Raw genomic sequence first — 53,756 nt, 5'->3', positions numbered from 1 at the left:
ATAGACAGCCATCTGCATGATGACTTCGACAATTTCCTCTCGAGAACAGCCGACGTTGCGGGCACCGTGGATATGCACCTTGAGTTGCGGCGAAGCGTTTCCCATCGCAGTGAGCGCCGCCACGACCGCGAGCTCGCGAGTCTTGAGGTCCAACCCCGGCCTGGAATAGATATCGCCGAAGGGAAACTCGATGAGCAGGCGGGCAAAGTCAGGGGCGATGTCCTTCAAGCTCTCGATCACCGCCTCGCCAGCATGACCATCGACCTCCTTGAGCTTTTCCCAGCCACGCGCATACCGTTCGTCATTCATAAACTGCCGCCTTTCCATTTGTTCACCAGGTGACTCTAGGATTGGATCGAAAGCCCATCCAATACCTTTTCCGTGATACCTTTTTGGTATGGATGAGTTGATCGACCTGCGGCAGTTTCGGTACTTTCTCGCTGTCAGCGAGGAATCCAATTTCGGGCGGGCGGCGGTGCGCCTGCACATCTCGCAACCGCCGCTGAGCAGGCAGATCCGTCAGTTGGAAGAACGGCTTGGCGTCGAACTGTTCGTGCGGACCGGGACAGGCGTCACGTTGACGAAGGCAGGCGCAGCATTCTTGCCGGAGGTGAGGCGGACGCTGGCGCAGGCGGACAAGGCGGTTGCGGCCGCAAAGGCGGCGCAAGGCACCGAGAGCGGCCGGTTCGTTGTCGGCTACACCACCGTGTTCGACCGAAGTGCCATTCCGGATGTGTTCGAGCCCTTGCATGAGCGCTTCCCCGACTGGCGGATTGCCACCAGGGGCAAGCACTCGATCAGCCTCGTGCGAGACATCAAGAACGGCACGATGGATGTGGCCTTCATTGGCTTGCACACCGAGGCCAGGGGTCTGCGAGTCGAGACACTGCTGGAGGAGCCGCTCGTGGTGGCGCTGCCCGCCAGTCACCCTCTTGCTCGCAAGCGCAGGCTTGGATTCGATGACCTTCGCGAAGAGTCGATCTTCCGTTTCGAGCGTCGGCTCAATCCGGGCTTCTACGACCATTGCCAGGCGTTCTTCGAACGGATCGGGTTCAAGCCCCGGACGATTCCAGAGCCGGATGATCACCATATCCTGCTCGGGCTCATCGCGGAAGGACGAGGCATCGCCTTCATCTCGGCGTCGCTACAGCACGTCAAGCGGCAAGGCGTCGTCTTTCGGCCACTCAAGGAAGAAGCAAGGAAGCTGTCGAGCGGTATCGCCGTCGCCTATTCCGAGAGCAACTCATCACCCGTCCTGGCCCATTTCCTCGAGCTCGTGAGGCTTGAGGCGCACTTGAAGCATTCTGTCCAAGTGCGCCCCGCCCCGTGATCAGGCACGAGGCAGCAGCACGATCTTGCCGACTGCGCTCCCGCTGTCGAGCAATTCGTGCGCAAGGCGTGCGTCCGCCAGCGCAAAGCAGGTGGCGGGGGGCGCATGCAAGCGGCCCTCGGCCATGAGCGCGACGGCGGCTTCCATGAAGCCGCGCCGCTGCGCAATGTCGGCGTCGATCGCGTGGATCGAGAAAGTTCGCACGGCCAGGCTTTTGCCCAGCAACGCTCGAAGCTCTTCGAACACGTCGCTCGTCGGTGGCCCGTTGACGATGTTGTACGAGACAACCATCCCGAACGGCGCCAGCGAACGCAGGCAGGCGACGAAGAGATCCCCACCCAGGTGGTCGAATGCCAGATCGACGCCGCGCCCGCCGGTGAGCTGCATGACCTTCCCGGTCAGGCTGCGCGGGTCGCTCTCGATGACCTCGTGGGCGCCGTTCTTCAGCGCGAAATCTCTCTTCTGCGGGGTGGAGGCGGTGCCGATCACGTGCATGCCGCGGTCGCGTGCCACCTGCACCAGCGCCGTGGCCACGCCGCCTGCCGCGCCGGGGATCAGGATCGATCGCGCCGGCAGGTTGCCGTTGCTCGTCAGCATCGCCAGCGCGAGCTGAAAGTTGCCGAGGCTCACGGCATCTTCGAAGCGGATCGCATCGGGCAGAACGAAGGGCGCCGCCTCGGGCACGCAGATGGCTTCGGCATAGCAGCCGCCGCGCTGCTTGAGCTCCCTCGCGCTCACGAGCACACGTTGCCCGACGTGCAGCGCGCTGACGCCGGGGCCGACCGCATCGACGACGCCGGCCATTTCGTTGCCGGGAATGGCCGGCATCGGTGGCATCCACTTGTAGGTGCCGTTGCGGATGAGCACGTCCGGCCCGCCGGCGCCGATGGCCATGGCCTTGACCCGCACTTCGCCCGCCTGCGGCTGCGGCAGCGGCAGCTCCACCAGTTGCAGGACGTCCGGGCCGCCGGGCGCCTGGAGCTGGATCGCCTTCATCGTGTCTTGCATCAGCGCTGCCCGTCGTGCACGGACACCTGTTCCTTGGTGAGCCCGCCCAGGCGCGCATGCACCCGCCCTCCCGTACCCATGACCAGCGCAAAGAGAATCTCGTTCGGCCGCGGCGCATCCTGGATGCCGATCTCCATCGAGTTGTAGTGGCTGCGCACGTATGCGGCGTGGACGTAATGCAGCGGCACCATGAGCCGGTACCCGGTGGCGGCCACCGCCTTGGCCGACGGCACGATCGCCTTCGGCTCGCCGAGCACGTCGCGCATGGCCCAGCCGCCGGCTTCGTGCCACACCGCGCCGTGCTCCAGCTCTCCGTTCACGCCCACGATCGCGGCCTTGCTGTAGACCTCGACCTTGTCGCGCCCGAGCACCTCGACCAGCTCGGTGGCCAGCAGCGTTCCGAGCGAGCGCAGTTCGGCCATGAACGGCATCAGGTCCGGCTCGTAGCGGCCTGCATAGGGGTTGTGAATGACCGCGCAGGCGGCTGCCAGCCTGAGCGGCGTCGCGGCCGGCGGACCGCCCTCGTGGTAAATGGTCTCGACGGAAAGGCTGCGCTTGCGGATGTCGATCAGGGACATGGAACGGTCCTCATTGCTTGGGGATGCGTGCATCGTTCACCACGGTGGTCCACCGCTTCAGCTCGGCGGCCACCATGGCGGTCATTTCTTCGGGTGTGCTGCCGCGCGCCTCGCCGCCCATTTCTTCGAGCCGCGCACGCACGCCCGGCACCTGCAGGGCCTTCAGCGTTTCGGCGTGCAGGCGATCGACGATCGGGCGCGGCGTGCCCGCGGGTGCCATGAAACCGGCCCAGGAGCGCACGTCGTAGCCGGGCACGCCCTGCTCGGCCACCGTCGGCAGCTCGGGCATCAGGCTCCAGCGCTGCGCGCCGGTGGTCGCCAGCGCCCTGAGCTTGCCGGCCTTGATGTTGGCCAGCACGGCCGTGGGCGGCGCGATGATCACCGGCACCTCGCCGCCCAGCAGCGCCGCAACCGATGCCGCATCGCCGCGATACGGAATGTGCAGCATCTCGACGTTGGCGCTCTTCACCAGCAGTTCGCCGGCAAGATGGTGCGTGGAGCCGATGCCCGCCGACCCGTACGACACGCCGCGCGCATCGGCGCGCGCCGCGGCGAGCATCTCGGCCAAGCCTCGATACGGCGAATCGGCCCGCACCACCAGCAGGAACGGAAAGTAGGTGATCGTCGAGATCATCTGAAAATCCGCCACCGTCTGGTAGTTGAGCTTGTTGTAGAGCGCGCCAGCCACCGCATGGCCGCCCGTTGCCAGCAGCAGCGTGTAGCCGTCGGGCTTCGCACGCGCCACCGTAGCCGCGGCGATGGTGCCCCCCGCGCCGGTCTGGGCCTCGACCACGAAGGGCTGGCCCAGGCCCTTGGCCATTTCGGTGCTGACCACGCGCGCGATGGTGTCGGCATTGCCGCCGGCCGCAAAGCCCTGGTAGATCTTGATCGGCTTGTCCGGAAAACTCTGGGCCAGGCTGGAAAGAGGTGCCGCGCAGGCCATGGCCAGGCCTGCGGCGACGAGCAATCGTCTATGCCACATGTTTGTCTCCGGTGGTTGTGTGAATGAAGGCCGCGGCTTGTGCCGCCGCGGTCCGGGTCCAGGCTTCAGTCCTGCTGGACGATGGGATTGCGCAGCACGCCGATGCCTTCGATCTCTACCTCGCACACGTCGCCCGGCTTCATGAAGCGCGGCGGCTTCTTGCTCCAGCCCACGCCGGCTGGCGTGCCGGTGGCGATCACGTCGCCCGGAACCAGCGTGAAGATCGTCGACGAATAGCTGATGAGCTTCGGGATGCTGAAGATCATGTGGCCCGTGTGGCTGCTCTGCACCACCTCGCCGTTGAGCCGGGTCTCCAGCTTGAGTTCGCGGCCGGGCGCGATCTCGTCGGCCGTCACCATCCAGGGACCGAAACCGCCGGTCGATTCGAAGTTCTTGCCCGAGGCGATCTGCTTGGCATGAAACTGCCACTCGCGCACGCTGCCGTCGTTGTAGCAGGAGTAGCCCGCCACGTGGTCGAAGGCGTCCGCTTCGGCGATGTTGCGCCCGCCCTTGCCGATGATGACGGCGAGCTCGCCTTCCCAGTCGAGCGATTCCGACACGTGCGGCCGCACGATCGGCTGGTTGTGCGCGCATTGCGAGCGCCAGACGCGCAGGAAGATCGGCGGCTGTTCCGACAGTTCGCGGTGCATGCCGGCGGCCAGCACCTCCTGGTGATGGTCCATGTAGTTGCGCACCGCGCAGACGATCTTCTCGGACCTCGGAATCGGCGGAAGAAAGCGAATGTCCTCGAGCTTCGCCGCCACGGGCAGCCCTTCGACATGCTGCGCCGCCTTCAAGTACTCGCCCGAGGCGATGTAGTCGACCAGGCCCGCATGCTGCGGCCGCGCCTTGCCGAGATCGACCACGCCGTCACCGACGACGGCACCCCAGGTTTCGCGACCTTGATGGACGAATGACAAAAGCTTCATGGGAACTCCGGTTGAAATGGAATGGAAAGCGGATCGCTTAGGCGGCAGGTGCCGCCGGAGCGCGCGACTCGAACTGCGCCTGCCACTGCGCGAGCGGCATGAAGGTGGGGTCCTTGCGGCAGGCCTCCTCGGTCTCGCGCATGAGCGTTTCGTCGTCCTTCGACAGGTCGAGCGGATCGCCATGCGGCTGCGCGATGTAGAACGGCGTGTCGACGTAGATCTCGACCGTGTTGCCCTCGGGGTCCAGCATGTAGACAGAGAGCGCATTGCCGTGGTTCAGCCCCCGGATATTGGTGGCGCCCCGGGCTTCGGCGCGCGCCGAGATGTCGCGCAGGTGCTGGATGCTCGGAACCACGAACGAGATCTGCATCACCGTGCTGAATTTCGCCTCCGCCGGCCGGCCCGATGCCAGCACCAGCTGGTGATGCTGGTCCGGGCTCGCGCTGGTGAACACCAGCTGGTTCCTGAAGGTGCGGCCTTCGCCGCGGTCGGTGATGGTGAGGTCGAAGGTTTCGGTATAGAAGGCGACCATCCGCTCGAGGTCGGTGACGAAGATGCCGAAATGCGAAGGCGTGGGTCGGGCGACCTTGAGCATGCTTGTCTCCAGATTGATGGGGCGTCGCGCCCCTATGCTTGTGCGGCCTCTGCGGCTCGCAGTGCGGCTATCACGTTGCGCTGCGTGCTGAGGATGTGTTCCTCGAGCAGTGCGCAGGCGGTATCTGCATCGCGGCGCAAGGTGGCGTCCATGATCTTGCGGTGCTCGTTCGACTTGCGGCGCGCGGTCTTCCGGTGGCGCGCGGAGAACCGCCGGTAGCGCTCGGCCTGGTCGAACAGGCTCGCACCCCATACGCGCTGGCGCAACGAGGGACAGGCGGCGAGCAGCGAAAGGTGAAAGGCGCGATGCAGCTGCGACCAGTCGTTGTCGAGAATGACGGGGCCGTCGCTCAGGCGGGACTCGACCCTGTCGAGCCGGTGGAACGCAGCCAGGATGTCGGCCTCCCAGGCGTCGTCGCCATGGGCGATCGCTTCGCGCATCGCCGGCACGTCGAGCATCACGCGCATGCGCGTGATGTCGGCCAGGTCCTCTTCGGAGATCGGCGCCACGCGAAAGCCGCGGCGCTCGTCGGCGCGCACGAGCCCTTCCTGCGCCAGCCGGCTGAGTGCCTCGCGCAGCGGGCTGCTCGAATAGCCGTAGGCGGCCTGGAGTTCGTCGAGCTTGAGCTTGGCGCCGGCCTCGAAGGTGCCGGCCAGAACGTCTTGCCGCAAGCGGTTGAAGGCCTGCTCGACCAACGGCGGCTCGAAGGCGGGGGGTATTTCTTGTTTGTGCATGGAGACGATTTTATGCATAAACTCGCCTTTCCTGAACATCGGCTTCCACATGACACACAGCACTTCGACCCGCGGCATTCGCCTGCTCGGCATCTCCGGAAGTATCCGGCGCGATTCCCATTGCACCGCGGTGCTTCGCAGCCTGCAGCCCTTGCTGCCCGGGCACGCATCGATCGAGCTCTTTGCGCTGGACGACGTTCCGCTCTACAACGCCGACCTCGACGGCGACGCGCCGCCCGCAGCCGTGGCACGGCTGAAGTCGGCCATCGCGCAGGCCGATGGCCTGGTCCTGTGTTCGCCGGAATACAACTACGGAATGCCCGGCGTGCTGAAGAACGCCATCGACTGGGCATCGCGGCCCGGCTTCGCATCGCCGCTCAAGGGGAAGCCAGTCCTGATCGCGACCGCCTCGCCGGGCACCGCGGGCGGCGTGCGCGCGCAGGCGCAGATTCGCGATGCCTTGGCTGCCACGCTGGCACGGCCTGTGGTGCGGCAGCACGTCGCCATCGCAAACGTCGCCACGCGCATCCGCGAAGGCCGGTTGGCAGACGAACCGACGCTCGATTTTCTGCGGGTGGCGCTCGCCGATCTGCTGCAGGAAATCGCCCTGCTGAACGGCGCTGCCTCCCGCTCGGCGGGCCCGGGTTGACGAGCTTGCGGGAGGCATCTGCGTCACGGCGTCGCCTCCTGCTCAGGCCACGCGCCTGGCGCCCACGAGCACGAACAGCATGACCGCGGGCTTGTCGCCGAGATTGCGCCATGCATGCCGGTTGCCGTGCTGCACGGCCACATCGTGCTGGCGCAGCAACACCTGCGCGCCGTCGTCGAGCTCGAGCGTGATCTCGCCTTCGAGCACGATGTCGTAGTCGATGCTGTCGGTGGTGTGCATGCCGGGGCTGTCGGGCTCGAACGTCTCGGCCAGACCCGGAACCAGCCGGCCGAACTCGGCACCGAAGGCGGCCGCGTCGAACTCCGCGCGCATCATCACCGCATCGGGCGGGAACCTGACCATCATCAAGCGGGTGCCGCCCGCGGCAGGCGCAAAGCCCGCCTCGCCCGTGCGGTCGCCCACGGCCCCGGCACCCACGGTATCGTCAGCCTCCGTGGCCCACAGCAGTGCCGCGGCAAAGCCCGGCACCGTCGTGAACGCCACGCTGCGCGGTGCAGCGCCATCCGAAAGAACCCGCGCCTTGCCGTCGGCGCCTGTGCCAGCCACCACTCGTCTGATCTTCATGGCGTGCCTCAAGGGTTGATGACGAAGTTGCTGAAGCCGCCGTTGCGGCTCGCAATGCCCGAGATCGCTTCGTTGATGCGGTCGAGCGGATAGCACACGTGCTCGAAGACCGAGAGATCGAGCGTGCCGGCCTCCGCCATGTCGGCCATGTCCTGCCCTTCGCCGGCCGTGAACCAGGCCGAGCCCTCGATACTTTGCTGCTCGTCCATCATGGTGTGCAGGTCCATGCCCACCATGCCTGCGATGGCCCCGATGTTGAAGGCGCGCCCGCCGCGCTTCAGCGCGCGCACGCCCTGCTGAAAGGTCTCGTGCGGCGCGCCCGGGCCGAGCGCGTCGATGAAGGTGTCCACGCCCAGGCCTTCGGTGCGCGCCTTGACCCATGCATCGATCGCCTCGCCGCCGGCGTTGGAAAAGACCTCGATGCGATCGGGCGCCAACGCCTTGACGCGCTCCAGCAGCTCGCGGTTGCGCCCGGTGCCGAGAATGCGCGTGGCACCCATGGCCAGGCCGAAGAGCGCACCGCCGATCCCCAGGGTGCCACTGATGCCGTTGATCAACACGCTGCGGCCGGGGCCGACCCGCGCCTTGCGCATCGCGGAATACATCGTGCCCAGGTAGCCGAAGCGCGCCGCCTGGTTGAAGCTCACGTTGTCGGGCAGTTTCACCAGCGCGTACTGCGGCGCGATCATGTATTCGCACAGGCCGCCGTAGGGATAGTTCTTGTAGAGCTTGAGCGAGTTCTGCGAGAAGCCGAAGTAGCCGCTGAACGCGTAGTGCGTGCAGTTGATGAGGTCGCCGTTGCGGCAGGCGCGGCAGCCGCCGCAGTAGAGGCTCGGGTTCACATACACGCGGTCGCCGGGCTTCCATGTGTGCACATGGGAGCCGACCGCCGTCACCTCGCCGGCAGGGTCGAGGCCGAAGACCGCGGGCAGCGGCGGCAGCGGCAGTTCCGGAAACCAGGTAGTCCAGTTGGCCAGGATGTTGCCGAGATTGGGCACGATGCCGCAGGCACGCACGCGCACCTGCACGTCGTTGGCGGCCGGCTCGGGAATCGGCAGTTGCTCGACTTCCATCTGGGCGCCGACCTTGTGCAGGCGGGCGGCTTTCATCGTCGTCATGGTGTCTCCTTGCTGATGGTGGCTGTATGCACAATCGTGTTTTATGCATTCTTCTTCCCCCACCGGCCCAGCGTCATCGGTGATAACCCTTTGCGCATGAAATTATGTTTTATGCACAATCCTTGGATCCAGGCATCAAGGCAAGGCCATGCTCCATCAGAATCCAGAGCCCGTCGACGTGGCGGTCATCGGCTTCGGCCCCGTCGGCGCCACGCTCGCCGCGCTGCTCGGCCGACGCGGCCTGCGCGTTGCGGTCTTCGACAAGTCGCAGCACATCTATCCGCTGCCGCGCGCCTTCGCGCTCGACCACGAGGCGCTGCGCGTGTTCCAGGAAATCGGCGTCGCCGGCACGCTGGCGCCGCACATGACGCCCTACCGCCCGACGATCTACCAGGGCAGCGATGGCGAACCCATCCAGCACTTCGACATGGGGCCGTCGCCCTACCCCCTCGCGTGGGCGCCGTCGTACACCTTCAACCAGCCGGCGCTGGAAGCCTCGCTGCGCGAGGCCGTGGGCAAGCTCCCCGGCGTGGCGATCCATCTCGGGCACGAGGTGCTGCAGCTGAGCCAATCGCCGGACCATGCGCTGCTCGGCGTGCGCCGGCCCGACGGAAGCGAGGCGCAATTGCACGCGCGCTATGTCGTCGGCTGCGACGGCGGCAGCAGCCTCACCCGCAAGCAAATGGGCCTGAAGCTCAAGAGCCTCGACTTCGACGAGCCCTGGATCGTGGTCGACATGCACGTGGACGAAGACAAGCTCGACCGGCTGCCCGCCACGAACGTCCAGTACTGCCACCCGTCGCGCCCGTGCACCTACGTCGTGGGTCCTGGCACTCACAGGCGTTGGGAGTTCCTGCTGCTGGCCGACGAGGCCGAGCAGCGCGAGATGCCGCACGAGTCCATCTGGAAGCTGCTCGCCCCGTGGCTCACGCCCGCAGACGCGCGCATCTGGCGCGCGGCGACCTACCGCTTCCACGCAGTGGTTCTCGAGCAATGGCGCAAGGGCCGCGTGCTGCTCGCAGGCGACAGCGCGCACCAGATGCCACCTTTTCTGGCACAGGGCATGTGCCAGGGCCTGCGCGATGCGGTCAACCTCGCGTGGAAGCTTCAATGGGTGCTCGAACAACGTGCGCCCGAGAGCCTGCTGGACAGCTACGGCGACGAGCGCGGGCCGCAGGTGGATGAGGTGACCACGACCGTCAAGCGCCTGGGCCAGATCATCTGCGAGCGCGACCCGGTGCGCGCCGCCGAACGCGACCGCCGCCTGCGCGAGCAGCAAGGCGGCCAGGTGCGCATGCAGTTGCGCCAGAGCCTGCTGCCCGGCGTGCACAACGGATTGATCGATCGCGACGAGCTGCCCGCTGGCACGCCCTTTCCCCAGCCCATGGGAACGATCGTCCCCGGCGCCGTGCCGCAGATGATGGACGACCTGCTGCCGCATGGCTTCCTGCTCGTGTTGCGCCAGGCGCCCGATATGGCCGCCCTACGGTCCTTGCGCGACCCGGTCGCAGTGCTCGGTGCGCAGGTGGTGTGCATCGATGCGGCGGCGACGGTGCCCGGCGTCGCGACGCTGACCGAGGCCGACGGCATTCTGGCCGCCTGGTTCGAACGCCACCAATGCGAAGCCGCGCTCGTGCGGCCGGACCACCTGGTCTACGGCGTGGCGCGCAGCCTCGGGGAAGTGGAGGCTCTGTTGCAGCGGGCGTGCAAGACTCTCGGGGCCCCGCTGACCAGCCCCGCCCTGGACGTGGCCGACACGGCGTGCGCAAGGCCTGGCTAAGGGCCGATGAAGAATGGCGCCCAGGCCAGAAGGTCACATCGCCATCACGACGAAGACCTTGCGAAGCGTTGCATGCACATGCCACTCGCCGGTGGTGTGCGCCGGGAAGAACAAGGTGTCGCCGGCGTTGATCTGAAGCGCCTCGCCGCCGGTCGCCGTGAAAGTGCCGGCCCCGGAAAGGATGTGCATGACCTCCGCATTGGGCAACTGCCGCTCGAAGCGACCGGGCTCGCATTCCCAGATCCCGCTGTTGTTGCCGCCGGCGCCCGCCAGTTCGACGTCGATGCCGCGCAGCCTGCAGGGGGGTTCGGTCAGCGGACGCGCGGGAGTGCCCTGGTCTTGCAGGCCGGCAATGGTGGCGGATTGATGCAGTACGGTGATGCTCATGGTTCGGTATGGAAGTCGCGATCGCGTCCAGGCTCAACGCCCGGCTTCGACGGCTTCGGCCAGGGCGGCCAGGGTGTGGAAGTGGTAGTCGGGCACGGTGTGCTCGGATTCGAGCGTGCCGCCGGAGCCCTTCTGCCCATGGCGCCGCTCGATCCAGCAGGTGGCGATGCCCAGCCGCTTGGACACGCCGATGTCGTGGTATTGGCTTTGGGCGACGTGCAGGTTGTCCGCCTGCTTGTAGCCCCAGGCGCCCTCGAAGCGGCCGCGGGCGTAGGCGAAGTAGCGCGGATCGGGCTTCTCGCACAGCGCGTCGTCGCAGCTCAGCAGCATGTCGAAGGGCGAGCCCAGGGTTTTGTCGAAGTGGGCCAGCGCCCAGTGCTGCGCATTGGTCATGGTCACCAGCTTGAAGTGCTTGCCGAGGCGCTTCAATGCCTCCACCGAATCGGGGAAAGCGGGCCATTGCGCCACCGAATCGCGCAGGCCTCGCGCGAGCGTGTCGCTGTCTGGCAGGCCCAGCTTCGCTGCGACGGCATGCCAGCAGCGCTCCAGATCGTCGGGGTACCAGCCGGCCTTGCCGTCGGCGCGCGCGGTGCGGTAGGCGGCGAGGAAGTCCTCGTCCGTCACGCGGGCCTCGGGCACCGCGGAACGCAGGTAGGCGAGCATGCCGGCTTCAAAATCGATCAGCGTGCCGACGACGTCGAAGGTGAGCACCTTGAAATCTTGCAGGGACATGTAGAAGAGCTCCAGTGATGACGGCAATGCCGTTCGCAATGAGCATAGGGGCCGCCCTGTGCGTCGCTGAACCGAAGTGGGTCGACGGTGCGGCACAAGATTTCGTTGTCCGGACCCCGGCGGCATCTTCTTCCGCGGGCCTTGCATCCACCGCTTGCCGCGACATCAGCTTCGCAGGCGAACCAGCCTGTCGAGCGCTCCGATTGCAAATGATCTGCCGCCACGGCGCGCACAACGGCACCACGCGCCGCGGTCCTGCTTCTATTCTTGTACACGGGAACACGATACGGAGAGATGCCATGGCACACCAGCATTGCACCGTGAACGCAGCGCCTTGCAGGAGCGACAGCCGCGAGTTGCGCTTCCTCTCACTCAGCGAAAGCATGAGGTCACTGGCCTTTCCCTGCGACGCGGCAGGGCGCGTGGATCTCGACGCGCTCGGCGAAGGGGAACGCAACGCCTATCTGTTTGCCCGGGCCCTCATGGGCTATCAGTACGCTTTCCCGGTCGTCGGTCCGGCCTCCTGAGTCCGACGATCCTCACGCCCATCGCTTCTGGTTGGCGATGATGCCCAGCGGATAGCCGCGGCGGTCCAGCGACTGGCGCAGGACGACCCGGCTGGCGAAGCGCTCGATGCCGATGTCGTCATCCAGCATCTTGTCCATCAGCGCCTGAAAATAGCCGACACCCGGCGCCACGATCTTCAGCAGGTAGTCATAGCCGCCGCTGACGTTGTAGCACTCGACGATTTCTTCGTACTTCGCGGCGGCTTCCTCGAACTTCCGGAAATCATGAGGTCGGTGGCTGCTGATGGTGACCTCCGAGAACACGACGACGTGCTCCCCCAGCTTTTCCAGCGCGATGTCGGCGCTGTAGCCGCGGATCAGCCCGGTCTCCTGCAGACGCTTGGTGCGCAGGAGGCACGGGCTGGGACTGAGGCCTACCGACTCGGCCAGGTCGACGTTCGAGCAGCGCCCCTCGCGCTGGAGATGCGTCATGATCTTGAGGTCGAACCGGTCGAACAAGACTGCTGATCTCATGGGGCGATCGTACTGTCAGGTTTGGCCCCGCGACTAGCGCTTTGCCTGCGTGAGCGATTCATCGAGCGCCTCGATCACCATGCCGGCCTGCTCCGCCGACAGCACCAGGGGCGGGCGGATCTTGAGCACGTTGTGACCCTGGGCGCATGCGCTGAGCAGCACGCCTTTGTCGCGCATCAGGTTGACCACCCGGCTGGTAATGCCGCGGTCCGGCGCGCGCGTCGTCCGGTCCGCGACGAGCTCGACGCCGACGAAGAGCCCGGCCCCCCGCACGTCGCCGATGGCCTCGTGCTTCGTCGCGAGCCCGGCGATGCCGTCGAGCAGCACCTTGCCGACCTTGGCTGCGTGCGGCATCAGCCGGCTGCGCTCGATGGTCTCCAGCACTGCCAGGGCTGCCGCGCATGAGACCGTGTTGCCGGCGAAGGTGTTGAAGTAGCGCGAGTTCTTGCCGAATTCCGCCAGGGCATCCGCAGTCGCGAGGAGGCCGGCGATCGGCTGGCCGTTGCCCATCGGCTTGCCCAGCGTGACGATGTCCGGAACGAGTCCGTGGCGCTGGAAGCCCCACATGTGCTCGCCGGTGCGTCCGAAGCCGGGCTGCACCTCGTCGGCGATGAACAGGCCGCCGGCGCGCTTGATCGCCTCCACCGCTCCCTTCAGGAAGCCCGCAGGCTCGGGCAGGATGCCGTCGCTGGTGAAAAGCGAATCGACGATCAACGCCGCTGGCTTGATGCCGTGGCGCCGCAGGTCGGCGATGGCCGCCTCGACGTCGCGCGTGAAGCGCTCGCCGAGGTCGGCGCCTTCGGCGTGGTACAGGCGCGGGGCCGACACCAGGCGCACGTGCGGTCCGAGGTCGACGGTCACGCCCAGCGATGGCGAGAACTGCGACACGGCGTCGGTGATGCCGTGGTAGGCCGTGTCGGTGACGATCACACCCGTGCCGCCAGTGCGTACCTTGGCGATGCGATACGCGAGGTCATTGGCCTCGCTGCCCGTGCAAGTCAGCATCAGGTGGGCCAGCTCCGTGCCGGGCACGCTGGCGAGCAGGCGCTCGGCCAGCTCGAGGATGGTGTCGTGGAGGTATCGCGTGTTGGTCGCGAGCGTGTTCACCTGGCGGCAGATCGCCTCGGTCACTGCCGGGTGGCAGTGCCCGAGCGAGGTGACGTTGTTGTAGACATCGAGATAGCGGCGGCCTTCCGGGTCCATCAGCCACACGCCGTCACCTCGCACGATGTGCAGCGGGTGTTCGTACATCAGCCGGTAGGCAGGGCCGAGCAGCGCATTGCGCCGCTCGATCATTGCCTCCGTGGCGGGCCCGAGGTCGGCACGGCCGGGGATGTAGGCGTTGACCATGTTGAAGTCAGCGGTGGCTTTCATGAAGAGGTTCCGTTTCGTGTCGGGGTCAATAAGCGGTCGCGCGCGTCGTGGCGGGAGAGGTCTGCCATCTGCGACAGCGCCTCCCAGGCGGCGGGGTTGTGGCGCATGATGTAGGCGCGGTTTTCGGGATAGCGCAAGGCACGCCACTCCGAGATCAATGCAGTGATGAGGTGGCGCGTGGCCATGAGGTCGGCGACGATGTCCTGCTCCAACTCGGTCAGCGGCAGCACGGCCTGGTAGGCACCGATGAATTGCGCAGGCCCGTCGAACGGGTCGGCGCTGCCCGTCATGTGGAAGGCGGCAGCCGTCGCCACTTCGCCGACCAGTGGCGCATGGAGCATGTCGCCGAAGTCGATGATGCCGGTGATGCGGGCCTGGTCGTCCGGCGCCACCAGGACGTTGTAGAGGTGGTAGTCGTTGTGGATCACCTGCGACCTCAACGACGCCAGGAGGGGCAGCACATGGTCGGTGAAGCGCGTCATGAACGACTGGGCCAGCGTGCGGCGTGGTTTTTCGACCAGGCTGTCGAGCTGGACGGTCAGCCGGTGCGCAGCCGACACGTTCCACAGCAGGTCGTGCGTGGCCGCAGGGTGCGTGAAGCCTTGCAGCGCGAGGTCCAGTTCGGCCAGTCCCTTGCCCATCGCCGCGCGCTGAGCGGCCGTGCGCCGTGTCTCCCGGATCTGGATGCCTTCCAGGTAGGTGAGCATGCGCACGGTGCTCCGGGCGCCGTCGGCGAGTTCCACGGTGTCACGCGCACGTCCGTCGAGCGTGCGCACGACGCGGGGAACGGGCTGGCTGGGCGATGTCCGGGCGATATGTTCAAGGGCGGCGATCTGGAAATCGACCAGCGACACCGGCTCCGATGGGTTGCTGATCTTGAACACGTAGCGCGTGCCATCGGCCGTTTCCACGGCGCAATTCTGGTCGCGCTCGCCGGCCAGCGACATCACGCTGCCGTCGATGCCGTAGAGACGCGCCACCAGCGCCTGCACCTCGGCCGGCGCCAGGTCGGGCGCTGGAGTGCTCAGCGTCGCGGCCTCGCTCAGGCGGCTCTCAGGCGGAGCCGCCTGAGGTCCAAGGTGAGGGTCGAGCATGAGCATCAGAGTCCGAGCAGTGCAGGAAGCTGACGAACATCGGTCAGGCGACTCACGCCGTATTCGGTCGACGTCGGCTCGTGACCCCGGTCGATGAAGGCCTTGGCCATGAAGCCCAGGTCAGACGCCGTCATCAGGTCATACCGGAAGCTCGACGAGACATGCATCATCTGGTCGGGCCCACATTTCAGCTGGTCGAACATGTACTCGAAGGCCTGCATGCGCGGCTTGTACGCGCGCGCTTCCTCGGCGGTGTAGACCGCGTAGAAAGGGGCCTTGAGGTGCGCAACGCTGTGAGGGATGAGTTCGACCATCGAGTTCGACAGGATCACCAGCCGCACGTGCGGCGCGATCGCCTCCAGCACCTCGACCACGTTCGGGTGAGGCTGCCAGGTCGGCACGGCGTCGTACAAGGAGACTGCATCCGACGCCAGGCATTCGATGCCATGGGCCTTGCAGGCACGCTGGATGGAGTTCTCCACGACATTGAAAAAGGGCTTCCAGTCGCCCAGTACCTCGTCGAGGCGATAGGCGCGAAAACTGTCCAGGAACGCCGGCATCCGGTCGGCCGGCACACGGTCCTTGAACAGGACTTTTGCCGTCGGGCCCATCTCGAAGTTGATGAGCGTTCCATAGCAATCGAAGCTGATGAATTTGGGTTTGAAGATCATGGCTTGACCCGCTGCGTTGAGATGCAAAGAGTCTAGGGTTGCACCCATTGCAGGAGATGCCATATCGCAGCCGAACCCAAGCAGTTTCTTTGTCAATCTGGAGGGGGCCTGGCATTTTTGAGTGGTGCAGTTCGCGGGTCCCGATCAGCTCGGCGCGGAAGCTCCGTCTCCTGCTTCGACTCCACGGCACTGGCGGCCTCGCTCGATGCTCTGCGCCTGCAATGGCGCGAGCGACATCGGGCTGGACAGTATGATTCCCGGCTCCCCCATGCCCTTGCTCCTGCGCCACGTCCTTGTTCGACTGCTGCTGTTGACCGTGTTCTTCAACACGGTCATCGGCATGCCTGCGCACGAGGCGGAGCATCTGCAGCAGACCACGGTTGCGGCATGGTCGGCGCACGGGGCGGACGAAGATGCCGACGCCTCGGAACATGGCGAGGAGGCCCACGGCGCATGCGCATGGTGCTTCGCCTATGCGCACCTGGGCGCCGCGCTCACATCGCCGGCAACCGTCCATGCAACGGCCTGGCAAGCCGACACCCCGCGACCGCGCGCACCGGAGACATTCGTCCCGGCCGCCGGCCGCTGGCGCTTCGCTTCGCGCGACCCGCCTCACACCGACTCCTGAAGTCCGCCGCTCCGGCGGTGCCTTTGCCCGCTGCGCGGTCGCGTCGCCCGACCCGACGCCGCGCGGCACGTGCGGCGTGCGCCCGCCCTTGCGGGCGCGCCGCTGCGCTCTCCGTTTTCTTCTCGAGTCTGCTCATGATCTCCCTTCAACGTCCCGCGCCCGGTGCGCCCCTTCCCCTGGCCGTCGCGCTTGCAGCGCTGTTCGCCGGATCCGTGTCCGCCCAATCGACGGAAGCGCCGGCTGCGGCCGAGCTGTCGACAATCGAAGTCATCGGCCGCACCGAATCAGGCGCCTATCACGCGGAAGAAGCCGCGGGCGCCAAGACCGAACTGCCGTTGCGCGAACTGCCGCAATCGGTGCGCATCGTCACGCGCCAGGCCATCGACGACCTGGGCGCCACCAAGCTCGACGACGTGCTCGACTACGTGGGCGGTGTTTCGCGCCAGAACAACTTCGGCGGGCTGTGGGACAACATTGCGATCCGCGGCCTGCCCGGCAACGAGAGCACCGGGATGGCCACGCTGCTGAACGGCTTCTCGTCGAATCGCGGCTTCAATGCCCCGCGGGATCTCGCGGGCGTCGAGCGCATCGAATTTCTCAAGGGCACGGCCGCAGCGCTCTATGGCAGCAGCGAGCCTGGAGGCACGCTCAACATCGTGTCCAAGCGGCCGCTCTGGAACGCTGCACATTCGGTGGAAGGCTATGCCGGGAGCCACGGCCTGAAACGCGGCGCATTCGACAGCACCGGCCCTGTCGGAAAGGACTTCGCCTACCGGCTCAACGCCGCGGTGGAAGAGCGCGGCAGCTTCAGAGACCACGTACGGGCAGAACGCCAGGTGATTGCGCCTGCTTTCACTTGGAAGCTCGGCCGCGACACGGTGCTGGAGTACGTGGGCGAGGTGCTGCGGCACAAGACGCCGCTGGACCGCGGCGTGGTCGCGGTCAACAACCAGCTCGGTGCGATTCCGCGCAGCCGCTTTCTCGGTGAGCCGGCGGATGGCGACGTGACCGTGGAGAACCACACGCACCAGTTCGTCCTGTCGCACGAATGGAGCACCCACTGGCGCAGCCGGGTCGGTCTTTCGTACCGCGAGACCTCGATCAACGGTTTTGCCACCGAAGCCAACGCGCTGCAGGCCAATGGCAACCTGACGCGCCAGCGGCGCTTTCGCGACTTCGACTCCCACGACACGGCCCTGCAGGCGGAACTGCAGGGCAAGGTGCAGACGGGCAACATCGAGCACGAGCTGCTCTTCGGCGTAGAGAGTTTCCGCTTCACGATGGATACGGTGATGCTGCGTGCCAATCCCACCGCCGCGCGGCCGTACGCCATCAACATCTACAACCCGATCTACGGGCAGGCACGGCCCACGCCGACGGCGGGCACCGACACGCTGGAGCATCAGCGCGGCAACGCGTTCTACGTGCAGGATGCGATCAAGCTCGCACCCGAATGGCGGCTGGTTGCCGGTGTGCGCGTGGACAACTACCGGCAATCGCTGCTGAACCGCCGCACCAACATCACGGAAGACCAGGATCCGTCCGCCACCTCGCCGCGCATCGGCCTGAGCTGGTTGCCCACGCCGCTGTGGACCTTCTATGCGAACGTGGGCCGCTCGTTCCGGCCGAACGTCGGAACGGACTTCGCGGCCAACAGCTTCAAGCCCGAAACCGGCCGCGCGCTGGAGCTCGGCGCCAAGTGGCAAAGCGCGGACCAGCGCATTGGCGCGACCGCCGCGCTGTTCGACATTCGCAAGCGCAACGTGCTGACCTCCGATCCGGTGAACACCGGCTACTGGGTCTCCGCTGGCGAGATCCGCAGCCGCGGCCTCGAGCTCGACTTTGCCGGCCAGGTCACGACGAACTGGCGCGTCAATGCCAGCCTGGTGTTCAACGACGTGGAGATCGCAAAGGACAACAGCCTCCAAGTCGGCGGGCGCCTGCTCAATGTGCCGAAGGTCAACGGCAGCGTGCTCGCGGTCTACGAGAACGCCCTTGCAAACGGGCAGCGCTATGGCATCGGCGGCGGCATCACGCACGTCGGCAAGCGCCTGGGCCAGGCCCGCACGCAAGCCGAGGCCAATGCCGGCACGCCCGCTTTCGACTTGCCCGGCTACACCACGGCCAAGCTGGTTGCCTACTGGCGCCTCAACCCCTCGCTGCGGCTGACCCTGGACGTGGACAACCTTTTCGACAAGACCTACTACGCGAGCTCCTACAGCCGCGTGTGGGTGACGCCTGGGACGCCACGCACCATCACCGTCGGCCTGCAGGCCAGGTTCTGAACGCGAGGGAGTACCGACCATGACCCAGTCCGATCCTTCTTCACTGCCGCGCGCGAATCACCCCGTCCTGCAAGCCAGCGCTGTGGTCGCCGGCTATGGCGCCCACACCATCCTGCACGGGCTGGACCTCACGGTCGGCGCCGGTGAAATCTATGCACTGCTCGGTGCCAACGGCGCCGGCAAGACCACCACGCTGAGCCTGTTCCTCGGGTTCGTGAAGCCCGCGAGCGGCAGCGTGCGCGTGAACGGCACCGACCCCGTGGCGGACCCGACGGGCGCGCGGCGCCAGCTCGCATACATACCCGAGAACGTGGCGCTCTACGAGCACCTGAGCGCGCGCGAGAACGTGGCCTACCTGCTTCACCTCGCCGGCCAACCCGCCGGCGCGCAGGCCATTGACGAGGCACTGGCAAGCGCCGGGCTGGACGCCGCCGCGCACGGGCGGCGCGTGTCCGGATTCTCGAAGGGCATGCGCCAAAAGGTCTCGATTGCGCTGGCGCTCGCACGCAAGGTGCCGGCGCTGCTGCTCGACGAGCCCACTTCCGGCCTGGACCCGCAGGCCACGACCGAGTTCAGCCGCATCCTCGGGCTGCTGCGCGCGCAGGGGGTGGCCGTGCTCATGGTGACGCACGATCTGCTCGGCGCGGCGGACATGGCCGATCGCATCGGCTTCATCGACCGCGGCCGGGTGATCGAGGAGGTCGCCGCGTCGGGAGCCGAACGCTTCGACGTGCGTGCACTGCACCGGCGCTACGCGGGCCAGGAGGCGCAGCAATGAGCCGCACGGCCGCTCCGAAGGCGAATAGCACCGCAGCCGAAGGCGAAGGTACTCCAGTGAGCCGCACGGCCGCTCCGAAGGCGAATGGCACCGCAGCCGAAGGCGAAGGTGCTCCAGTGAACGCTGCATTGCGCATCGCGCGCGAGGAATGGCGCCTGCTGCGGCGCGACCGCGTCGCGGTGCTCGGCCTCGCGTTGCTGTTGCTGCTGACGGCTGTTGCCACCCTCACGTCATGGGAACAGCGCCGCGCGACGGATGCCGAACGCGCGCGCCACCAGGCGCAGGTGGACCATGAGTTCGAGGCCCAGCCCGACCGGCACCCGCACCGCATGGTGCACTTCGGGCACTTCGTCTTCCGGCCGCTCAACCCGCTGGCCGCTTTCGATCCTGGGGTGGATGCTTACACCGGCCACACGCTCTTCCTCGAAGGGCATCGGCAGAACAGCGCCAATTTCGGCGACGTGCGGCAGTCGTCACTGCTGCTGCGCTTCGGCCAGCTCACCCCGGCCTTCGTGCTGCAGGTGCTGGCGCCGCTGCTGCTCATCTTCGTCGGCCATGCGGCGCTGGCGCGGGAGCGTGAATCGGGCACGCTGCGCGTGCTGCTCGCGCAAGGGGTCCGCCCTCGGCAGATCGTGGCGGGCAAGCTGCTGGCCCTGAGCGGCGTGGCGGCCGCGGCGCTGCTCCCCGCGCTGCTGGCGCTGCTATGGATCGGCGCCGCCACGCCGGCGCCCGCCAGCCTGGTGGCCGCGATGGCAGCGGGCTACGGGCTGTGGCTGCTGATCTGGGTGGCAGGTGTCGTCGGCCTTTCAGCGCGGTTCGCGCGCGGACGCGACGCCCTGGTCGCGTTGCTCGCGCTATGGACCGTCAGCGTGGTGCTCGTGCCCCGGCTGGCGCCCGAACTCGCGGCCTCGGCGCTGGCGTTGCCCACGCGGTTCGAGACCGACATTGCGGTGAGCCGAGACCTTGCCGCGCTGGGCGACAGCCACGATCCCGATGACCCCTACTTCGCCGGCTTCAAGAAAAAGGTGCTCGCGCAGTACGGCGTTTCTCGCGTGGAAGACCTTCCGGTCAACTACAAGGGCCTGCTCGGCATGGAAGGCGAACGGCTCACCAGCGCGCTCTTCGATCGTTACGCCAATGCGAACTTCGAGCGCCAGGCCGCACAGCTGCGCCGCGTCGACGCCTTCGCGCTGCTCAGTCCGGTGATCGCGCTGCGCCGCCTGTCGATGGCCGCCGCGGGCACCGATCTGCAAAGCTATCGCCGCTTTGTCGAGCAGGGCGAGCGCCATCGCTATCGTCTGGTGCAAGAGCTCAACCGTCTGCAGGCCGAGAAACTCAGCTTCGCGGCCGACCGCTCCAGCCGCGACAGCCGCATCAGCCACGCTCACTGGCACGGCGTTGCCGAGTTTCGCTACGAGGCTGCATCGCCCGTCGAAACGCTGCGCCGAGCGGTGCCCGCCGCATGTGTGCTGCTGCTCTGGCTGGGCGTGCTCGCCGGTTTGCTGGTGTGGGCGACGCACCATCTCGGGAGGGTCACGCGATGAGCTGGCTCGCCCATGAACTGCGCCTTCTGGTGCGCTCGAAGCTGGCGATCGCTGCGTTGGCGTTGCTGCTGGTCCTGTCGGCGCTGGCGGTGCTCTCGGGCATGCGCGAAGTCGAGCGCCAGCGGCAGACCATCGAGCGCCTGGCCGGGCTGCAGGAACAGGAACTGGCCACGCAGGCGCGCAAGTACGTCGACGGCGGCGACGCCGGTTCCTCCGCTTACTACACCTTTCACGGCACCTGGGACGATCCTTCTCGCACGGCCTTCCTCGCGCTCGGCCTGCGCGATGCCGCCCCCTACGTGCTGCGCGTGCGCGCGCTGGCGCTGCAGGCCCAACTGCATGAGGGCGAGAGTTTCAACCCCGAGCTGGCGCTGGCCGGACGCTTCGATTTCGCCTTCGTGCTGGTGTACCTGGCGCCGCTGTTCCTCATCGCGCTGCTGTACGACCTGGTTTCGGGCGAACGCCGCTCGGGCCGACTGGGCACGCTGCTGGCGATGCCCGGCGCCGGCCGCCGTCTGTGGCTGCGCCGTACGGGTCTGCGCGCCATGCTGGTCTTCGGCTGCCTGGCGCTGCCCGTGCTCGCCGGTGCTCTGGCCAGCGAGACTGCCGCCGCGGCCGTAGGCACCGTGCTGCTAGTCACGGCCGCGTACCTCGCGGTCTGGAGCGGGCTGGCGCTGATCGTCGCGACGCGAAGCGGAAGCTCGGCCGCCAACGCAACGGCACTCATGGGCTGCTGGGCCGTATTGACGCTCATCCTGCCGACAGTCGCCAATGCCGTGCTCGCGCGCGCGGTGCCGGTGCACCAGGGCGTGGCGTTGATGCTGGCGCAGCGTCAGGCCGTGCACGGCGCATGGGACCTGCCGCCGGAAGCCACGATGGAGAAATTCTTCCGTACGCACCCGGAGTGGCGGCACACGGCGCCGCTTCCTTCGGGCTTTCACTGGAAGTGGTACTACGCCTTCCAGCAGCTCGGCGACGAGAGTGTGGCGCCACAGGTGGCGGCTTACCGCGAAGGACTGCGCTCGCGCCAGCGCTGGACCTCGCGGCTGGGCTGGCTGCTGCCGGGCGTCGGCGTGCAGGCCGCGCTGCATCGCCAGGCCGACACCGACTTGCAGGCGCAGCTGGCCTACCAGGACCGCATCGCCGAATTTCATACCCGGCTGCGCACCTTCTACTACCCCTACCTGTTCAACGACATGCGCTTCGGCGCGCAGGACTTTGCCGCGCAGCCACGTTTCAGCCCATCGGTCCAGCCGGCGCAAGCGCCTGCCGGTCAGTTGCTCTGCTTGCTGCTGATGGGCGCAGTGGCGTTGTTGCTGGGCGCAGGCGCAGCCGGCCGCGTGCGCCCGACGCAGGGTTGAGAAGGCTGTGCGATGGGCAAGCCGCCGAGTTCGCGCGAGCTACTTGGCCCGGCAGTCACCGGATTTCAGCGTATGCCTCCGGACGCGATTCGCCAATGAAAAAGGGCGTCCGGTGGATGAAACCGGACGCCCTTGGACGTTTTGTTGGTCGGTGTGAAAGGATTCGAACCTTCGACCCCTTGCACCCCATGCAAGTGCGCTACCAGGCTGCGCCACACACCGAAGCTCGCGATTATAGCCTGGGGCTTTCAGTGGTTCGGACCCAGCAGTTCGCGAATTTCATAGAGCTCGCGCTTCAGGCGCAGCAGCTGCGACGGGTCGATGGCCGGGCCGGCGCTGCGAGATGCGTCGAGGTCTTCCTGGAGCGCGGCGTCGAACTCTTCCTGGTCGATCTCGACCGCCTCGAGACCTTCCAACGGCACCTCGCCGGCCTTGCGGCGATCGCGCTCCGACTGCACCATCTCCTGCAGCTTGTTGCGCGCCCCGCTGATGGTGAAGCCCTGGTCATAGAGCAGGTCGCGGATGCGGCGGATCATCAGCACCTCGTGGTGCTGGTAGTAGCGGCGGTTGCCGCGCCGCTTCATGGGACGCAACTGAGTGAACTCCTGCTCCCAGTAGCGCAGCACGTGCGGTTTGACCCCACACAGTTCGCCCACCTCACCGATCGTGAAGTATCGTTTGACGGGGATGGGCGGCAGGAGCGTTTTCTCCATTGAAATCAAGGCGGTGCGAGAACAACCTTAGAGATTACTCCAGGGCAGGCACAGGGCCAAGAACTATTCGGTGCCGAGGCTCCATTCCACTTCCTGCGGGCCCTCGTCGCCGGCGCTGCCCTGGATCTGCTCCTTGAGCTTGGCGCTGGCATGAAAGGTGGCGACCCGCCGCTCGCCGATCGGAATGGCCTCGCCGGTGCGTGGATTGCGCCCGGGGCGCGGCGCCTTCACGCGGATCTGGAAGTTGCCGAAGCCCGAGATCTTCACGTCCGTGCCCTCGATCAGGCTGCGGGCGATCAGGTCGAAGAAGGCCTCGACCATGTCCTTGGACTCGCGCTTGTTGAGGCCGATCTGCTCGAACAGGAGATCGGCCAGGTGCGCTTTGGTCAGCGCCGGCGTTTCCAGGGCTTCAAGCGTGAAATCCATGAGCTTCATACCCGCAAATGCGCGCCGAGCCGCGCGCTCAGTTGTTCGAGGATCGCGGCGACTGCCGCTTCGACCTGCTCGTCGGTCAGCGTAGCCGCGTCGCTGTTGAAGCGCAGGCGCACGGCCATGCTCTTCTCGCCGTGTGCCAGGCCGCCGGGACCGACCGGTGTGTCGCGGCCCACCGGCGGGCGATAGATGTCGAACAGCACCGCGTCGCGCAGGAGCGCCGGGTCGGCAGCCCCGCGAATGGTGCGCATGAGCGCGTCGTGGGTGACGGCTTCCGCCACCACCACGGCGATGTCGCGCTCGACCGCCTGGTGCTTGGGCACCGGCCGAGCCACGGGCATCGGGCGCGCGATGACGGCATCGAGCTCCAGTTCGAAGAGCACGGGGGGCTGCGGGAACTCCCATTGCTGGCGCCAGCGCGGATGGAGCTCGCCGATGACGCCCACCGGCCGGCCGTCGAGCAGCACGCGCGCGGCACGGCCCGGATGCAGCGCCGGATGCTCGGTGGCCTCGAAGGTGGCCACGCGCGGCGCCAGCAGCGCCTCGATGTCACCCTTGATGTCGAAGAAGTCGGCGCGCTGCGGCTTGCCGTCCCAGCGCTCGGCCTCAGGGTCGCCCCAGGCCAGGCCGGCCACGCGCATCGGCTGATGCACGCCCTTGACGGTGCTGTCGGTGGTGGCGACCGTGTGGTCGCGCAGGAACACGCGCCCCAGCTCGAACACACGCACGCGCGACGCGCGGCGGTCGAGGTTGAACTTCAGAACCTGGAGCAGCGAGCCGATCAGCGAGGAGCGCATCACGCTCATCTGGCTGGCGATCGGATTCAGCAGCTTGATCGGGTTGGCGTTGCCCGCGAGCTCCTGTTCCCAGTGCGCCTCGACGAAGCTGAAGTTGATCGTCTCCTGGTAACCCAGCGCGGCGAGCCGATGACGCACGCCGAAGTTGCTGCGCTGCGACTCGGGGCGCACACGGGCGGTGATCGGCGCCAGCGGGGGCGTGGTAGGCAGGTTGTTGTAGCCGACGAGGCGCGCAACCTCCTCGATCAGGTCTTCCTCGATCAACAGGTCGAAACGGTGCGGTGGCGGGGTGACGACCAGCGTGCCCTCACCTTCCTCGACGGGAAAGCCCAACCGGCGCAAAGCGTTGCGGCACTGCGCCTGTGTCAGCGGCATCCCGATGACGCGCGCGGCACGTTCGACGCGCAGCGTGACCGGCTTGGCTTCGGGCTGGCGCAAGGTCTGGTCGTCGATCGGGCCAGGCTGGCCGCCGCAGATCTCGACGATCAGCTGGGTGATGCGGTCGATGATCTGGACGGTGCGGCTCGGATCGACGCCGCGCTCGAAGCGGTGGCCCGCGTCGGTCGAGAAGTTGAAGCGGCGTGCCCGGCCCTGGATGGACTCGGGCCACCAGAAGGCGGCCTCGACGTAGATGTTGCGCGTGTCGTCGGAAACGGCGGTCGCATCGCCGCCCATGATGCCCGCCAGCGACTCGACCTGGCTGCGCTCGTCGGCAATGACGCCGACCTTCTCGTCCAGCGTCACGGTGTTGCCGTTGAGCAGCTTGAGCTGTTCGCCCGCCCTGCCCCAGCGCACGACCAGGCCGCCGTTGATCTTGTCCAGATCGAAGATGTGGCTGGGCTGCCCGTACTCGAACATCACGTAGTTCGAGATGTCGACCAGCGGCGACACGCTGCGCTGGCCACAGCGCGCCAGGCGCTCGACCATCCAGGCTGGCGTGGCGGCCTTGGTGTCGACACCGCGGACGATGCGGCCCGAAAAGCGGCCGCACAGGTCGGGGGCCTCGACCTTGACCGGCAGCTTGTCCGGCACTGCAGCGGCCACCGGCGGGATCGGCGGGGTCTTGAGCGGCACGCCCGTCAGCGCCGCGAGCTCGCGCGCAATACCGTAGACCGAGAGGCCGTGCGCGAGGTTCGGCGTGAGCTTGAGCGTGAGCAGGGTGTCGTCGAGCTTCAGCAGCTCGCGCACGTCGGCACCGACCGGCGTGTCGGCCGGCAGCTCCATCAGGCCGCCGTGGTCATCGCTGAGCTTGAGCTCGCGCGCCGAGCACAGCATCCCCTGGCTTTCGACGCCGCGCAGCTTGCCGAGCTTGATCTGGAAGGGCTGGCCGTCCTCGCCCGGAGGCAGCTCGGCGCCAACCAGTGCCAACGGTACTTTGATGCCTGCGCGCGCATTGGGTGCGCCGCACACGATGTTCAGCAGCGTGCCCTGGCCCGCGTCGACCTGGCACACGCGCAGCCTGTCGGCATTGGGGTGCGGCGCGGCCTCCTTGATCTCGCCGACCACGACCTTGCTGAAGGGGGGCGCTGCCGGCCGGCGCTCCTCGACCTCGAGGCCACCCATGGTGAGCGTCTCGGCCAGCGTCTCGCTGTCGATGGGCGGGTTGCAGAACTCGCGCAACCAGGACTCAGGGAATTGCATCTCGCGTTCTCGTTCTGTCTATTTATTGGAATTGGCTCAGGAACCGCAGGTCGCCGTCAAAGAACAGGCGCAGGTCGTTCACGCCATAGCGCAGCATGGTGAGCCGGTCCGGGCCCATGCCGAAGGCGAAGCCGATGTAGCGCTCGGGGTCCAGGCCCATGTTGCGCACCACCTGCGGATGCACCTGGCCCGAACCCGACACCTCGAGCCAGCGGCCGGCCAACGGCCCGGTCTGGAACTGGATGTCGATCTCGGCGCTCGGCTCGGTGAAAGGGAAGAAGCTGGGCCGGAAGCGCAGCACCAGGTCGTCGGTCTCGAAGAAGGTGCGGCAGAAGTCGGTGAAGATGACCTTCAGGTCCTTGAAGCTCACGTTCTCGCCCAGCCACAGGCCTTCGCACTGGTGGAACATCGGCGAGTGCGTGGCGTCGCTGTCGACGCGGTAGGTCCGGCCAGGGGCGATCACGCGGATCTCGGGCGCCTTGACGGTTCCGGTGGTGTCGGCCGCTGCGGCCGCGAACTCGGCCGCGTACTTCTTGATGTGCTGATGTGCGTAGCGCACCTGCATCGGGCTGGTGTGCGGACGCAGGTTGTAGGGAATGCCGTCCTCGCCGTCGATGTCGACGTAGAAGGTGTCCTGCATCGAGCGTGCGGGGTGGTTCGGCGGATTGTTGAGCGAGGTGAAGCTGTGCCAGTCGCTCTCGATCTCGGGCCCGTCGGCGACGTCGAAGCCCATGCTCGAAAAGATGGCTTCGATGCGCTCCATCGTCCGGCTCACCGGATGCAGGCCGCCACCGGCGCGGCGGCGGCCGGGGAGCGTCACGTCGAGCGCCTCGGCGCGCAGCTGGACGGCGAGCTCGTCGTCGGCGAGTTGCTGCCGGCGGCGGGCCAGCGCAGCCTCGATGGCCTGCTTGGCCACGTTGATCGCGGCGCCGCGCGACTTCTTCTCGTCGACGGACAGCGCAGCCATGCCCTTCATCAGCTCGGTGATTCGGCCGGCCTTGCCGAGGAACTGCGCCTTGGCATTCTCGAGTTCGGCCGGTGCCTTGGCTTCGGCGAAGGCTGCACGTGCGGTATCGACCAGGGAGTCCAACTCGTTCATGGAAATTCTTGAGCGTGAGAGAAAAGAGGCCGGTGATGCGAATAAAAAAGGGCTGGAGCCCTTTCAAGCGCCAGCCCTTGTGCCGTGGGCGCAGGCCGCCTCTCGAGGAGCGGCAACCTGCTTGCGAGATCAAGCAGCCAGCTTGGCCTTGACCTGCTCCACGATGCCGGCAAAAGCGGCCTTGTCGTGCACGGCGATATCGGCCAGGACCTTGCGGTCGATCTCGATACCGGCCTTGCGGATGCCGTTGGCGAACTGGCTGTAGGTCAGGCCCAGCTCACGGGAAGCGGCATTGATACGGGCGATCCACAGTTGGCGGAACACGCGCTTCTTGGTACGGCGGTCACGGTAGGCGTATTGGCCCGCCTTCATCACCGCCTGTTTGGCGATGCGGAAGACGTTGCCGCGACGACCGCGGAAACCCTTGGCAAGTGCGAGAACCTTCTTGTGGCGGGCGCGGGCCGTGACACCACGTTTGACGCGAGGCATGTGTGTACTCCTTGTTCGTCGTGTTAGATGCCGCTGCCGGGCAACATGGCGGCCATCGAGACCATGTTGGTCTCATGCACTGCCGTTGCACCACGCAGGTGACGCTTGTTCTTGGTGGTCTTCTTCGTCAGGATGTGACGCTTGAAGGCTTGACCGCGCTTGACGGTGCCACCGGGACGAACGCGGAAACGCTTTTTCGCGCTGCTCTTGGTCTTCATTTTGGGCATGTGAATGCTCCTTTCGTTTGTGCTCGTGAGGCGCCGGGGATGATTCCCACGGTCTTGTTGGCCCCGAGACACTTCTTCATCCCACCCCTGCCTGCGCCCGAAGACGCCGGCAGCGGCGAAATCCCTTCAAAACCTTCTGCTACCGCCGCAGCTCAAGCCGCTGCGGGTGCGGTTGTCGGCTCGTTGGCCGGCTTGGCTGCACCACCGCCACCCTTCTTGCGACCCGGCGCGATCATCATGATCATCTGCCGGCCCTCGAGCTTCGGGAACTGCTCGACCACGATGGTGTCGCCGAGGTCGTCGCGAATGCGCTGCAGCAGCGCCAGACCGAGCTCCTGGTGCGTGATCTCGCGGCCACGGAAGCGCAGCGTGATCTTGCATTTGTCGCCTTCATCAAGAAAGCGCCGGATGTTGCGCATCTTGATGTTGTAGTCGCCTTCATCGGTCCCGGGCCGGAACTTGATTTCCTTGACCTCGATGACCTTCTGCTTGGACTTCGCCTCGGCGGCCTTCTTCTGCTCGTGGTACTTGAACTTGCCGTACTCGATCAGGCGACAGACCGGCGGATTGGCCGCCGCGACCACTTCCACCAGATCCACGTCTTGCTCGCCGGCCAGCCGCAGGGCCTCGGCAAGACTCACGACACCCAATGGCTCGTTATCGGGCCCGATCAGGCGGACTTCCGGGGCCATGATCTCCCGGTTCAGGCGGTGTTGGCGTTCCTCGCGGTGGCGGCGGTCGCGAAATGCAGTAGCGATGGTCGGATCCTTCAATCAATTTGCTACAAAAACTGTAGCGAACACCTTCGAGTCCACGCCCACAAGCAGCCTGATTGGTCGAAATCAGCCTTTGAACCGGTTCAAATTCAAAGCTTGTGTTGGATGTCGCGAGCGATCTTTTGGGAGAACGCTTCCACCGACATGGCACCGAGATCAAGATTGCCCCGGGCGCGCACTGCGACGGCACCTGCTTCCTTTTCCTTGTCGCCGACGACGAGGATGTAGGGAAGCTTTTGCAACGAATGCTTCCGTATTTTATACGTAATCTTCTCGTTGTGCAGATCGAGCGAAACTCTAAGCCCTTGATTTAGCAGCGTTTTCGCAACTTGAGATGCGTAGTCGGCCTGCCCTTCGCTGATGTTGAGCACCGCTACCTGCACCGGTGCCAGCCAGGCAGGCAGCGCGCCTGAATGGTGTTCGATCAGCATGCCGATGAAGCGCTCCAGGCTGCCGACGATGGCGCGATGCAGCATCACGGGATGAGCCCTGCCGCTCGACTCCGTCACGTACTCGGCACCCAGGCGCTCGGCCATGTTGAAGTCCACCTGCATCGTCCCGCATTGCCAGTGCCGGCCGATGGCGTCGCGCAGCGTGTACTCGATCTTGGGGCCATAGAAGGCGCCTTCGCCCGGCGAGATGACGAACTCCACGCCCGAGCGGCGCAGCGCCTCCATCAGCGCGCTCTCGGCCTTGTCCCAGAGCTCATCGGAGCCGATACGGTTGTCGGGCCGCGTCGCCACCTTGTAGAGGATGTCCTTGAAGCCGAAATCGGCATAGACCTTGAGCAGTTGGCCCGTGTAGGCCACGCACTCCTCCAGGATATGGTCTTCCGTGCAGAAGATATGGCCGTCGTCCTGCGTGAAGCCACGCACCCGCATGATGCCGTGCAGCCCGCCCGAGGGTTCGTTGCGGTGGCATTGGCCGAATTCGCCGTATCGGATCGGCAGGTCCCGGTAGCTGCGCAGGTCGCTCTTGAAGATCAACACATGGCCCGGGCAGTTCATCGGCTTGAGCGCGTAGTCGCGCTTCTCCGACTCTGTCGTGAACATGTTCTCGCGGTAGTTCTGCCAGTGGCCCGTCTTCTCCCACAGGCTCTTGTCGAGGATCTGCGGTCCCTTGACCTCCTGGTAACCCGTGTCGCGGTACACCTTTCGCATGTACTGCTCGACCTGCTGCCAAATGGCCCACCCCTTGGGATGCCAGAAGACCACGCCCGGGGCCACTTCATCGATGTGGAACAGGTCCAGCTCCTTGCCGAGCCGCCGATGATCGCGCTTTTCGGCCTCTTCGATGCGCCGGATGTAGTCGTCGAGCTGCTTCTTGTCGGCCCATGCCGTGCCGTAGATACGCTGCAATTGCTCATTGCGGGCATCGCCGCGCCAATAGGCGCCGGCCAGCTTCGTGAGCTTGAAGACCTTGAGGAAGCGCGTGTTAGGCACATGCGGCCCGCGGCACATGTCGACGTATTCCTGGTGGTAATACAGGCCCATCGCCTTCTCGTCGGGCATGTCTTCGACCAGTCGCAGCTTGTAGTCCTCGCCGCGGGACTTGAATACCTCGATGACTTCGTCGCGCGGGGTCATCTTCTTGACCACGTCGTAGTCCTGAGCGATCAGCTCGCGCATGCGCGCCTCGATCGCCTCCATATCCTGGGGCGTGAAGGGTCGCTCGTACGAGATGTCGTAGTAGAAGCCCTCCTCGATCACCGGACCGATCACCATCTTGGCAGTCGGAAAGAGCTGCTTGACGGCGTGGCCGACCAGATGCGCCGTGGAGTGGCGGATGATCTCCAGCCCTTCGTCGTCCTTGGGCGTGATGATCTGCAGCTTGGCGTCTTGCTCGATCAGGTCGCTCGCATCGACGAGCCGGCCGTCGACCTTGCCGGCCACCGTGATCTTCGCCAGGCCGGGGCCGATGGACTTGGCAATGTCGGCCACCGAAACCGGGCCGGGGAACTCGCGGCGCGAGTTGTCGGGAAGCGTGATCTGGATCATGAAAAAACCTCGGCGAGAAAACAAAAAGCGCGGTCGTCGGACCGCGCTTGGGCTATGAGTGAGGGCGCTGGAAACCTCCAGCATGCGCGGCCTACCGGCCTTCCCCTTCGAGGAAAAGGCCGCTCATTTCTTGCGGAGTAGTTCGCGGTGTCATAACCAGGATGCCTTTCTCGCCCTTGTTGTGCTCTGACAGAAGCTTGGAATTCTAGCGGCTGAGCTCAGGATGCGAGCGCGGCGTTCTTGAGGCCCAGCACCTCTATGGGCTCGATGGCCGGCGGCACGGCGAACAGCTCGGTCGCCTTGGCCATAAGGGCCTGCGCGATCGGGCCGTTCAAATGCGCCTGGCGGCCAGCCTCGTCCTCGAAGGCATCGAAGACGCCGAAGGTGGTTGGCGACAGACGCAGGGCGAACCAGATCGGCGTGGTCTTTTCGTTGCGCGCCATCGCCAGGCCCGCCTCCAGGAACTGCTGCACCTCGGCTTCCTTGCCCGGCCTGGCTTCGAGGCGGGCGAACAGTGCGTACTTGATCATGAGAATCTCCAGTGAATCAGGCCGCGCGGGATTGCGCGTCCATGGCCGCAACTCTAGGCATCGGCCGGGAATCGACCTATTGGCATTTTTGACATCTTTGCTATTGTTGTTGCCATGAAGGTCAACCTGCTTGCGCTCGACGGCGTGTTCGACACCGGCCTGGCCACGCTGCAGGACGTCTTCAGCACGGCCAACGAGCTCGCCGGCATGCTGGGCCTCGACATTCCGCCGTTCGAGCTTCGAGTCGCGGGCGTTCGCAGAAGGGTTCACACCTCGCAGCGCCTGCGCGTGCCGATCGTCTGCGCACCCGATGCAGGCCGACCCGACTGGATCGTCGTGCCGGCCATCGGCGAGAAGATGCCCGAAGGCCTGCAGACCGCACTGCAGCGGCGCGACGTCGCGGAAGCCGCAGCCACCCTGCGCGCCCAGGCCGACCAAGGCGTCCGCATTGCGGCCGCCTGCATCGGGACTTTCGTGCTGGCAGAGTCGGGCCTGCTCGACCAGCGTCAGGCCACCACGACCTGGTGGCTGGCTTCACTGTTCCGCCAGCGCTATCCGGCTGTGAAGCTCGATGAGTCGAGGATGCTGGTGAGCTCGGGCCCCTTCGTCACGGCCGGCGCCGCGCTGAGCCACATCGACATGGCGCTGCTGCTGGTGCGCCAGGCCAGCCCCGAACTCGCTGCCACGGTGGCCAAGTACCTGATCGTCGACTCGCGTCCCTCGCAATCCGCCTACGTGATCACCGATCACCTCACTCACTCGGACCCCCTGGTCCAGCGCTTCGAGCGCTGGGCGCGCGGCCGGCTGGCTGCCGGCTTCTCCCTCGACGCCGCTGCCGAGGCGGCCGGCACCAGCAAGCGCACCTTGGCGCGGCGCATGCAGCAGGTGCTGGGCAAGACGCCACTGTCCTACTTCCAGGACCTCCGCGTGGAACGCGCCGTGCACCTGCTGAAGACAAGCGACAAGAGCCTCGAACAGATCGCCAGCCTGGTCGGCTACGCCGAGGGCGTGACGCTGCGGGCTCTGCTGCGGCAGCGGCTGGGCCGCGGTGTGCGCGAGCTGCGCAGGGTCGACTGAAATTAAAAAATCCCCGCGGATTGCTCGCGCGGGGACCAAACTCAGTGACAGCGGGATATCAGTGGAATTGCTCTTCCTCGGTCGAGCCGGTGAGCGCCGTGACGCTCGACTTGCCGCCCTGGATCACGGTGGTCACCTCGTCAAAGTAGCCGGTGCCGACTTCCTGCTGGTGCGACACGAAGGTATAGCCACGATCGCGCGCGGCGAACTCCGGCTCCTGCACCTTCTCGACATAGGCCGACATGCCGCGTTGCACGTAGTCCTGCGCCAGATCGAACATGTTGAACCACATCGAATGGATGCCGGCCAGCGTGATGAACTGGTACTTGTAGCCCATGGCGCCCAGCTCCCTCTGGAACTTGGCGATGGTGGCATCGTCGAGATTCTTCTTCCAGTTGAAGGACGGCGAGCAGTTGTAGGCCAGCATCTTGCCCGGGTGCACCTTGTGCACGGCTTCGGCGAACTTGCGCGCGAACTCAAGGTCCGGCGTGCCGGTTTCGCACCACACCAGGTCGGCGTAGTGGGCGTAGGCAATGGCGCGCGAGATGGCCTGGTCGATGCCCTTCTTCGTCTTGTAGAAGCCCTCGGCGGTGCGCTCGCCGGTGAGGAAGGGCTTGTCGTTCTCGTCGTAGTCGCTGGTCAGCAGGTCGGCCGCTTCGGCGTCGGTGCGCGCGATCACCAGCGTCGGCGTGCCACAGACATCGGCTGCCATGCGCGCGGCGATCAGCTTCTGCACCGCCTCGGTGGTCGGCACCAGCACCTTGCCGCCCATGTGGCCGCACTTCTTGACCGAGGCGAGCTGGTCTTCGAAGTGCACGCCGCCGGCGCCGGCCTTGATCATGGCCTTCATCAGCTCGAAGCCGTTGAGCACGCCGCCGAAGCCCGCTTCGGCATCGGCCACGATGGGCGCGAAGTAGTCCACATAGCCCTTGTCGCCCGGGTTGGTGCCCTTGGACCACTGGATTTCATCGGCGCGGCGGAAAGTATTGTTGATGCGCTCGACGACCGTCGGCACCGAGTCCACCGGGTAGAGCGACTGGTCAGGGTACATGGCTGCGTAGCTGTTGTTGTCGGCCGCGACTTGCCAGCCCGACAAGTAGATCGCCTTGATCCCGGCCTTGACCTGCTGCATGGCCTGGCCACCGGTGAGCGCGCCCAGGCAGTTGACGTAGGGTTCGTTGTTCACCAGGTCCCACAGCTTCTCGGCGCCGCGGCGCGCGATCGTGTACTCGATCGGGAAGGAGCCGCGCAGGCGCACCACGTCGGCAGCGCTGTACCCGCGCTTGATGCCCTTCCAGCGCGGATTGGTCGCCCACTCTTTTTCGAGGGCGGCGATCTGCTGTTCGCGGCTCAGTTGTTCGGTGATGTTTTGAGGCATGGTCACTCCAAGGGTTGATTGATGGTGGGCACTGCGGCCTTGGGGCAACTTTACGTCACAGCCTCCTGTCTTATGTCTTATAGAAGACATATTTTTTTCTCAATAAAATCAACGAATTAGATGTAAATTTCTCAATGCGGAACGTTCTTTCTCGTATTGAGAAAAAATATTGCAACGCAGCATGCTGCAGTTTCGCAATGCGCAAGATCTCTTCACTCACGAAAACGGGACCGCCCGATCGAACCAGTTGCCCGATGCGATCACGCCACGGCCTGCGATACGGTCCGGATGGATCTCGTAGACCAGGCAAAGGACCTCGTTTGTCCCCACCAGCACCCGCACCTCGCGCTTGATGTACTCGCCGCTGCCGTCGGGCCGCACCTCTTCGAGCCCGTCGAGTTGGGCCTCCACCGCCGGCGCAATGGCGTAGACCTCGCCGACCAGCACGCCGCTGCCGCCGAGCACAGCGCCCGGATAGCTGCCCAGGTCGTACAGCGTGCCTTGGATGCGCGCATCGGCCACGAAGCGAGGGGCGGGCCGAAAGCGCGCAATGTCGTTGCGCCCGCCGCGCCGCAAGGTGCCGTAGACGAACACATGGCGGGGCTCGGAGGGGGATTGGGGCATCATCATCGGCTCGTCCTCGCAATACGCCGCAGTCTATTGAACTCCGCCCTCCCCGCGCCCGGCCGCCTCGTCGCCTACGGGTGCCTGGCCCTCAGCATGTCGCTGGTCGGCAGCTACGTCGCTCTCTCCAAGCCGCTGGTCGTCGCCTTCCCGGTATTCCTGCTGGCCTGGCTTCGCTTCGGCATCGCAGCGCTCGCGATGCCGCACTGGCTGCGCCGCCCGCCCGACGAGCCGGCGATGACGGCGCGCACGCGCGGCCTGGTCTTCCTCGAGTCCTTCCTCGGCAATTTCCTGTTCTCGATCTGCATGCTTTTCGGCGTGAGCTTGACCAGCGCGGTTGCGGCTGGCGTGATCATGGCCTCGATCCCCGCCGTAGTCGCAATCGGCAGCAGGGTCTTCCTGCGCGAGAGCATCACGCTGCGGACAGCCCTCGCCATTGCCTGCGCGGCCGGCGGCATCGGCCTGCTCGCGCTCGCGCCCGCGCAGCCTTCCGCGCACACGGGCAGCAGCACCGCGGTCTCCATGCCCTGGCTCGGCAACCTGCTGGTGTTCTGCGCGGTGCTCTGCGAGGCGGCTTACGCGGTGATCGGCAAGTCGCTCACGGGCAAGCTCGGGCCCAAGCGCATTTCCTCCCTGATCAATCTCTGGGGCTTCGCGCTCTCGACCCCGCTGGGCCTGTGGTTCGCACTGCGCTTCGACTTCGGCGCTGTTCCGCCGGGCCTGTGGGCTCTGCTCGTGGTCTATGCGCTCGCCGCCAGCATCTGGACGGTGTGGCTCTGGATGACGGGCCTCAAGGGGGTGCCGGCCTCGCAGGCGGGCGTGTTCACCGTGATGCTGCCCGTGAGCGCGGCGATGGTCGGCGTGCTCGTGCTCGGCGAGACCCTGTCGCTGCTGCAGGTGTGTGCCTTCGCGTTTGCGCTGCTTGGCGTCGTGCTCGCGACCTGGCCTTCGCGCCGCGCCTGAAGCACGGGCGCATGGCCCGAAGGCGCTCCAGAGTGCGAAGCACTGCCTTCTCTCCTCTGAAAAAACAACAGCTCCCAATGAAAAAGTCCCTTTTTCCCTTGGAAACGCGTTTTTTCTCCTTTAGCATCCGCAGTGCCAGTGGAGACACCGTTTTCATTGGTGAAAAGTGACCAATCCAAAAAGGAAATCAACCATGGCAACTGCAAAGAAGGCTCCGGCCAAGAAAGCGCCTGCAAAGAAGGCTGCTCCTGCGAAGAAGGCCGCACCGGCCAAGAAGGCTGCTCCGGCGAAGAAGGCGGCACCTGCCAAGAAGGCTGCTCCCGCCAAGAAGGCTGCTGCGAAGAAGGCTCCCGCCAAGAAGCGCACGCCCAACGCCGCGTTCATGAAGGCCCTGACCCCCAGCCCGGCGCTCGCCGCCGTCGTGGGTTCGACGCCTCTGCCGCGCACCGCCGTCGTGAGCAAGCTGTGGGACTACATCAAGAAGAACAACCTGCAGGACAAGGCCAACAAGCGCAACATCAACGCCGACGCCAAGCTGAAGGAAATCTTCGGCAAGCCGCAAGTGTCGATGTTCGAGCTGGCCTCGCTGATCGGCAAGCACGTGAAGTGAGCCCCGGAGCGCCTCAGGCGCTTCAATAAAAAAGCCGGCGCAAGCCGGCTTTTTTCTTGCGGACGCCAGCGCTTGCAGCGGCTCAGTGGGCGCCGCGCGCCTGCGCTGCCTTGGTGATGACCGACAGCGTGCCGCGCGTGGTGATCACCTCCGGGTCCAGCGGGATCTCGATCAGCGTACCCCTGTCGGCCGCCAGCGCACGCAGCAGCGCGGCCTCGAACTGCGCGGTCTCGGTGACACGCTCGGCCATGTAGCCATAGGCGCTCGCCAGTGCGCAGAAGTCCGGGTTGGCCAGCGCCGTGCCGCTCACCTTGGCCGGGTACTCGCGCTCCTGATGCATGCGGATGGTGCCGAACATGCCGTTGTTGAGCAGCACGATGATGCTCTTGCCGCCATGCTGCGAGGCCGTGGCGAGCTCTTGCCCGTTCATCAGGAAGTCTCCATCGCCCGCGATGGTGAAGGCGACACGGCCGGTCGCGATGTTCGCCGCAATGCCCGCCGGCACGCCGTAACCCATGGCACCGCTGGTCGGCGCCAACTGCGTCTTGTGCCCCTTGGCGAGGCCGTGGTAGCGGAAGTACCGGTGCACCCAGCTGGCGAAGTTGCCCGCCCCGTTGGTGATGGCCGCGTCCGCGGGCAGGTGCTGCTGCAGGGTGCGAACCACTGCCGCCAGATCGACCGCGCCGCGCGGCGACTCGGCCGGCAGTCCGGCAAGCGCCTGCGGCTCCAGGTAGGCGAGGTAGTCGGCATGCAATTGCGCGGCCCACGGCTCCCACGGCACTTCGGCAGGGGGACTCAGCACCTCGAGGCTGCGCGCCGCCGCGCTCATGCCGGCGTTGATGGCGAGGTCGGCCTGGTAGACGCGGTTGAGCTCCTCGGCACTCGCATGGATGTGAACCAGCGTCTGGGCCGGCCGGGGCGCCTCCAGCAGCGTGTAGCCGCCCGTCGTCATCTCGCCCAGCCGCGGCCCGATGGCCAGCACGAGGTCGCTGTGCTTCACATGCTCGGCCAGCTTGGGACTGATCGCGATGCCCACGTCGCCGGCATAGAGCGGGTGATGGTTGTCGAAGGTGTCCTGGAAGCGGAAAGCGTTGGCCACCGGCAGCTTCCAGCTCTCGGCAAAGCGCTGCAGCGCCTGCGCCGCCTGCACGGTCCAGCCGCCGCCGCCGGCGATCACCAGCGGGCGCTGCGCCTTCACCAGCAGCTCGCGCAGGGTCCGCAGCGCGCCCGGGTCGCTCCAGGGCTGAACTGCCTCGACGCGCGCCAGCGGCCGCGCCGAGGTCATGCTGCGCAGCATGTCTTCGGGCAGCACCAGCACGACGGGGCCCGGGCGACCGTTCATCGCGGTCGCGAAGGCCCGCGCGACGTACTCGGGAATGCGGTCGGCATCGTCGATGCGCTCCACGCGCTTGGCGAAGCCCTTGGTGCTGGGGCCGAAGAAGCTGCAGTAGTCGACCTCCTGGAAGGCCTCGCGGTCGCGGAAGTCGCTGCCGACATCGCCGACGAAGAGCACCATCGGCGTCGAGTCCTGGAAGGCGTTGTGCACGCCGATCGATGCATTGGTCGCCCCCGGGCCGCGCGTCACGAAGCAGATGCCCGGCCGGTCCGTCAGCTTGCCGTGCGCCTCGGCCATGAAGGCGGCCCCGCCCTCCTGGCGGTTGACGACGAAGCGGATGCGCTCGGCATAGGTGTGAAAGCCGTCGAGCACGGCCAGGAAGCTTTCGCCCGGCACACCGAACGCAAGCTCCACGCCTTGCTCGATCAGGCACTCGACGATCAGATGGCCTGCGGGTTGCGACGAACTCATGAACGGGCGCCTCTCTGCTGCAATATCGAAGGAAGCGGCCATTATCCGCACACCGCACGAACGCTTGCCTTAATTCCCCAACTGGTTACATTGCACCCCATGAAGACGCCGCCGATTGCGCCCATCGAACCCCGCTCGCGCGATGCCGATCGATCGCAGCTCGCGATCCTCGACTCGGCCCGCGACGAGTTCGCGCAGCGCGGCCTGGCCGGCGCACGCATGGACAGCATCGCCGCGCGCGCAGGGCTCAACAAGCGCCTGATCTACTACTACTTCGGCAGCAAGGACGACCTTTTCCTGGCCGTGCTCGAGCGCACCTATGCCGACATCCGCGATGCCGAGCAGCAGTTGCACCTGGACGAGGTCGAGCCGGTGGAAGCGATCCGGCGCCTGGTCTCCTTCACCTGGCACTACTACCTCGACCACCCCGAGTTCATCACGCTGCTCAACAGCGAGAACCTGCATCGTGCCGCGCACCTCAAGCGCTCCGGGCGCATCCAGGACATGAATTCACCGCTGGTCCAGTTGCTCGACGGCGTGCTCGAGCGCGGCCGGCGCGAGAAGCTCTTCCGCGCCGGCATCGATCCGGTGCAGCTCTACATCTCGATCGCCGCGCTCTGCTACTTCTACCTGTCGAACAACGACACGCTGTCGGCCATCTTCGGCCGCGACCTGCGCGCACCCAAGGCGATGGCACAGCGCCTGTCGCACATGACCGACCTCGTGCTGGGCTACGTCCTGCACTGATAAGGGTATCTCCTAGGACCGGGCCGTTGCAGGCTCGCACGGGGCTTCCTAAAATCTCTAATTCACTTATTGGTGAATTGAAGTCGGGCCAAAACGCCCAGTCCAACCAGGAGACACCGTGCCGCTCACCACCCGCCGCCATGCCCTCGTCGCCACGCTGGCCCTTTGCACCGCGCTTGGCGCGGCCGCCCAGGGCGCCTACCCGAACAAGCCGATCCGCGTGATCGTGCCCTTCGCCGCCGGTAGCACCACCGACATCATTGCCCGCGCCATCGCCGACAAGATGGGCGCCAGCATGGGCCAGACACTGGTGATCGACAACCGCGGTGGCGCCAGCGGCACCATCGGCCAGCAGGCCGTGGCCACGGCGGCGCCGGACGGCTACACGATCATGATCCACTCGTCCTCGCACACGGTCAGCCCTTCGACCTTCGCCAAGCTGCCCTTCGACACCGTGGGCGACTTCGTCGGCATCACGCCGATCGCGACCCTGTCCAACGCACTGGTGATCTCGCCCTCGAAGAACATCAAGACGCTCAAGGATCTGGTGGCCGCCGCCAAGGCCAAGCCCGGCAGCATCAACTTCGCCTCCGCCGGCCAGGGCAGCGCCACGCACCTGAACGCCGAGAAGTTCAAGATGGCCGCCAACATCGAGGCCACCAACATCCCCTTCAAGGGCTCGGCCGAAGCCGTGACCGAAGTGCTGGCCGGCCGGGTCGACTACTACTTCTCGCCCATCGCCCCGGTGATCGGCCAGATCAAGGACGGCCAGCTGCTGGCGCTTGCCGTGGGCTCGCCCAAGCGCGCCGCCGCCCTGCCCGACGTGCCCACCACCGCCGAGGCCGGCGTGCCCGGTTCGGAGTTCAACTTCTGGATCGGGATGATGGCCCCCGCCAAGACGCCGCGCGACATCGTCAATCGCCTCCACGACGAAGTCGTGAAGGCACTCGCCAGCCCCGAGGTCAAGGAACGCTTCCTCAAGCTGGGCGCCGATGCCTGGACGCTCAAGCCCGAGCAGTTCGACGCCTACATCAAGGAAGAGATCGCCAGCAACGCCAAGCTGGTGAAGGCCGCCGGCCTGACGCCCCAGTGACGACCTCCCACGCATTTCCCTCGACCCCCTTCTTCATTCGGCAGACCTTCTGACATGGCTACCCAACGACTCGGACTCATCATGCACGGCGTCACCGGACGCATGGGCATGAACCAGCATCTCATCCGCTCCATCTGCGCCATCCGCGCGCAGGGCGGCGTCACCCTTTCCAATGGCGACCGCGTGATGCCCGACCCGATCCTGATCGGCCGCAATGCCGAGAAGATCGAGGCCCTGGCCAAGGCGCACGGCATCGAGCGCTGGGGCACCGACCTCGACCGTGCGCTGGAGAACAAGGACGACGTCATCTTCTTCGACGCCGGCACCACCCAGATGCGTCCGACCCTGCTGGCCAAGGCCATCCGCGCCGGCAAGCACGTCTACTGCGAAAAGCCGATCGCGACCAACCTCAACGAGGCGGTCGAGATCGCGCGCCTGGCCCAGGGCTCGGGCCTCAAGCACGGCGCAGTGCAGGACAAGCTGTTCCTGCCCGGCTTGCGCAAGCTCGACATGCTGCGCCGCGCCGGCTTCTTCGGCCGCATGCTGTCGGTGCGCCTGGAGTTCGGCTACTGGGTGTTCGAGGGCGACCTGCAGCCCATTCAGCGCCCCTCGTGGAACTACCGCAAGGAAGACGGCGGCGGCATGATCCTGGACATGATGTGCCACTGGCGCTATGTGCTGGACAACCTGTTCGGCGAAGTGCAATCGGTGTCGTGCATCGGCGCGACGCACATCCCGAAGCGCTGGGACGAAAGCGGCCAGCCCTACGAAGCCACGGCGGACGATGCGGCCTACGCGACCTGCGAACTGCGCGGCCACGCCGGCGAGCCGGTGATCGCGCAGCTCAACATGAGCTGGGCCACGCGGGTGCGGCGCGACGACCTCGTGACCTTCCACGTGGACGGCACCGACGGCTCCGCGGTCGCGGGCCTGTCGTCCTGCCGGGCGCAGTCGCGCGTCGCCACGCCGCGGCCGGTGTGGAACCCGGACGAGAAGCAGACGATGAACTTCTTCGACCAGTGGCAGGAGATCCCGGATTCGCAGGTCTACGACAACGGCTTCAAGATCCAGTGGGAGCACTTCATTCGCCATGTGGTCGAGAACGCGCCGTACAAGTGGACGCTGCCCGAGGGTGCCAAGGGCGTGCAGCTGGTCGAAGCCGCGCTCGAATCGTGGCAGGACCGCCGCTGGATCGACGTGCCGGAACTCAACATCTGAGGTGCCGATGGCTCTCTCGCTGACCCTCCCCGTCGCCGGCGGCACGCTCGCCCCCTACACGCTGCGCGGCACGACGCCGCTCAAGCCGCCGCCGGGCGGAAATATCGACCCCCACGCTTCGCTGCCCCCTGAGGGCGGCTCCGGCGGCTTGAGGCGGCCCAGCGCCGCCTCGTTCAACCGCATCGCCTACTCGGCCGCGCACGTCGTGGCCGACCCGTTGGCCGCGATCGACCCGTGGCTGCAATGCGCCATCGATTGGGACACCACCATCGCCTACCGCCGCCATCTCTGGTCGCTCGGGCTGGGCGTTGCCGAGGCGATGGACACGGCGCAGCGCGGCATGGGCCTGGACTGGCCGACCTCGCTGGAGCTGATCCGCCGCTCGCTCGACGCAGCCAAGGACGTGCCCGGCGCGCTGGTCGCTTCCGGCTGCGGCACCGACCACCTGAGCCTGAGCGACGTGAAGAGCGTCGACGACGTGATCCGCGCCTACGAGGAGCAGATGGCGGCCATCGAGGCGCTGGGCGGCAAGCTGATCGTGATGGCCAGCCGCGCACTGGCCCATGTGGCAAGAAGCCCGGCCGACTACGAGCGCGTCTACGACCGGATCCTGACGCAGGCAAGGCAGCCCGTGATCCTGCATTGGCTGGGCGACATGTTCGATCCTGCGCTGGCCGGCTACTGGGGCACGGCGGATGTCGACGCCGCCATGGACACCGCCCTGGGCATCATCGCGGCCCACCCTCACAAGGTGGACGGCATCAAGATCTCGCTGCTGGACAAGGACAAGGAAATCGCGATGCGCCGCCGGCTGCCGGCCGGCGTGCGCATGTACACCGGCGACGACTTCAACTATGCCGAGCTGATCGCCGGCGACGGGCATGGCAGCGAGCCGACGCACGGCAAGAGCGACGCGCTGCTGGGCATCTTCGACGCCATCGCGCCGGCAGCCAGCGCCGCGCTGGGCGAGCTGGCCCTGGGCAACACCGAGAAATTCCACGCCATCCTCGGCCCCACGGTGCCGCTGTCGCGCCACATCTTCGCGGCGCCCACGCGCTTCTACAAGACGGGCGTGGTCTTCATGGCCTGGCTCAACGGCCACCAGAAGCATTTCACGATGGTGGGTGGGCAGCAGAGCACGCGCTCGCTGCAGCACCTGGCCGAGCTGTTCCGGCTGGCTGACGCGGCCCATCTGCTGGACCAACCCGAGCTCGCGGTCGCGCGCATGAAAACGCTGCTGGCCTTGCACGGCGTCGAGGACTGAAGCCCAGACCCAGGGGAATCGCACCATGCAGTTGCCCGATCGCATCGAAGACCTCGAACAGCTCGAGGAACTGCTGTCCCGGCCCTCCGATGCGCTGGTGCAGACCCTGGAACGGGTCGATGGTGACATCCTGGTGCTCGGCGTAGGCGGCAAGATGGGCCCTACGCTGGCGCGCATGGCCAGGCGCGCGAGCCCCGGGCGGCGCGTGATCGGCGTGGCGCGCTTTTCCGAGCCGGGCCTGCGCGAGCGCCTGCAAGCGCAGGGCATCGACTGCATCGAGGCCGACCTGCTGTCGCGCGAAGCGCTGGCCAGCCTGCCCGATGCGGCCAACGTCGTCTTCATGGCCGGGCGCAAGTTCGGTTCCTCCGGCAGCGAATGGCTGACCTGGGCGATGAACGCCCACGTGCCGGCGCTGGTGGCCGAGCGCTTTCGCCGCTCGCGCATCGTGGCCTTCTCCACCGCCTGCGTGTATCCCTTTGCCGATGTGCGCGGCCCGGGCGCCCGCGAAGAGGTGCCGCCCACGCCGCCGCCGGGCGAGTACGCGAACTCCTGCGTCGCGCGCGAGCGCTTGTTCGAGCACTTCTCGCACCTGTACCAGACGCCCGGCCGGCTGATCCGGCTCTCTTACGCGATCGACATGCGCTACGGCGTGCTGCACGACCTCGCCCAGAAGCTGGTCGCGCGCGAGCCCATCGACCTCACGATGGGCCACGCCAACATCATCTGGCAGGGCGAGGCCAACGACTGGACGCTGCGTGCGCTCGCGCACTGCGACACGCCGACCTCGCCGCTCAATCTCAGCGGCCCGGCCATCGCCATCCGGGAGGCAGCACAGGGGCTGGCGCAGCGCCTCGGCGTCGAAGCGGTCTTCACTGGCCGCGAGGCCGACACGGCCTGGCTGATCGACTGCACCCGTGCCTTCCAACTTTTCGGTCCGCAACAGGTCACGCTCGCCCGCATGCTGGACTGGACGGCCGACTGGGTACGGCGCGGCATGGCCAGCCTGAACAAGCCCACCCACTTCGAAGCCCGCGACGGCAAGTACTGAGCCATGCGCTACTCCGAAATTCCGCCCGCCTCGCTCGCCTTGCTGCGCCGCGGCGCGGCGATTCCCGCGCACCTGCTCGCGCTCGACGCCAACCGGCGCCTGGACGAGCGCCGCCAGCGCGCGCTGAGCCGCTACTACCTCGATGCCGGCGCGGGCGGGATGGCCGTCGGCGTGCATTCGACCCAGTTCGCGATTCGCGAGGCCGGCCTCTACGCGCCCGTGCTCGAGCTCGCCATGCACGAGGCCCTGACCTGGGAGCCGCTGGACGGGCGCCGGCCCCTCTTCATGATTGCCGGCCTGGCCGGCCCGACCGCCCAGGCCCGGGCCGAAGCCGCGACCGCGCAGAGGCTGGGCTACCACGCCGGCCTGCTGAGCCTGGCCGCGATGAAGGGTGCGAGCGAGGATGCACTCATCGACCACTGCGCCGCCGTCGCCGAGGTGATGCCGCTGGTGGGCTTCTACCTGCAGCCTGCCGTCGGCGGCCTCCACCTGCCGGCCAGCTTCTGGCGCCGCTTCGCAAGCATCGACAACGTGATCGCGATCAAGATCGCGCCCTTCAACCGCTACCGCACGCTGGACGTGGTCCGCGGCGTGGTCGAGGCCGGTGCCGAGAGCCGCGTGACGCTCTACACGGGCAACGACGACCATATCGTGCTGGACCTGCTGACGCCCTTCGTCCTCATGCGCGAGGGCTTGCCCGTCACCGTTCGCATCAAGGGCGGCCTGCTGGGCCACTGGAGCGTGGGCACGCGGCGCGCGGTGCAGCTGCTCGCGCGCATCCACGAGGCCGTTGCCACCGACAGGGTGCCGAAGGAGCTCCTGGCCCTCGATGCGCAGGTCACCGACTGCAATGCGGCCCTCTTCGACGTCGCGCACGACTTCCACGGCTGCATCGCCGGCTGCCACGAGGTGCTGCGGCGCCAGGGGCTGCTGGACGGCACGTGGTGCCTGGACCCGCACGAGGGCCTCAGCCCGGGCCAGGCCGACGAGCTCACGCGGGTGCACGACGCCTACCCTGAACTTCACGACGACGCCTTCGTCGCCACCCATCTCCCACGCTGGCTCGGCTAGCACCAGGGGCCTGTTTCCCAGTCCGACGCATCACAAGGAGACACCATGCAGAAGCGCCACCTGATCCGAAGCATCGCCCTTGCTGCCACCCTCGCCGCGCTGGGCGCGCCCGCCCTCGCGCAGGAATGGAAGCCTTCGCGCCCCGTCACCATCATCGTGCCCTGGGCGGCAGGCGGCTCCACCGACCAGGTGACGCGCGTGACTGCTGCGGAGATCGAGAAGACATTGGGGCAGAAGGTGGTGATCGTCAACCAGCCCGGCGCCTCGGGCTCCATCGGCAGCAAGAGCGCGCTCGACGCACCCAAGGACGGCTACACCTGGACCGCCGGCGCCGCGCAGGACCTCGGTTCCTACGAGACGCTGGGCATGCTCAAGACCAAGATCGGCGACTGGCACCTGTTCCTCAACGTCGCCAACGTGCAGGTCATCGGCGTCAATGCGGCTGCGCCCTACAAGAATGCCAAGGAGCTGCTGGACGCGATGAAGGCCAAGCCCGGCCAGATCAGCGTCGCAACCGCCGGCGTGACCTCGGCCGGCCACAACGCGATGGAACTGATCGCCAAGAGCACCGGCGTCAAGTACCGGCACGTGACCTACGACGGCGGCAACCCGGCCGTGGTCGCCACCGTGGCCGGGGAGACCGAGGTCACCACGCAGCTCGCCGTCGAGCAGGCCGACATGATCCGCGGCAAGCGCATCCGCCCGCTGGCCACGGTAAGCGACAAGGCGCTGGAGCTGGAAGGCTTCGGCACCATCGAGCCGCTGTCGAAGACGTTGCCGGGCTTCAAGGCACCGGCCAACTACTTCGGCATCTTCATTCCCAAGGGCGTGCCCGACGAGGTGGTGAAGACGGTGGAGAAGATCTGGGTCGACAACATCGCCAAGAGCGAGGTGCTGAAGAAGTACGCCACCAGCCGCGGCGCCCTGTTCGCGCCGCTGTACGGCGCCGAAGCTCAGACCGCGGTGACGCCGGCCATCCAGGCCAACGCATGGCTGCTTTTCGATAGCGGCAAAGCCAAGGTCTCGCCGGAAACGCTGGGCATCGCGCGGCCATGACGAGCGAAGCGCCCGATGGCGACCACGATGCGGCGGAGGCACAGGCCGATGCGGCAGCGATGGCGCGCAGGACTTCGCCGCGCTCGGACCTGCGGCAGGCGCTTGGCTGGGTCGCGCTCGGCATCGCCACGATCGTCGGCTCGCTGCGCATGGACCGCCTCGAACAGCAGGACATCAACCCCTACACGGTGCCGGGCCTGCTGCCCGGCTGCCTGGGCGCAGCAGTCGCATTGTTCGGGCTCCTTCTGGCTTACCGCTCCTGGCGCCGCCTTGCCGCCTCGCCGCGAGTCCCGGGCGCGCTCGACGGAAGCGACCGGGCGGAGTTCCGGCGCATTGCAACCGTGCTCGCGCTGTGCGTCGGCTTCGCTGCCGGCCTCGTCGGCCGCGGCCTCGCCTTCTGGCTTGCCACGGCTGTCTTCGTCACTGTCTCGATCGCTGTCCTGCAGTTCGCCGAACGCAGCGCAAGGAACCAGCGCCTGCGGGGGCTGGCGTTCGCGCTGGCGGTGGGACTGGGGACCGGGTTCATCGTGACTTTCGTGTTCCAGGAACTGTTCCTGGTGCACCTGCCCTGAACCACGGGAGAACGCATGTTCGATGGCCTGAGGATGCTGGGGGAGTCGTACCTCGGCTTCCTGAATGTCTGGTCACTCGCCTACGGATTGGGCGGGGCCCTGCTGGGCATCATCGTCGGCGTGCTGCCCGGCCTGTCGGCCACGCTGTGCATTGCATTGCTGACCACGCTGACGATCAAGCTGTCGCCCAACGATGCCATCCTGATCCTGATCTGCGCCTATGTCGGAACCATCTATGGCGGCAGCCGCACCGCCATTCTCCTCAACATCCCGGGCACGGCTGCCAATGCGGCGTCCTGCGCAGACGGCTTTGCGCTTGCGCGCAAGGGCGAAGCTGGCCGCGCCATCGGCATCGCGACTTCGGGTGCATTCACGGGCACGCTGTTCGGCGTGCTGTGCCTCGCCATGTTCACGCCGGCACTGGCGGAGATCGCGCTGTCCTTCGGCGCCTTCGAGTTCTTCTGGCTCGCGCTCTTCGGCGTCGCCATGTCGGGCAGCATCGTCGGCCAGGACCCGCTCAAGGGCTGGCTCATGGGCTGCCTCGGGCTGCTGGTTGCACAGATCGGCCAGGAAGGCCTCTATGCGTACGACCGCTTCACCTTCGGATGGGACGAACTCTCCGGCGGCATCGCGCTGATCCCCGCGCTGATCGGCGCCTTCGGCTTCGCCGAGGTGCTGACCTCGCTGGCCGACCCCATCGAGCGCAAGATCATCAACTTGCGCGATTCCGTACTGCCTCGATTCCGGGAAGTCTTCAGATACTGGCGCACCGTCCTGCGCTCTGGCGTGATCGGCGTGGTGACAGGCATCCTGCCGGGCATCGGCGAGGACTCCGGCGCCTGGATGTCCTACGCGGCCGCCAAGGCGGCGAGCCCCGAGCGCGAGCAGTTCGGAAAGGGCTCGATCGACGGCTTGATGGCGGCAGAGACCGGCGACATGTCGGCCATTCCCGGCGGCATCATCCCGGCGCTGGCGCTCGGCATCCCTGGCTCGGCCCCCTCGGCGGTGCTGATGGCTGCCATGATCATCCACGGTATCCAGCCGGGACCGATGCTCATGATCAAGACGCCGCATTTCATCTACGACGTCGTGGCAATGACCACGCTGGCCACCTTCAGCATTCTTTTCTTCGGCCTGTTCCTGGTGCGACCGCTGATGCTTGTTCTGCGCGTGAGGCGCTCCGTCCTCATGCCCATCATCTTCGTGCTGTGCACGGTGGGCGCGTACGCCATCGCATCACGCCTTTTCGACGTGTACGCGATGCTCGCGGTAGGCGTCGGGGCGTTCTTCCTGCGCCGCCGCGGCTACGAGATGGCACCCTTCGTGCTCGGGCTCGTGCTGGGCGACCTGCTGGACAAGAGCCTGCGCCGCGGGTTGGTGCTGTCCGATGGCAGCCTCGCCCCCTTCTTCACGCGGCCGATCTGCGCGGTGCTCGCAGCGGTCACCATCCTCACGATGCTGATGTACATCCCGGCCGTGAATGTGCGCGTGCGCCGGGCCTGGAGCGAGGCCAAGCGCTTCATGTTCCAGCGCAGTGCCTGAGGACGCCGGCCCATGAAGTTCGCGCTCTGCAACGAAGTGCTGAAGGAACTGCCCTTCCCCGAGCAATGCCGTGTCGCGGCCGCGCTGGGCTACGACGGGCTCGAGGTGGCGCCCTTCACGCTCGCGGCCGATCCGATGAGCCTCGGCGACGCGCAGGCGCGCGAGTTCGGCCGCGTGGCACGCGAACACGGCCTGGAGATCAGCGGCCTGCACTGGCTCCTGGTGGCGCCGGCCGGCCTCTCGATCGTGAGCCCCGACACCGCCCTGCGGCGGCGCAGCACCGCCGTGATGCAGCGCCTGGTCGAGCTCTGTGCGCTGATGGGCGGGCGCTACCTGGTACACGGCTCGCCGAAGCAGCGCTCGGTGCCGCCGGGCGAGACGCGTGCGGCAGCGCTGGAGCGCGCGCACGAATGCCTGGCTGCCGCCGCAAGGACTGCGGAACAATGCGGCGTTGTCTATTGCATCGAGCCGCTCTCCACCGCCGAGACCGACCTCCTCAACACGGTGGAAGAGGCGGTCGAACTGGTGCAGGCCATCGGTTCTCCCGCCTTCAGGACCATGATCGACTGCAGCGCCGCGGGCCAGGTGGAGCGCGAAGACATTCCAGCGCTGATGCGCCGATGGATGCCCACCGGCCACATTGCCCATGTCCAGGTCAACGACCCGAACCGCCGCGGCCCCGGCCAGGGCGGCATGCGCTTCGCCCCCATCCTCGCGGCGCTTCAAGAGATGAGGTCAGCCGGGCACTACCAGGGCATCGTCGCGGTGGAGCCCTTCGACTATGTGCCGGACGGCATGGGCTCGGCGGCGCGCGCCATCGGCTACCTGCGCGGGCTCGAGGAGGCCTCGGCACATGCATGACGCACCGCGCTTCGCCGTCCGCGAGGTCGCCCTGTTCGAGCGGCCCGTGGTGCTGCGCCTGCCCTTTCGCTTCGGAGTGGTCACGCTGACCGAATGCCCGCAGGCTTTCGCGCGCGTTCGCATCGAGTTCGCCGACGGATCCAGCGCCTGGGGCGCCGCCGCGGAGCTGATGGCGCCCAAGTGGTTCGACAAGAACCTCGCGCTCGGCAACGAGGACAACTTCGACCAGCTGCGCCGCGTCACCACACTCGCGCGCGAGGCCTACCTGAGCGACGCCGCGCTCGCGACCGCCTTCGGCCACTTCGCGCGGCACCATGATGCGCACCGCGTGGCCGCCGCATCGCTCGGCTTCAACGCCCTGCTGGCGAGCTACGGGCCCGCGCTGCTCGACCGGGCAATCCTCGATGCGCTGTGCCGCGGCCTGCAGGCATCCTTCTACGCTGCCGTGCGCAGCAACGTCGCGGGCATCGGGCCGGGCCGGCCCGAGTTCGATGGACTGGGCATCGACGCCTTCCTGGCGAGCATGGCTCCCGCCGGGAGCATCGAGGCGCGCCACACCGTCGGCATGCTCGATGCGATCACCGCGGCCGACCTGAAGCATCCAGTGGCCGACGGCCTGCCCGAGACGCTGGAGGAGGTGGTGCGCGTTTACGGCCACCGCTACTTCAAGCTGAAGGTGGGGGGCGACATCGCATCCGACCTGGATCGCCTCGGCGCCGTCGAGGACGTGCTGGACCGCATGGGCGAGCCCTACTTCGCCTCGCTCGACGGCAACGAGCAGTACGCCGATGCCGCGGGTATCGCGGAGCTGATGGCGCGCGTGCGCGAAACGCCGGCGCTCGCTCGCCTCTACGCTTCGATCCTCTTCGTCGAGCAGCCCATCGCCCGCAGTTTTGCGCTCGAGCGCGACCTCCGCGACGTGCGCAGCGCGAGCATCGGCAAGCCGGTGATCATCGACGAGTCGGATGGCGAGCTCGACAGCTTCGTGCAGGCGCGCGCATGCGGCTACGCCGGCGTCTCCTCGAAGACCTGCAAGGGCTTCTACAAGTCGCTGCTCAACGCGGCGCGCTGCGCGAAGTGGAATTCAGAGCAGTCGCAGACTCACTACTTCATGTCGGCCGAAGACCTGACCACGCAGGCCGGCCTGGCCGTGCAGCAGGACCTGGCGCTGGTCAGCCTGCTGGGCATCACGCACGTCGAGCGCAACGGCCATCACTACGTCAATGGCATGGCCGCGCTGCCACTCGCCGAGCAACAGGCCTTCCTCGAGGCGCACGGCGATCTCTACGAGCGTTCGCACGGCGCGGTGCGCCTGCGCATCCGCGACGGGCGCATCAAGCTCGGCTCGCTGGATTGCACCGGCTTCGCGAGCGCGGCCATGCCCGACTTCGATGCGATGCAGCCGATGGCTTGCTGAGCTTTTTCTTGTTCTCTCTCAACTCCGGCTTCCATGCGCAATTTCACCCAAGGCCACGAGTGGCTCTCGATCAACACCGCAACCATCCGCAAGCAGCGAGGCGCCGAGGTGCCGCTTAACCGGCTCATCGACCAGTGCGCGGCGCTGGGCATCCGCGCCATCAGTCCCTGGCGCGACCAGGTCGCAGCAGTCGGGCTCGACCGCATCGGCAAGCAGTTGCGCGCCCACGGCATCGGCCTTTCGGGCTACTGCCGCGGTGGCTTCTTTCCAGCACCCGATGCCGCCGGGCTGAAGGCAGCGCTGGAGGACAACCGCCGCGCCATCGACGAAGCCAAGACGCTCGACGCGCCCTGCCTGGTGCTGGTGGTCGGCGCCCTGCCCGGCGCGCTCGAGGGCCGGGTGCACTACAAGGACATCGGCCGCGCGCGCAGCGAGGTGCGCGACGGCATCGCCGCTTCGCTCGACTACGCACGCGAGGTCGGCATGCCGCTCGCGATCGAGCCCCTGCATCCCATGCAGGCCGCCGACCGCGCCTGCATCAACACGCTCGAGCAGGCGCTCGACCTGTGCGACGACCTGGACCCGCAGCGCTCGGGCATGCTGGGCGTGGCGCTCGACGTCTACCATGTGTGGTGGGACCCGAAGCTGCAGCAGCAGATCGCGCGCGCCGGCAGGGAACGCCTGCTGGCCTACCACGTGTGCGACTGGCTCACGCCAACGCGCGACCTGCTGAACGATCGCGGCATGATGGGCGATGGCGTGATCGAGCTGCGCAAGATCCGCGCCTGGGTCGAGGCCGCGGGCTACGCCGGCTTCAGCGAGGTCGAGATCTTCTCGGCGCTCGACTGGTGGCAGCGGCCGGGCGAGGAAACGCTGGCGATCTGCATCGAGCGCCACCGCAGCGTGGTCTGAGTCCAGCGAGCAGGCAAGAGCCGCACGGCCGCTCCGAAGGCGAAGGTACTTCAGTGAGCCGCCTGTGCTGCAATTCGGCGCATGGCTGATCCGACCCTCGACGACCTGCGCCGCTATGCCGTCGCGCGCACCCTCTTCAAGGCCACCACCCTGCCGGGCGCGATCCGGCGCCTCGGCTTCGTGCAGGCCGATCCCATCCGCGCGCCGGCGCGCGCGCAGGACCTGACCCTGCGCCACCGCGTGAAGGACTACCGCGCGGGCGATCTCGAGCGCCGCTACGCCAGGCTGGCGATCGAGGAGGACTGCCTCGTCAACTACGGATTCCTGCCACGCGAGCACCTCGCGCTGATGCATCCGCGCGAAGCCCGCCGCGCGTGGGATGCGGAGACCCAGCGCAAGGCGGCCGACGTGCTGGCCTTCGTTCGCGAGCACGGGCAGGTGCATCCGCGCCAGGTCGAGGCGCATTTCGCGCATGGCCGGGTGAAGAACTACTGGGGCGGCTCGAGCAACGCCACCACCCACCTCCTCGACGGTATGCACTACCGCGGCCTGCTGCGCGTGGCGCGGCGCGACAGCGGCACGCGCATCTACGAGGCGGTGGCCCATGCCCCGGGCGACGACAGCCCGGCCGGCCGGGCGCAGCGCGCCGCCGCCCTCGTCGACCTGGTGGTGCGCAAGTACGCGCCGCTGCCGGCCGCGAGCCTGACCTATCTCGTCCGCCTGCTGGGCTATGGCGCGCCGCAGCTCGCGCCGCAGACCCAGGCGGCCTTGCGCCACGCACGCGAACAACTCGCCAGTTGCCGGATCGAGGGCACGACCTGGTATTGGCCCGCCGACGAGAACCCGGCCTCGCGCCGCTACGCCCCCGACGAAGCGGTGCGCCTGCTCGCGCCCTTCGACCCGGTGGTGTGGGACCGCCGACGCTTCGAGCTGCTCTGGGGCTGGCGCTACACCTTCGAGGCCTATGTGCCCGCGCCGAAGCGCCGGCTCGGCTACTACGCGCTGCCCCTGCTGTGGCATGACCGGGTGATCGGCTGGGCCAATGTCTCGGTGCGCGAAGGCCGGTTGCAGCCGGCCTTCGGCTATGCGCAGCGCAAACCGCGCGGCGCGGCCTTTGGCGCGGCGCTCGATGACGAGCTGGAGCGCATGACGCAGTTCATCGCCGGTCGCTGAGCCTGGTGCTCCTCGATGCCGCTGTTCACGCGGAAGCCCCGCGTGCCACGAGGTCTGCCGCCCGCGCGACAACCCCCGTGCCGCGGCAGTCCTAGAATCTCTCGGCCGCCGCGCGACAGCGCAGCGGCAAGCGTTCTCAGGGCGGGGTGGAATTCCCCACCGGCGGTGATGGCGACCTGTTCGCACGAGCCCGCGAGCGCCCGCGGCGCGCCATGCGCGGCGGGGTCAGCAGACCTGGTGAGATCCCGGGGCCGACGGTTCAGGGCTTGTGTTGCCGCCAGTGGCGGCAAGACAAGCCCTCACAGTCCGGATGAAAGAGAGCGCGGTCCCGCCGCCGGCGGGCGCATCCCCATGCGCCTGCCTGCTGCGGGCTCGTGCGCCCTGATTCAGGCAACCCTTCTTCAAAGGCAAACCATGAGTCAGATCAACGACCTTCCCCTCTCTGCCGTCGGCACGCCCGACGCCTCGCGCGCCCGGCGCATCGCCTTCGTGCAGGCGCAGTGGCATTCCGACATCGTCCACCAGGCGCGCGACGCCTTCGTCGAAGAGATGGAGCGCCAGGGCGTGCCGCGGGCCGACATCGACATCTTCGACGTACCCGGTGCGTTCGAGATCCCGCTGCATGCCAAGCGGCTGGCCCGTTCCGGGCGCTATGCGGGCATCGTCGGCTGCGCGCTGGTGGTGGACGGCGGCATCTACCGCCACGAGTTCGTCGCCAGCACGGTGGTCAACTCGCTGATGGCCGTACAGCTGGAAACCGACGTGCCCGTCTTCTCGGCGGTGCTCACGCCGCACCACTTCCACGAACATGTGGAGCACCGCAAGTACTTCCACCGCCACTTCGCGGTCAAGGGCACCGAGGTGGCCGAGGCCTGCGTGAAGACGCTGGAAGCGCTGAAGCAAGTCGATGCGCTGATGGCAGCCTGAAGAGGTTTGAACAGCGGCCGGGGCCTTCATCTCTGCGGCCCACGGGTGTAGGCTTGCGCGATGGACAGCCACGACGCCCCGACCTACACCCTGTACGGCGCGCCCGGTTCGGGCGCGACGCCCGTCCACGCCGCGCTGACGCTCATCGGCGCCCCCGTGAAGGCGATCGACGTCGCGCCCTGGGAAGGCGACGCCGAACGCGAGAAGCTGAGCGCAGTGAACGCCATGCGGCAGGTGCCGGTGCTGGTCCTGCCCTCGGGCGAACTGATGACGGAGAGCGCCGCGATCCTGATCTGGCTGGGCGACCGCTACCCCGAGGCCGGGCTGGCTCCCGGCATCGGGGATCCGCGCCGCGCACAGTACCTGCGCTGGATGAGCTTCATCCCGGCGGCCATCTATTCGATGTACTGGGTGCGTGACGTGCCCTCGCGTTTGGCGGCCGATGCCGCGGCCGAGGCCGTGATCCAGGAACGCACGGCCGAGCGCATCTCCGAATGCTGGCGCCGGATGGATGCGCAAATGCCGCGCGGCACGGCCTACCTGCTGGGCGAGCGCATCGGCATGCTGGACCTCTACGTCACGGTCATCTCGCGCTGGACGCCGGGTCGCAAGCGCTTCTACCGCGAGGCGCCGCGCATGGCCGAGGTGGTCCGGCGCGTGGATGCCGAGCCGCGCCTGGCCGAGTTCTGGGCTGCGCGCTACCCGTTCACGCCGGGGTGGGAGGACGCGAAGTCCTGAAGCTCATCGAGGCGACCAAGGGTTTGCGCTGACAAATTGGGAGTCGAAAGGTGTCCGGGCGCCGTAAGAATTTCGTAAGATTCGCGCCCCACGCCATTCAGAACCCCTCATGCTCGACATTGATTTGCCAGCGCCTGCTGTGGCAGTTCGCAGCGTTCTAGCCAACGGCGGGATCGTTCCCGCGCTGGCCCTGCTCAACGACCGGACCGATTACCGGTTCACCGCAATCTACAAGCTCAACGGCGAAGTGATGCACGCGGCGCACGCCTTCGACCGAACCTCCGAATACCGCACCTGGCTGAAAGTGGTGCCCCTCGGCAGGAGCTTTTGCCAGTACGTGATGGAGCATGGCGAGTTCGTGACCAGCCACGCGTCCCGGGACCAGCGCCTCACGAATCGTCCCTACGCGGGCTTCGTCGAGTCGTACTATGGCCAGCTGCTCACGCGCGAATGCGGAACGCCGTATGGCACCTTCATTCATTTCGACCTGGAGCCGCGCGGCATCCCCACCTCGGAGATCGCCTTCCTCCGGGAGGTAGTCCCAACCCTCCTCGACTACCTCAATTGAGCGGGCCCCGAGCGAGCAGTACCGGCACCGAGGACACGAGCAGCGCCACGCCCGAGAGCGTCAGCAGCCCCAGCACGATCTGGCGAAAGGCCGCCTCGCTGATGCCGACGTAGAGCCGCGCGCCGAGCAGCACCGGCACCAGCACCGCGAGAGCGACGATGCCCAGCAGCGGCAGCATGGGCACACCGACCAGGCCGGTGCCGAGAT

General features: G+C 66.9%; 56 protein-coding genes, 1 tRNA gene and 1 riboswitch (2 of these 58 running past the window's edge). Of the genes, 28 read left to right on the top strand and 29 right to left on the bottom strand.

Annotated features, from left to right (window positions below; genetic code table 11):
- Positions 1–309: the 5' portion of a carboxymuconolactone decarboxylase family protein gene (locus ACMGEZ_RS11195; RefSeq protein ID WP_436822339.1), read on the bottom strand. The gene continues 72 nt to the left of window position 1, outside the view; only the first 309 of its 381 coding nucleotides appear in the window; the start codon lies at positions 307–309; the stop codon falls past the left edge of the window.
- A gap of 88 nt (positions 310–397) precedes the next feature.
- On the opposite strand from ACMGEZ_RS11195, the gene ACMGEZ_RS11190 reads away from it, so the two are divergent.
- Positions 398–1,330 carry a LysR family transcriptional regulator gene (locus tag ACMGEZ_RS11190; RefSeq protein WP_436822338.1) on the top strand — a complete coding sequence of 311 codons (933 nt, stop codon included), beginning with the start codon at positions 398–400 and terminating at the stop codon, positions 1,328–1,330.
- Here the strand turns inward: ACMGEZ_RS11190 and ACMGEZ_RS11185 are convergent, their stop codons facing one another.
- The 6 genes from ACMGEZ_RS11185 to ACMGEZ_RS11160 form a co-directional block, all read right to left on the bottom strand.
- Positions 1,331–2,326, bottom strand: a complete 996-nt coding sequence (locus ACMGEZ_RS11185) for a zinc-dependent alcohol dehydrogenase family protein (RefSeq protein WP_436822337.1) — start codon at positions 2,324–2,326, stop codon at positions 1,331–1,333.
- A gap of 11 nt (positions 2,327–2,337) precedes the next feature.
- Positions 2,338–2,916 (bottom strand): amino acid synthesis family protein, encoded by a 579-nt coding sequence (locus ACMGEZ_RS11180; protein ID WP_436822336.1) that lies wholly within the window; start codon positions 2,914–2,916, stop codon positions 2,338–2,340.
- 10 nt (positions 2,917–2,926) lie between these two features.
- Positions 2,927–3,898, bottom strand: coding sequence for a tripartite tricarboxylate transporter substrate binding protein (locus ACMGEZ_RS11175; protein ID WP_436822335.1), 972 nt, complete (start codon positions 3,896–3,898; stop codon positions 2,927–2,929).
- Positions 3,899–3,963: 65 nt separating this feature from the next.
- Complete coding sequence (locus tag ACMGEZ_RS11170; protein WP_436822334.1) at positions 3,964–4,827, bottom strand: fumarylacetoacetate hydrolase family protein; 864 nt, start codon at positions 4,825–4,827, stop codon at positions 3,964–3,966.
- 37 nt (positions 4,828–4,864) lie between these two features.
- On the bottom strand, positions 4,865–5,422 hold the full coding sequence (locus ACMGEZ_RS11165; protein ID WP_436822333.1) for a VOC family protein: 558 nt from the start codon (positions 5,420–5,422) through the stop codon (positions 4,865–4,867).
- A 32-nt stretch (positions 5,423–5,454) separates the two neighbouring features.
- On the bottom strand, positions 5,455–6,174 hold the full coding sequence (locus tag ACMGEZ_RS11160) for a GntR family transcriptional regulator (protein ID WP_436822332.1): 720 nt from the start codon (positions 6,172–6,174) through the stop codon (positions 5,455–5,457).
- Positions 6,175–6,205: 31 nt separating this feature from the next.
- Here ACMGEZ_RS11160 and ACMGEZ_RS11155 point away from each other — a divergent pair, with 31 nt between their 5' ends.
- Positions 6,206–6,805, top strand: a complete 600-nt coding sequence (locus ACMGEZ_RS11155; protein WP_436822331.1) for an NADPH-dependent FMN reductase — start codon at positions 6,206–6,208, stop codon at positions 6,803–6,805.
- Positions 6,806–6,847: 42 nt separating this feature from the next.
- Here ACMGEZ_RS11155 and ACMGEZ_RS11150 read toward each other — a convergent pair whose 3' ends face one another.
- Both ACMGEZ_RS11150 and ACMGEZ_RS11145 read right to left on the bottom strand, forming a co-directional pair.
- Positions 6,848–7,390, bottom strand: a complete 543-nt coding sequence (locus tag ACMGEZ_RS11150; RefSeq protein WP_436822330.1) for a cupin domain-containing protein — start codon at positions 7,388–7,390, stop codon at positions 6,848–6,850.
- 8 nt (positions 7,391–7,398) lie between these two features.
- Complete coding sequence (locus tag ACMGEZ_RS11145; RefSeq protein WP_436822329.1) at positions 7,399–8,508, bottom strand: alcohol dehydrogenase catalytic domain-containing protein; 1,110 nt, start codon at positions 8,506–8,508, stop codon at positions 7,399–7,401.
- Positions 8,509–8,656: 148 nt separating this feature from the next.
- On the opposite strand from ACMGEZ_RS11145, the gene ACMGEZ_RS11140 reads away from it, so the two are divergent.
- The gene (locus tag ACMGEZ_RS11140) at positions 8,657–10,288 is read left to right on the top strand and encodes a bifunctional 3-(3-hydroxy-phenyl)propionate/3-hydroxycinnamic acid hydroxylase (RefSeq protein WP_436822328.1); all 1,632 of its coding nucleotides are present in this window, start codon (positions 8,657–8,659) and stop codon (positions 10,286–10,288) included.
- A 33-nt stretch (positions 10,289–10,321) separates the two neighbouring features.
- Here ACMGEZ_RS11140 and ACMGEZ_RS11135 read toward each other — a convergent pair whose 3' ends face one another.
- Together ACMGEZ_RS11135 and ACMGEZ_RS11130 are read right to left on the bottom strand one after the other, a co-directional pair.
- Positions 10,322–10,675, bottom strand: a complete 354-nt coding sequence (locus tag ACMGEZ_RS11135; RefSeq protein ID WP_436822327.1) for a cupin domain-containing protein — start codon at positions 10,673–10,675, stop codon at positions 10,322–10,324.
- A 33-nt stretch (positions 10,676–10,708) separates the two neighbouring features.
- The gene (locus ACMGEZ_RS11130) at positions 10,709–11,407 is read right to left on the bottom strand and encodes an HAD-IA family hydrolase (RefSeq protein WP_436822326.1); all 699 of its coding nucleotides are present in this window, start codon (positions 11,405–11,407) and stop codon (positions 10,709–10,711) included.
- A 299-nt stretch (positions 11,408–11,706) separates the two neighbouring features.
- On the opposite strand from ACMGEZ_RS11130, the gene ACMGEZ_RS11125 reads away from it, so the two are divergent.
- A complete protein-coding gene (locus ACMGEZ_RS11125) occupies positions 11,707–11,934 on the top strand; it encodes a hypothetical protein (protein WP_436822325.1) in 228 nt (75 codons plus the stop codon).
- 12 nt (positions 11,935–11,946) lie between these two features.
- Here ACMGEZ_RS11125 and ACMGEZ_RS11120 read toward each other — a convergent pair whose 3' ends face one another.
- Genes ACMGEZ_RS11120 through ACMGEZ_RS11105 form a run of 4 tightly spaced genes read right to left on the bottom strand, consistent with a single transcriptional unit; the run spans position 11,947 to position 15,586 of the window.
- Positions 11,947–12,447, bottom strand: coding sequence for an Lrp/AsnC family transcriptional regulator (locus ACMGEZ_RS11120; protein ID WP_436822324.1), 501 nt, complete (start codon positions 12,445–12,447; stop codon positions 11,947–11,949).
- Positions 12,448–12,480: 33 nt separating this feature from the next.
- Positions 12,481–13,821 carry an aspartate aminotransferase family protein gene (locus tag ACMGEZ_RS11115; RefSeq protein WP_436822323.1) on the bottom strand — a complete coding sequence of 447 codons (1,341 nt, stop codon included), beginning with the start codon at positions 13,819–13,821 and terminating at the stop codon, positions 12,481–12,483.
- Positions 13,818–14,915: a phosphotransferase gene (locus ACMGEZ_RS11110; protein ID WP_436822322.1), complete on the bottom strand. Its 1,098-nt coding sequence runs from the start codon at positions 14,913–14,915 to the stop codon at positions 13,818–13,820. The genes ACMGEZ_RS11115 and ACMGEZ_RS11110 overlap by 4 nt, the downstream gene beginning before the upstream one ends.
- A 5-nt stretch (positions 14,916–14,920) precedes the next feature.
- Positions 14,921–15,586: a haloacid dehalogenase type II gene (locus tag ACMGEZ_RS11105; protein ID WP_436822572.1), complete on the bottom strand. Its 666-nt coding sequence runs from the start codon at positions 15,584–15,586 to the stop codon at positions 14,921–14,923.
- A gap of 268 nt (positions 15,587–15,854) precedes the next feature.
- On the opposite strand from ACMGEZ_RS11105, the gene ACMGEZ_RS11100 reads away from it, so the two are divergent.
- From ACMGEZ_RS11100 to ACMGEZ_RS11080, 5 genes are all read left to right on the top strand, one after another.
- Entirely contained in the window at positions 15,855–16,214 is a 360-nt protein-coding gene (locus tag ACMGEZ_RS11100; RefSeq protein WP_436822321.1) for a DUF2946 family protein, read from the top strand.
- A gap of 134 nt (positions 16,215–16,348) precedes the next feature.
- Entirely contained in the window at positions 16,349–18,499 is a 2,151-nt protein-coding gene (locus ACMGEZ_RS11095; RefSeq protein WP_436822320.1) for a TonB-dependent siderophore receptor, read from the top strand.
- Positions 18,500–18,518: 19 nt separating this feature from the next.
- Positions 18,519–19,277 (top strand): ABC transporter ATP-binding protein, encoded by a 759-nt coding sequence (locus ACMGEZ_RS11090; protein ID WP_436822319.1) that lies wholly within the window; start codon positions 18,519–18,521, stop codon positions 19,275–19,277.
- Between the two features lie 116 nt (positions 19,278–19,393).
- The gene (locus ACMGEZ_RS11085; protein WP_436822571.1) at positions 19,394–20,821 is read left to right on the top strand and encodes an ABC transporter permease; all 1,428 of its coding nucleotides are present in this window, start codon (positions 19,394–19,396) and stop codon (positions 20,819–20,821) included.
- Positions 20,818–22,182: an ABC transporter permease gene (locus tag ACMGEZ_RS11080; RefSeq protein WP_436822318.1), complete on the top strand. Its 1,365-nt coding sequence runs from the start codon at positions 20,818–20,820 to the stop codon at positions 22,180–22,182. The genes ACMGEZ_RS11085 and ACMGEZ_RS11080 overlap by 4 nt, the downstream gene beginning before the upstream one ends.
- A gap of 145 nt (positions 22,183–22,327) precedes the next feature.
- On the opposite strand, the gene ACMGEZ_RS11075 is transcribed toward ACMGEZ_RS11080, so the two are convergent.
- The 10 genes from ACMGEZ_RS11075 to ACMGEZ_RS11030 all read right to left on the bottom strand — a co-directional run bounded on the left by ACMGEZ_RS11075 (position 22,328) and on the right by ACMGEZ_RS11030 (position 30,883).
- Positions 22,328–22,404 (bottom strand) — tRNA-Pro (locus tag ACMGEZ_RS11075).
- 26 nt (positions 22,405–22,430) lie between these two features.
- On the bottom strand, positions 22,431–22,895 hold the full coding sequence (locus tag ACMGEZ_RS11070; RefSeq protein WP_436822317.1) for a MerR family transcriptional regulator: 465 nt from the start codon (positions 22,893–22,895) through the stop codon (positions 22,431–22,433).
- Positions 22,896–22,958: 63 nt separating this feature from the next.
- The gene (locus ACMGEZ_RS11065) at positions 22,959–23,321 is read right to left on the bottom strand and encodes an integration host factor subunit alpha (RefSeq protein ID WP_436822316.1); all 363 of its coding nucleotides are present in this window, start codon (positions 23,319–23,321) and stop codon (positions 22,959–22,961) included.
- Positions 23,322–23,326: 5 nt separating this feature from the next.
- On the bottom strand, positions 23,327–25,765 hold the full coding sequence (gene pheT / locus ACMGEZ_RS11060) for a phenylalanine--tRNA ligase subunit beta (protein ID WP_436822315.1): 2,439 nt from the start codon (positions 25,763–25,765) through the stop codon (positions 23,327–23,329).
- Between the two features lie 22 nt (positions 25,766–25,787).
- Positions 25,788–26,864, bottom strand: coding sequence for a phenylalanine--tRNA ligase subunit alpha (gene pheS / locus ACMGEZ_RS11055; RefSeq protein ID WP_436822314.1), 1,077 nt, complete (start codon positions 26,862–26,864; stop codon positions 25,788–25,790).
- A gap of 129 nt (positions 26,865–26,993) precedes the next feature.
- Positions 26,994–27,353 carry a 50S ribosomal protein L20 gene (rplT, locus tag ACMGEZ_RS11050; RefSeq protein WP_028253492.1) on the bottom strand — a complete coding sequence of 120 codons (360 nt, stop codon included), beginning with the start codon at positions 27,351–27,353 and terminating at the stop codon, positions 26,994–26,996.
- Positions 27,354–27,376: 23 nt separating this feature from the next.
- Positions 27,377–27,580, bottom strand: a complete 204-nt coding sequence (rpmI, locus tag ACMGEZ_RS11045; protein WP_028253491.1) for a 50S ribosomal protein L35 — start codon at positions 27,578–27,580, stop codon at positions 27,377–27,379.
- Positions 27,581–27,732: 152 nt separating this feature from the next.
- Entirely contained in the window at positions 27,733–28,338 is a 606-nt protein-coding gene (gene infC, locus ACMGEZ_RS11040; protein ID WP_436822570.1) for a translation initiation factor IF-3, read from the bottom strand.
- Between the two features lie 107 nt (positions 28,339–28,445).
- Positions 28,446–30,353 carry a threonine--tRNA ligase gene (gene thrS / locus ACMGEZ_RS11035; protein WP_436822313.1) on the bottom strand — a complete coding sequence of 636 codons (1,908 nt, stop codon included), beginning with the start codon at positions 30,351–30,353 and terminating at the stop codon, positions 28,446–28,448.
- A 218-nt stretch (positions 30,354–30,571) separates the two neighbouring features.
- Positions 30,572–30,883, bottom strand: a complete 312-nt coding sequence (locus tag ACMGEZ_RS11030) for a putative quinol monooxygenase (protein ID WP_436822312.1) — start codon at positions 30,881–30,883, stop codon at positions 30,572–30,574.
- Positions 30,884–30,997: 114 nt separating this feature from the next.
- Here ACMGEZ_RS11030 and ACMGEZ_RS11025 point away from each other — a divergent pair, with 114 nt between their 5' ends.
- Positions 30,998–31,960 carry a GlxA family transcriptional regulator gene (locus ACMGEZ_RS11025; RefSeq protein WP_436822311.1) on the top strand — a complete coding sequence of 321 codons (963 nt, stop codon included), beginning with the start codon at positions 30,998–31,000 and terminating at the stop codon, positions 31,958–31,960.
- Positions 31,961–32,018: 58 nt separating this feature from the next.
- Here the strand turns inward: ACMGEZ_RS11025 and aceA are convergent, their stop codons facing one another.
- Positions 32,019–33,338 (bottom strand): isocitrate lyase, encoded by a 1,320-nt coding sequence (gene aceA / locus ACMGEZ_RS11020; protein ID WP_436822310.1) that lies wholly within the window; start codon positions 33,336–33,338, stop codon positions 32,019–32,021.
- 216 nt (positions 33,339–33,554) lie between these two features.
- The gene (locus ACMGEZ_RS11015; protein WP_436822309.1) at positions 33,555–33,962 is read right to left on the bottom strand and encodes a gamma-glutamylcyclotransferase family protein; all 408 of its coding nucleotides are present in this window, start codon (positions 33,960–33,962) and stop codon (positions 33,555–33,557) included.
- A gap of 36 nt (positions 33,963–33,998) precedes the next feature.
- On the opposite strand from ACMGEZ_RS11015, the gene ACMGEZ_RS11010 reads away from it, so the two are divergent.
- Positions 33,999–34,925 (top strand): DMT family transporter, encoded by a 927-nt coding sequence (locus ACMGEZ_RS11010; protein ID WP_436822308.1) that lies wholly within the window; start codon positions 33,999–34,001, stop codon positions 34,923–34,925.
- A 193-nt stretch (positions 34,926–35,118) separates the two neighbouring features.
- On the top strand, positions 35,119–35,535 hold the full coding sequence (locus ACMGEZ_RS11005) for an SWIB/MDM2 domain-containing protein (RefSeq protein WP_068675343.1): 417 nt from the start codon (positions 35,119–35,121) through the stop codon (positions 35,533–35,535).
- 82 nt (positions 35,536–35,617) lie between these two features.
- On the opposite strand, the gene ACMGEZ_RS11000 is transcribed toward ACMGEZ_RS11005, so the two are convergent.
- Entirely contained in the window at positions 35,618–37,342 is a 1,725-nt protein-coding gene (locus tag ACMGEZ_RS11000) for a thiamine pyrophosphate-binding protein (protein WP_436822307.1), read from the bottom strand.
- Positions 37,343–37,441: 99 nt separating this feature from the next.
- Here ACMGEZ_RS11000 and ACMGEZ_RS10995 point away from each other — a divergent pair, with 99 nt between their 5' ends.
- The 16 genes from ACMGEZ_RS10995 to ACMGEZ_RS10920 all read left to right on the top strand — a co-directional run bounded on the left by ACMGEZ_RS10995 (position 37,442) and on the right by ACMGEZ_RS10920 (position 53,549).
- Positions 37,442–38,089: a TetR/AcrR family transcriptional regulator gene (locus ACMGEZ_RS10995; RefSeq protein ID WP_436822306.1), complete on the top strand. Its 648-nt coding sequence runs from the start codon at positions 37,442–37,444 to the stop codon at positions 38,087–38,089.
- 118 nt (positions 38,090–38,207) lie between these two features.
- Positions 38,208–39,182, top strand: coding sequence for a Bug family tripartite tricarboxylate transporter substrate binding protein (locus ACMGEZ_RS10990; RefSeq protein WP_436822305.1), 975 nt, complete (start codon positions 38,208–38,210; stop codon positions 39,180–39,182).
- A 54-nt stretch (positions 39,183–39,236) separates the two neighbouring features.
- Positions 39,237–40,400: a Gfo/Idh/MocA family protein gene (locus ACMGEZ_RS10985; protein ID WP_436822304.1), complete on the top strand. Its 1,164-nt coding sequence runs from the start codon at positions 39,237–39,239 to the stop codon at positions 40,398–40,400.
- A 7-nt stretch (positions 40,401–40,407) separates the two neighbouring features.
- Positions 40,408–41,664: a dihydrodipicolinate synthase family protein gene (locus tag ACMGEZ_RS10980; protein ID WP_436822303.1), complete on the top strand. Its 1,257-nt coding sequence runs from the start codon at positions 40,408–40,410 to the stop codon at positions 41,662–41,664.
- A 25-nt stretch (positions 41,665–41,689) separates the two neighbouring features.
- A complete protein-coding gene (locus ACMGEZ_RS10975) occupies positions 41,690–42,712 on the top strand; it encodes an NAD-dependent epimerase/dehydratase family protein (protein WP_436822302.1) in 1,023 nt (340 codons plus the stop codon).
- Between the two features lie 3 nt (positions 42,713–42,715).
- A complete protein-coding gene (locus ACMGEZ_RS10970) occupies positions 42,716–43,783 on the top strand; it encodes a dihydrodipicolinate synthase family protein (RefSeq protein WP_436822301.1) in 1,068 nt (355 codons plus the stop codon).
- Between the two features lie 45 nt (positions 43,784–43,828).
- The gene (locus tag ACMGEZ_RS10965; protein ID WP_436822300.1) at positions 43,829–44,839 is read left to right on the top strand and encodes a Bug family tripartite tricarboxylate transporter substrate binding protein; all 1,011 of its coding nucleotides are present in this window, start codon (positions 43,829–43,831) and stop codon (positions 44,837–44,839) included.
- The gene (locus ACMGEZ_RS10960; RefSeq protein ID WP_436822299.1) at positions 44,836–45,411 is read left to right on the top strand and encodes a tripartite tricarboxylate transporter TctB family protein; all 576 of its coding nucleotides are present in this window, start codon (positions 44,836–44,838) and stop codon (positions 45,409–45,411) included. Before ACMGEZ_RS10965 ends, ACMGEZ_RS10960 begins: the two co-directional genes overlap by 4 nt.
- A gap of 15 nt (positions 45,412–45,426) precedes the next feature.
- Positions 45,427–46,953 (top strand): tripartite tricarboxylate transporter permease, encoded by a 1,527-nt coding sequence (locus ACMGEZ_RS10955; RefSeq protein ID WP_436822298.1) that lies wholly within the window; start codon positions 45,427–45,429, stop codon positions 46,951–46,953.
- A gap of 12 nt (positions 46,954–46,965) precedes the next feature.
- The gene (locus ACMGEZ_RS10950; RefSeq protein ID WP_436822297.1) at positions 46,966–47,814 is read left to right on the top strand and encodes a sugar phosphate isomerase/epimerase family protein; all 849 of its coding nucleotides are present in this window, start codon (positions 46,966–46,968) and stop codon (positions 47,812–47,814) included.
- On the top strand, positions 47,807–49,231 hold the full coding sequence (locus ACMGEZ_RS10945) for an enolase C-terminal domain-like protein (RefSeq protein WP_436822296.1): 1,425 nt from the start codon (positions 47,807–47,809) through the stop codon (positions 49,229–49,231). The genes ACMGEZ_RS10950 and ACMGEZ_RS10945 overlap by 8 nt, the downstream gene beginning before the upstream one ends.
- Positions 49,232–49,264: 33 nt before the next feature.
- Positions 49,265–50,143: a sugar phosphate isomerase/epimerase family protein gene (locus ACMGEZ_RS10940; protein WP_436822295.1), complete on the top strand. Its 879-nt coding sequence runs from the start codon at positions 49,265–49,267 to the stop codon at positions 50,141–50,143.
- A gap of 81 nt (positions 50,144–50,224) precedes the next feature.
- Positions 50,225–51,316 (top strand): DNA glycosylase AlkZ-like family protein, encoded by a 1,092-nt coding sequence (locus ACMGEZ_RS10935; protein WP_436822294.1) that lies wholly within the window; start codon positions 50,225–50,227, stop codon positions 51,314–51,316.
- A 128-nt stretch (positions 51,317–51,444) separates the two neighbouring features.
- A riboswitch (FMN riboswitch) is annotated at positions 51,445–51,642 on the top strand.
- An 88-nt stretch (positions 51,643–51,730) separates the two neighbouring features.
- Entirely contained in the window at positions 51,731–52,243 is a 513-nt protein-coding gene (locus ACMGEZ_RS10930) for a 6,7-dimethyl-8-ribityllumazine synthase (protein WP_436822293.1), read from the top strand.
- Positions 52,244–52,303: 60 nt separating this feature from the next.
- Entirely contained in the window at positions 52,304–52,981 is a 678-nt protein-coding gene (locus tag ACMGEZ_RS10925) for a glutathione S-transferase family protein (protein ID WP_436822292.1), read from the top strand.
- A 109-nt stretch (positions 52,982–53,090) separates the two neighbouring features.
- Complete coding sequence (locus ACMGEZ_RS10920; protein WP_436822291.1) at positions 53,091–53,549, top strand: hypothetical protein; 459 nt, start codon at positions 53,091–53,093, stop codon at positions 53,547–53,549.
- On the opposite strand, the gene ACMGEZ_RS10915 is transcribed toward ACMGEZ_RS10920, so the two are convergent.
- On the bottom strand, positions 53,542–53,756 hold the end of the coding sequence (locus ACMGEZ_RS10915; protein WP_436822290.1) for a sulfite exporter TauE/SafE family protein. Its footprint extends 550 nt past the window's final position; only the last 215 of its 765 coding nucleotides appear in the window; the start codon falls outside the window, past its right edge — the gene reads right to left on this strand; its stop codon occupies positions 53,542–53,544. The two genes, ACMGEZ_RS10920 and ACMGEZ_RS10915, sit on opposite strands and share 8 nt — an antisense overlap.

Origin of the sequence: Variovorax stachyos, from assembly GCF_051400855.1 — a bacterium.
Lineage (GTDB): Bacteria > Pseudomonadota > Gammaproteobacteria > Burkholderiales > Burkholderiaceae_C > Variovorax.
This window is presented reverse-complemented; position numbering and strand designations above follow the sequence as displayed.

Excerpts from the sequence above, each read along its gene's own strand:
- ACMGEZ_RS11190 (WP_436822338.1), top strand. The coding sequence starts at position 398 with ATGGATGAGTTGATCGACCTGCGGCAGTTTCGGTACTTTCTCGCTGTC.
- ACMGEZ_RS11185 (WP_436822337.1), bottom strand. The coding sequence starts at position 2,326 with ATGAAGGCGATCCAGCTCCAGGCGCCCGGCGGCCCGGACGTCCTGCAA.
- ACMGEZ_RS11180 (WP_436822336.1), bottom strand. The coding sequence starts at position 2,916 with ATGTCCCTGATCGACATCCGCAAGCGCAGCCTTTCCGTCGAGACCATT.
- ACMGEZ_RS11175 (WP_436822335.1), bottom strand. The coding sequence starts at position 3,898 with ATGTGGCATAGACGATTGCTCGTCGCCGCAGGCCTGGCCATGGCCTGC.
- ACMGEZ_RS11170 (WP_436822334.1), bottom strand. The coding sequence starts at position 4,827 with ATGAAGCTTTTGTCATTCGTCCATCAAGGTCGCGAAACCTGGGGTGCC.
- ACMGEZ_RS11165 (WP_436822333.1), bottom strand. The coding sequence starts at position 5,422 with ATGCTCAAGGTCGCCCGACCCACGCCTTCGCATTTCGGCATCTTCGTC.
- ACMGEZ_RS11160 (WP_436822332.1), bottom strand. The coding sequence starts at position 6,174 with ATGCATAAAATCGTCTCCATGCACAAACAAGAAATACCCCCCGCCTTC.
- ACMGEZ_RS11155 (WP_436822331.1), top strand. The coding sequence starts at position 6,206 with ATGACACACAGCACTTCGACCCGCGGCATTCGCCTGCTCGGCATCTCC.
- ACMGEZ_RS11150 (WP_436822330.1), bottom strand. The coding sequence starts at position 7,390 with ATGAAGATCAGACGAGTGGTGGCTGGCACAGGCGCCGACGGCAAGGCG.
- ACMGEZ_RS11145 (WP_436822329.1), bottom strand. The coding sequence starts at position 8,508 with ATGACGACGATGAAAGCCGCCCGCCTGCACAAGGTCGGCGCCCAGATG.
- ACMGEZ_RS11140 (WP_436822328.1), top strand. The coding sequence starts at position 8,657 with ATGCTCCATCAGAATCCAGAGCCCGTCGACGTGGCGGTCATCGGCTTC.
- ACMGEZ_RS11135 (WP_436822327.1), bottom strand. The coding sequence starts at position 10,675 with ATGAGCATCACCGTACTGCATCAATCCGCCACCATTGCCGGCCTGCAA.
- ACMGEZ_RS11130 (WP_436822326.1), bottom strand. The coding sequence starts at position 11,407 with ATGTCCCTGCAAGATTTCAAGGTGCTCACCTTCGACGTCGTCGGCACG.
- ACMGEZ_RS11125 (WP_436822325.1), top strand. The coding sequence starts at position 11,707 with ATGGCACACCAGCATTGCACCGTGAACGCAGCGCCTTGCAGGAGCGAC.
- ACMGEZ_RS11120 (WP_436822324.1), bottom strand. The coding sequence starts at position 12,447 with ATGAGATCAGCAGTCTTGTTCGACCGGTTCGACCTCAAGATCATGACG.
- ACMGEZ_RS11115 (WP_436822323.1), bottom strand. The coding sequence starts at position 13,821 with ATGAAAGCCACCGCTGACTTCAACATGGTCAACGCCTACATCCCCGGC.
- ACMGEZ_RS11110 (WP_436822322.1), bottom strand. The coding sequence starts at position 14,915 with ATGCTCGACCCTCACCTTGGACCTCAGGCGGCTCCGCCTGAGAGCCGC.
- ACMGEZ_RS11105 (WP_436822572.1), bottom strand. The coding sequence starts at position 15,586 with ATGATCTTCAAACCCAAATTCATCAGCTTCGATTGCTATGGAACGCTC.
- ACMGEZ_RS11100 (WP_436822321.1), top strand. The coding sequence starts at position 15,855 with ATGCCCTTGCTCCTGCGCCACGTCCTTGTTCGACTGCTGCTGTTGACC.
- ACMGEZ_RS11095 (WP_436822320.1), top strand. The coding sequence starts at position 16,349 with ATGATCTCCCTTCAACGTCCCGCGCCCGGTGCGCCCCTTCCCCTGGCC.
- ACMGEZ_RS11090 (WP_436822319.1), top strand. The coding sequence starts at position 18,519 with ATGACCCAGTCCGATCCTTCTTCACTGCCGCGCGCGAATCACCCCGTC.
- ACMGEZ_RS11080 (WP_436822318.1), top strand. The coding sequence starts at position 20,818 with ATGAGCTGGCTCGCCCATGAACTGCGCCTTCTGGTGCGCTCGAAGCTG.
- ACMGEZ_RS11070 (WP_436822317.1), bottom strand. The coding sequence starts at position 22,895 with ATGGAGAAAACGCTCCTGCCGCCCATCCCCGTCAAACGATACTTCACG.
- ACMGEZ_RS11065 (WP_436822316.1), bottom strand. The coding sequence starts at position 23,321 with ATGGATTTCACGCTTGAAGCCCTGGAAACGCCGGCGCTGACCAAAGCG.
- pheT (WP_436822315.1), bottom strand. The coding sequence starts at position 25,765 with ATGCAATTCCCTGAGTCCTGGTTGCGCGAGTTCTGCAACCCGCCCATC.
- pheS (WP_436822314.1), bottom strand. The coding sequence starts at position 26,864 with ATGAACGAGTTGGACTCCCTGGTCGATACCGCACGTGCAGCCTTCGCC.
- rplT (WP_028253492.1), bottom strand. The coding sequence starts at position 27,353 with ATGCCTCGCGTCAAACGTGGTGTCACGGCCCGCGCCCGCCACAAGAAG.
- rpmI (WP_028253491.1), bottom strand. The coding sequence starts at position 27,580 with ATGCCCAAAATGAAGACCAAGAGCAGCGCGAAAAAGCGTTTCCGCGTT.
- thrS (WP_436822313.1), bottom strand. The coding sequence starts at position 30,353 with ATGATCCAGATCACGCTTCCCGACAACTCGCGCCGCGAGTTCCCCGGC.
- ACMGEZ_RS11030 (WP_436822312.1), bottom strand. The coding sequence starts at position 30,883 with ATGATCAAGTACGCACTGTTCGCCCGCCTCGAAGCCAGGCCGGGCAAG.
- ACMGEZ_RS11025 (WP_436822311.1), top strand. The coding sequence starts at position 30,998 with ATGAAGGTCAACCTGCTTGCGCTCGACGGCGTGTTCGACACCGGCCTG.
- aceA (WP_436822310.1), bottom strand. The coding sequence starts at position 33,338 with ATGCCTCAAAACATCACCGAACAACTGAGCCGCGAACAGCAGATCGCC.
- ACMGEZ_RS11015 (WP_436822309.1), bottom strand. The coding sequence starts at position 33,962 with ATGCCCCAATCCCCCTCCGAGCCCCGCCATGTGTTCGTCTACGGCACC.
- ACMGEZ_RS11005 (WP_068675343.1), top strand. The coding sequence starts at position 35,119 with ATGGCAACTGCAAAGAAGGCTCCGGCCAAGAAAGCGCCTGCAAAGAAG.
- ACMGEZ_RS11000 (WP_436822307.1), bottom strand. The coding sequence starts at position 37,342 with ATGAGTTCGTCGCAACCCGCAGGCCATCTGATCGTCGAGTGCCTGATC.
- ACMGEZ_RS10995 (WP_436822306.1), top strand. The coding sequence starts at position 37,442 with ATGAAGACGCCGCCGATTGCGCCCATCGAACCCCGCTCGCGCGATGCC.
- ACMGEZ_RS10985 (WP_436822304.1), top strand. The coding sequence starts at position 39,237 with ATGGCTACCCAACGACTCGGACTCATCATGCACGGCGTCACCGGACGC.
- ACMGEZ_RS10980 (WP_436822303.1), top strand. The coding sequence starts at position 40,408 with ATGGCTCTCTCGCTGACCCTCCCCGTCGCCGGCGGCACGCTCGCCCCC.
- ACMGEZ_RS10975 (WP_436822302.1), top strand. The coding sequence starts at position 41,690 with ATGCAGTTGCCCGATCGCATCGAAGACCTCGAACAGCTCGAGGAACTG.
- ACMGEZ_RS10970 (WP_436822301.1), top strand. The coding sequence starts at position 42,716 with ATGCGCTACTCCGAAATTCCGCCCGCCTCGCTCGCCTTGCTGCGCCGC.
- ACMGEZ_RS10965 (WP_436822300.1), top strand. The coding sequence starts at position 43,829 with ATGCAGAAGCGCCACCTGATCCGAAGCATCGCCCTTGCTGCCACCCTC.
- ACMGEZ_RS10960 (WP_436822299.1), top strand. The coding sequence starts at position 44,836 with ATGACGAGCGAAGCGCCCGATGGCGACCACGATGCGGCGGAGGCACAG.
- ACMGEZ_RS10955 (WP_436822298.1), top strand. The coding sequence starts at position 45,427 with ATGTTCGATGGCCTGAGGATGCTGGGGGAGTCGTACCTCGGCTTCCTG.
- ACMGEZ_RS10950 (WP_436822297.1), top strand. The coding sequence starts at position 46,966 with ATGAAGTTCGCGCTCTGCAACGAAGTGCTGAAGGAACTGCCCTTCCCC.
- ACMGEZ_RS10945 (WP_436822296.1), top strand. The coding sequence starts at position 47,807 with ATGCATGACGCACCGCGCTTCGCCGTCCGCGAGGTCGCCCTGTTCGAG.
- ACMGEZ_RS10940 (WP_436822295.1), top strand. The coding sequence starts at position 49,265 with ATGCGCAATTTCACCCAAGGCCACGAGTGGCTCTCGATCAACACCGCA.
- ACMGEZ_RS10935 (WP_436822294.1), top strand. The coding sequence starts at position 50,225 with ATGGCTGATCCGACCCTCGACGACCTGCGCCGCTATGCCGTCGCGCGC.
- ACMGEZ_RS10930 (WP_436822293.1), top strand. The coding sequence starts at position 51,731 with ATGAGTCAGATCAACGACCTTCCCCTCTCTGCCGTCGGCACGCCCGAC.
- ACMGEZ_RS10925 (WP_436822292.1), top strand. The coding sequence starts at position 52,304 with ATGGACAGCCACGACGCCCCGACCTACACCCTGTACGGCGCGCCCGGT.
- ACMGEZ_RS10920 (WP_436822291.1), top strand. The coding sequence starts at position 53,091 with ATGCTCGACATTGATTTGCCAGCGCCTGCTGTGGCAGTTCGCAGCGTT.